At 72.7% G+C, this 56,065-nt stretch carries 52 protein-coding genes and 1 riboswitch (2 of these 53 cut by a window edge); of the genes, 27 read left to right on the top strand and 25 right to left on the bottom strand.

Annotation, left to right across the window (positions count from 1 at the left end):
• The 5 genes from cobN to ACFYTE_RS31135 form a co-directional block, all read right to left on the bottom strand.
• Positions 1–2,444, bottom strand: partial view of a cobaltochelatase subunit CobN gene (gene cobN / locus ACFYTE_RS31115; RefSeq protein ID WP_388717660.1) — the 5' portion only. The gene continues 1,207 nt to the left of window position 1, outside the view; only the first 2,444 of its 3,651 coding nucleotides appear in the window; the start codon lies at positions 2,442–2,444; its stop codon lies beyond the left edge, outside the window.
• The gene (locus ACFYTE_RS31120; protein WP_388717663.1) at positions 2,441–3,952 is read right to left on the bottom strand and encodes a cobyric acid synthase; all 1,512 of its coding nucleotides are present in this window, start codon (positions 3,950–3,952) and stop codon (positions 2,441–2,443) included. Before ACFYTE_RS31120 ends, cobN begins: the two co-directional genes overlap by 4 nt.
• Positions 3,949–4,890, bottom strand: coding sequence for a cobalamin biosynthesis protein (locus ACFYTE_RS31125; RefSeq protein WP_388717666.1), 942 nt, complete (start codon positions 4,888–4,890; stop codon positions 3,949–3,951). Before ACFYTE_RS31125 ends, ACFYTE_RS31120 begins: the two co-directional genes overlap by 4 nt.
• A gap of 120 nt (positions 4,891–5,010) precedes the next feature.
• A riboswitch (cobalamin riboswitch) is annotated at positions 5,011–5,084 on the bottom strand.
• Between the two features lie 226 nt (positions 5,085–5,310).
• Positions 5,311–5,532: a hypothetical protein gene (locus ACFYTE_RS31130; RefSeq protein WP_388717669.1), complete on the bottom strand. Its 222-nt coding sequence runs from the start codon at positions 5,530–5,532 to the stop codon at positions 5,311–5,313.
• Between the two features lie 49 nt (positions 5,533–5,581).
• A complete protein-coding gene (locus ACFYTE_RS31135) occupies positions 5,582–6,838 on the bottom strand; it encodes an anion permease (RefSeq protein WP_388717672.1) in 1,257 nt (418 codons plus the stop codon).
• 184 nt (positions 6,839–7,022) lie between these two features.
• On the opposite strand from ACFYTE_RS31135, the gene ACFYTE_RS31140 reads away from it, so the two are divergent.
• The 3 genes from ACFYTE_RS31140 (at position 7,023) to ACFYTE_RS31150 (ending at position 10,770) form a co-directional block, all read left to right on the top strand.
• On the top strand, positions 7,023–7,691 hold the full coding sequence (locus tag ACFYTE_RS31140) for a class II aldolase/adducin family protein (RefSeq protein WP_388717839.1): 669 nt from the start codon (positions 7,023–7,025) through the stop codon (positions 7,689–7,691).
• A 374-nt stretch (positions 7,692–8,065) separates the two neighbouring features.
• On the top strand, positions 8,066–9,193 hold the full coding sequence (locus tag ACFYTE_RS31145; RefSeq protein WP_388717674.1) for an alpha/beta hydrolase: 1,128 nt from the start codon (positions 8,066–8,068) through the stop codon (positions 9,191–9,193).
• A 137-nt stretch (positions 9,194–9,330) separates the two neighbouring features.
• A complete protein-coding gene (locus tag ACFYTE_RS31150) occupies positions 9,331–10,770 on the top strand; it encodes a hypothetical protein (protein ID WP_388717677.1) in 1,440 nt (479 codons plus the stop codon).
• 16 nt (positions 10,771–10,786) lie between these two features.
• Here the strand turns inward: ACFYTE_RS31150 and ACFYTE_RS31155 are convergent, their stop codons facing one another.
• Positions 10,787–11,200, bottom strand: coding sequence for a VOC family protein (locus tag ACFYTE_RS31155; RefSeq protein WP_388717680.1), 414 nt, complete (start codon positions 11,198–11,200; stop codon positions 10,787–10,789).
• Positions 11,201–11,990: 790 nt separating this feature from the next.
• Here ACFYTE_RS31155 and ACFYTE_RS31160 point away from each other — a divergent pair.
• From ACFYTE_RS31160 to ACFYTE_RS31175, 4 genes are all read left to right on the top strand, one after another.
• The gene (locus tag ACFYTE_RS31160; RefSeq protein WP_388717683.1) at positions 11,991–12,629 is read left to right on the top strand and encodes a hypothetical protein; all 639 of its coding nucleotides are present in this window, start codon (positions 11,991–11,993) and stop codon (positions 12,627–12,629) included.
• 94 nt (positions 12,630–12,723) lie between these two features.
• Positions 12,724–14,322, top strand: coding sequence for a ribosomal protection-like ABC-F family protein (abc-f, locus tag ACFYTE_RS31165; RefSeq protein WP_388717687.1), 1,599 nt, complete (start codon positions 12,724–12,726; stop codon positions 14,320–14,322).
• A gap of 352 nt (positions 14,323–14,674) precedes the next feature.
• Positions 14,675–14,896, top strand: a complete 222-nt coding sequence (locus ACFYTE_RS31170) for a helix-turn-helix domain-containing protein (protein WP_004002281.1) — start codon at positions 14,675–14,677, stop codon at positions 14,894–14,896.
• A gap of 163 nt (positions 14,897–15,059) precedes the next feature.
• Positions 15,060–15,863, top strand: a complete 804-nt coding sequence (locus ACFYTE_RS31175) for an enoyl-CoA hydratase/isomerase family protein (RefSeq protein WP_388717690.1) — start codon at positions 15,060–15,062, stop codon at positions 15,861–15,863.
• A gap of 28 nt (positions 15,864–15,891) precedes the next feature.
• On the opposite strand, the gene ACFYTE_RS31180 is transcribed toward ACFYTE_RS31175, so the two are convergent.
• Positions 15,892–16,728 (bottom strand): nucleopolyhedrovirus P10 family protein, encoded by an 837-nt coding sequence (locus tag ACFYTE_RS31180; RefSeq protein WP_388717692.1) that lies wholly within the window; start codon positions 16,726–16,728, stop codon positions 15,892–15,894.
• An 87-nt stretch (positions 16,729–16,815) separates the two neighbouring features.
• Here ACFYTE_RS31180 and ACFYTE_RS31185 point away from each other — a divergent pair, with 87 nt between their 5' ends.
• Genes ACFYTE_RS31185 through amaP form a run of 5 tightly spaced genes read left to right on the top strand, consistent with a single transcriptional unit; the run spans position 16,816 to position 19,234 of the window.
• Positions 16,816–17,301 (top strand): Asp23/Gls24 family envelope stress response protein, encoded by a 486-nt coding sequence (locus tag ACFYTE_RS31185; protein ID WP_388717695.1) that lies wholly within the window; start codon positions 16,816–16,818, stop codon positions 17,299–17,301.
• A 49-nt stretch (positions 17,302–17,350) separates the two neighbouring features.
• Positions 17,351–17,548, top strand: a complete 198-nt coding sequence (locus ACFYTE_RS31190) for a hypothetical protein (RefSeq protein ID WP_388717698.1) — start codon at positions 17,351–17,353, stop codon at positions 17,546–17,548.
• Between the two features lie 17 nt (positions 17,549–17,565).
• Positions 17,566–17,976: an Asp23/Gls24 family envelope stress response protein gene (locus ACFYTE_RS31195; RefSeq protein WP_388717701.1), complete on the top strand. Its 411-nt coding sequence runs from the start codon at positions 17,566–17,568 to the stop codon at positions 17,974–17,976.
• Entirely contained in the window at positions 17,973–18,650 is a 678-nt protein-coding gene (locus ACFYTE_RS31200; RefSeq protein WP_388717704.1) for a DUF6286 domain-containing protein, read from the top strand. Before ACFYTE_RS31195 ends, ACFYTE_RS31200 begins: the two co-directional genes overlap by 4 nt.
• Positions 18,647–19,234 (top strand): alkaline shock response membrane anchor protein AmaP, encoded by a 588-nt coding sequence (gene amaP / locus ACFYTE_RS31205; RefSeq protein ID WP_388717707.1) that lies wholly within the window; start codon positions 18,647–18,649, stop codon positions 19,232–19,234. Before ACFYTE_RS31200 ends, amaP begins: the two co-directional genes overlap by 4 nt.
• A 588-nt stretch (positions 19,235–19,822) precedes the next feature.
• Here the strand turns inward: amaP and ACFYTE_RS31210 are convergent.
• From ACFYTE_RS31210 to ACFYTE_RS31230, 5 genes are all read right to left on the bottom strand, one after another.
• Positions 19,823–20,578, bottom strand: a complete 756-nt coding sequence (locus tag ACFYTE_RS31210) for an SDR family oxidoreductase (protein WP_388717709.1) — start codon at positions 20,576–20,578, stop codon at positions 19,823–19,825.
• Between the two features lie 5 nt (positions 20,579–20,583).
• Positions 20,584–22,368 carry a glycoside hydrolase family 15 protein gene (locus tag ACFYTE_RS31215; protein WP_388717712.1) on the bottom strand — a complete coding sequence of 595 codons (1,785 nt, stop codon included), beginning with the start codon at positions 22,366–22,368 and terminating at the stop codon, positions 20,584–20,586.
• A 70-nt stretch (positions 22,369–22,438) separates the two neighbouring features.
• Entirely contained in the window at positions 22,439–23,230 is a 792-nt protein-coding gene (locus ACFYTE_RS31220; protein ID WP_388717715.1) for an SURF1 family protein, read from the bottom strand.
• Between the two features lie 49 nt (positions 23,231–23,279).
• Positions 23,280–23,513, bottom strand: coding sequence for a hypothetical protein (locus ACFYTE_RS31225; RefSeq protein WP_388717718.1), 234 nt, complete (start codon positions 23,511–23,513; stop codon positions 23,280–23,282).
• A 310-nt stretch (positions 23,514–23,823) separates the two neighbouring features.
• On the bottom strand, positions 23,824–24,822 hold the full coding sequence (locus tag ACFYTE_RS31230) for a DEDDh family exonuclease (protein ID WP_388717721.1): 999 nt from the start codon (positions 24,820–24,822) through the stop codon (positions 23,824–23,826).
• A gap of 253 nt (positions 24,823–25,075) precedes the next feature.
• Here ACFYTE_RS31230 and ACFYTE_RS31235 point away from each other — a divergent pair, with 253 nt between their 5' ends.
• Together ACFYTE_RS31235 and ACFYTE_RS31240 are read left to right on the top strand one after the other, a co-directional pair.
• The gene (locus ACFYTE_RS31235) at positions 25,076–25,795 is read left to right on the top strand and encodes a VIT family protein (protein WP_388717724.1); all 720 of its coding nucleotides are present in this window, start codon (positions 25,076–25,078) and stop codon (positions 25,793–25,795) included.
• A gap of 411 nt (positions 25,796–26,206) precedes the next feature.
• Complete coding sequence (locus ACFYTE_RS31240) at positions 26,207–27,250, top strand: zinc-dependent alcohol dehydrogenase family protein (protein WP_388717727.1); 1,044 nt, start codon at positions 26,207–26,209, stop codon at positions 27,248–27,250.
• A 39-nt stretch (positions 27,251–27,289) separates the two neighbouring features.
• On the opposite strand, the gene ACFYTE_RS31245 is transcribed toward ACFYTE_RS31240, so the two are convergent.
• The 3 genes from ACFYTE_RS31245 to ACFYTE_RS31255 all read right to left on the bottom strand — a co-directional run bounded on the left by ACFYTE_RS31245 (position 27,290) and on the right by ACFYTE_RS31255 (position 31,597).
• Positions 27,290–28,249: a CopD family protein gene (locus tag ACFYTE_RS31245; protein WP_388717730.1), complete on the bottom strand. Its 960-nt coding sequence runs from the start codon at positions 28,247–28,249 to the stop codon at positions 27,290–27,292.
• A 174-nt stretch (positions 28,250–28,423) separates the two neighbouring features.
• The gene (locus ACFYTE_RS31250) at positions 28,424–29,965 is read right to left on the bottom strand and encodes a S8 family serine peptidase (protein WP_388717733.1); all 1,542 of its coding nucleotides are present in this window, start codon (positions 29,963–29,965) and stop codon (positions 28,424–28,426) included.
• Between the two features lie 105 nt (positions 29,966–30,070).
• Complete coding sequence (locus tag ACFYTE_RS31255; protein ID WP_388717736.1) at positions 30,071–31,597, bottom strand: S8 family serine peptidase; 1,527 nt, start codon at positions 31,595–31,597, stop codon at positions 30,071–30,073.
• A 247-nt stretch (positions 31,598–31,844) separates the two neighbouring features.
• Here ACFYTE_RS31255 and ACFYTE_RS31260 point away from each other — a divergent pair, with 247 nt between their 5' ends.
• From ACFYTE_RS31260 to moaA, 3 genes are all read left to right on the top strand, one after another.
• On the top strand, positions 31,845–32,201 hold the full coding sequence (locus tag ACFYTE_RS31260; protein ID WP_388717738.1) for a DUF485 domain-containing protein: 357 nt from the start codon (positions 31,845–31,847) through the stop codon (positions 32,199–32,201).
• Positions 32,198–33,817 carry a cation acetate symporter gene (locus ACFYTE_RS31265; RefSeq protein WP_388717741.1) on the top strand — a complete coding sequence of 540 codons (1,620 nt, stop codon included), beginning with the start codon at positions 32,198–32,200 and terminating at the stop codon, positions 33,815–33,817. Before ACFYTE_RS31260 ends, ACFYTE_RS31265 begins: the two co-directional genes overlap by 4 nt.
• A gap of 162 nt (positions 33,818–33,979) precedes the next feature.
• Positions 33,980–34,969 (top strand): GTP 3',8-cyclase MoaA, encoded by a 990-nt coding sequence (moaA, locus tag ACFYTE_RS31270; protein ID WP_388717744.1) that lies wholly within the window; start codon positions 33,980–33,982, stop codon positions 34,967–34,969.
• Between the two features lie 79 nt (positions 34,970–35,048).
• Here moaA and ACFYTE_RS31275 read toward each other — a convergent pair whose 3' ends face one another.
• The gene (locus tag ACFYTE_RS31275; protein ID WP_351736652.1) at positions 35,049–35,252 is read right to left on the bottom strand and encodes a hypothetical protein; all 204 of its coding nucleotides are present in this window, start codon (positions 35,250–35,252) and stop codon (positions 35,049–35,051) included.
• 213 nt (positions 35,253–35,465) lie between these two features.
• A complete protein-coding gene (locus ACFYTE_RS31280) occupies positions 35,466–35,864 on the bottom strand; it encodes a DUF3099 domain-containing protein (RefSeq protein WP_388717748.1) in 399 nt (132 codons plus the stop codon).
• A 263-nt stretch (positions 35,865–36,127) separates the two neighbouring features.
• Here ACFYTE_RS31280 and ACFYTE_RS31285 point away from each other — a divergent pair, with 263 nt between their 5' ends.
• On the top strand, positions 36,128–36,412 hold the full coding sequence (locus ACFYTE_RS31285; protein WP_388717751.1) for a GlsB/YeaQ/YmgE family stress response membrane protein: 285 nt from the start codon (positions 36,128–36,130) through the stop codon (positions 36,410–36,412).
• A 70-nt stretch (positions 36,413–36,482) separates the two neighbouring features.
• Here the strand turns inward: ACFYTE_RS31285 and tyrS are convergent, their stop codons facing one another.
• The 3 genes from tyrS to ACFYTE_RS31300 all read right to left on the bottom strand — a co-directional run bounded on the left by tyrS (position 36,483) and on the right by ACFYTE_RS31300 (position 40,819).
• Positions 36,483–37,751, bottom strand: a complete 1,269-nt coding sequence (tyrS, locus tag ACFYTE_RS31290; protein WP_388717754.1) for a tyrosine--tRNA ligase — start codon at positions 37,749–37,751, stop codon at positions 36,483–36,485.
• Between the two features lie 67 nt (positions 37,752–37,818).
• Positions 37,819–39,213, bottom strand: a complete 1,395-nt coding sequence (locus ACFYTE_RS31295; RefSeq protein WP_388717757.1) for a metallopeptidase TldD-related protein — start codon at positions 39,211–39,213, stop codon at positions 37,819–37,821.
• Between the two features lie 82 nt (positions 39,214–39,295).
• The gene (locus ACFYTE_RS31300) at positions 39,296–40,819 is read right to left on the bottom strand and encodes a TldD/PmbA family protein (RefSeq protein WP_388717760.1); all 1,524 of its coding nucleotides are present in this window, start codon (positions 40,817–40,819) and stop codon (positions 39,296–39,298) included.
• A gap of 239 nt (positions 40,820–41,058) precedes the next feature.
• Here ACFYTE_RS31300 and fabG point away from each other — a divergent pair, with 239 nt between their 5' ends.
• The 3 genes from fabG to ACFYTE_RS31315 all read left to right on the top strand — a co-directional run bounded on the left by fabG (position 41,059) and on the right by ACFYTE_RS31315 (position 43,061).
• The gene (fabG, locus tag ACFYTE_RS31305) at positions 41,059–41,763 is read left to right on the top strand and encodes a 3-oxoacyl-[acyl-carrier-protein] reductase (protein ID WP_388717763.1); all 705 of its coding nucleotides are present in this window, start codon (positions 41,059–41,061) and stop codon (positions 41,761–41,763) included.
• Positions 41,764–41,768: 5 nt separating this feature from the next.
• Positions 41,769–42,536, top strand: a complete 768-nt coding sequence (gene fabI, locus ACFYTE_RS31310) for an enoyl-ACP reductase FabI (protein WP_388717766.1) — start codon at positions 41,769–41,771, stop codon at positions 42,534–42,536.
• Positions 42,537–42,710: 174 nt separating this feature from the next.
• Positions 42,711–43,061 (top strand): hypothetical protein, encoded by a 351-nt coding sequence (locus ACFYTE_RS31315; protein ID WP_388717768.1) that lies wholly within the window; start codon positions 42,711–42,713, stop codon positions 43,059–43,061.
• Here the strand turns inward: ACFYTE_RS31315 and ACFYTE_RS31320 are convergent.
• Positions 43,039–43,731: a FadR/GntR family transcriptional regulator gene (locus tag ACFYTE_RS31320; protein ID WP_388717770.1), complete on the bottom strand. Its 693-nt coding sequence runs from the start codon at positions 43,729–43,731 to the stop codon at positions 43,039–43,041. The two genes, ACFYTE_RS31315 and ACFYTE_RS31320, sit on opposite strands and share 23 nt — an antisense overlap.
• Positions 43,732–43,801: 70 nt before the next feature.
• Between ACFYTE_RS31320 and ACFYTE_RS31325 the strand changes: the two genes are divergently transcribed.
• The 4 genes from ACFYTE_RS31325 (at position 43,802) to ACFYTE_RS31340 (ending at position 46,701) form a co-directional block, all read left to right on the top strand.
• A complete protein-coding gene (locus ACFYTE_RS31325; protein ID WP_388717773.1) occupies positions 43,802–45,154 on the top strand; it encodes a CynX/NimT family MFS transporter in 1,353 nt (450 codons plus the stop codon).
• Positions 45,155–45,611: 457 nt separating this feature from the next.
• The gene (locus tag ACFYTE_RS31330) at positions 45,612–45,728 is read left to right on the top strand and encodes an SGM_5486 family transporter-associated protein (RefSeq protein ID WP_388717775.1); all 117 of its coding nucleotides are present in this window, start codon (positions 45,612–45,614) and stop codon (positions 45,726–45,728) included.
• 168 nt (positions 45,729–45,896) lie between these two features.
• Positions 45,897–46,103 carry a hypothetical protein gene (locus ACFYTE_RS31335; protein ID WP_388717777.1) on the top strand — a complete coding sequence of 69 codons (207 nt, stop codon included), beginning with the start codon at positions 45,897–45,899 and terminating at the stop codon, positions 46,101–46,103.
• 79 nt (positions 46,104–46,182) lie between these two features.
• Complete coding sequence (locus ACFYTE_RS31340) at positions 46,183–46,701, top strand: SixA phosphatase family protein (protein WP_388717779.1); 519 nt, start codon at positions 46,183–46,185, stop codon at positions 46,699–46,701.
• 117 nt (positions 46,702–46,818) lie between these two features.
• Here the strand turns inward: ACFYTE_RS31340 and serB are convergent, their stop codons facing one another.
• Positions 46,819–48,027 carry a phosphoserine phosphatase SerB gene (gene serB, locus ACFYTE_RS31345; RefSeq protein ID WP_388717782.1) on the bottom strand — a complete coding sequence of 403 codons (1,209 nt, stop codon included), beginning with the start codon at positions 48,025–48,027 and terminating at the stop codon, positions 46,819–46,821.
• 561 nt (positions 48,028–48,588) lie between these two features.
• Complete coding sequence (locus ACFYTE_RS31350; protein WP_388717785.1) at positions 48,589–50,670, bottom strand: streptophobe family protein; 2,082 nt, start codon at positions 50,668–50,670, stop codon at positions 48,589–48,591.
• Positions 50,671–50,911: 241 nt separating this feature from the next.
• Here ACFYTE_RS31350 and ACFYTE_RS31355 point away from each other — a divergent pair, with 241 nt between their 5' ends.
• Positions 50,912–53,398, top strand: coding sequence for an FHA domain-containing protein (locus tag ACFYTE_RS31355; protein ID WP_388717842.1), 2,487 nt, complete (start codon positions 50,912–50,914; stop codon positions 53,396–53,398).
• Positions 53,399–53,486: 88 nt separating this feature from the next.
• Here the strand turns inward: ACFYTE_RS31355 and ACFYTE_RS31360 are convergent, their stop codons facing one another.
• Positions 53,487–54,221 (bottom strand): transglycosylase SLT domain-containing protein, encoded by a 735-nt coding sequence (locus ACFYTE_RS31360; protein WP_388717787.1) that lies wholly within the window; start codon positions 54,219–54,221, stop codon positions 53,487–53,489.
• 462 nt (positions 54,222–54,683) lie between these two features.
• Positions 54,684–55,379, bottom strand: a complete 696-nt coding sequence (locus ACFYTE_RS31365) for an SDR family NAD(P)-dependent oxidoreductase (protein ID WP_388717790.1) — start codon at positions 55,377–55,379, stop codon at positions 54,684–54,686.
• A gap of 228 nt (positions 55,380–55,607) precedes the next feature.
• On the opposite strand from ACFYTE_RS31365, the gene ACFYTE_RS31370 reads away from it, so the two are divergent.
• Positions 55,608–56,065 carry the beginning of a GAF domain-containing protein gene (locus ACFYTE_RS31370; RefSeq protein WP_388717793.1) on the top strand. The gene runs 712 nt beyond the window's last position, so the window shows 458 of its 1,170 coding nt (coding positions 1–458); it begins with the start codon at positions 55,608–55,610; its stop codon lies beyond the right edge, outside the window.

Consider the following 56,065-nt stretch of genomic DNA (forward strand, 5'->3'; position numbering starts at 1 on the left):
CCGCGGGTCGGGGAGCCCGAAGGACCCGCCGGAACATAACCGCCGTCCAGCGCGTGGAGGATGTGCCCGATCTCGTCGCCGGTGCGGGCCAACCGCGGTACGACCTCCGTGCACGCGAACTCCAGCACGGCCACCGCCTCCGGGAGTTCGCCGCCCAGCACCTCGCGGACCAGGGGCGCGCTCTCGGCCGTCGCCCAGCCGCGGGCCTCCATGCCCTCGGCGATCCGCCGGCACAACTGCTCCAGCAGGTCGATCGCGTCGGCGGCCGTACGGGACGGGCCCTCCACCAGGTCCGTCAGCTCCACCGGCACCTTCACCGGAGCGCCGGGCTCGGCCAGCAACTCCTTCTCGACCAGCCCGAAACGGGCGGCGAGGCAAGCCCTGAGCCCCGGAAGGGCGTTTGCCTGCCCGCCCCACACCTGGGACGCCCGCAGGACGGCCAGCACCAGGTTCACGCGCGGCTCACCGACCGGGCCGCCACCCAGGACGTGCAGACCGTCCCGGATCTGCACGTCCTTGATCTCGCACAGATAGCCGTCGATGTGCATGACGAACTCGTCGAAGTCGTCGTCCCGCGGCTGCTCGTCCACATGCAGGTCGTGGTGGAGTTCCGCTGCCCGAACGAGCGTCCAGATCTGGCTGCGCACCGCCGGCGCCTTCGCCGGGTCCAGGTCGGAGACCAGCGCGTACTCGTCCAGCAGCTGCTCCAGCTTGGCCAGGTCGCCATAGGTGTCGGCGCGGGCCATCGGCGGCACGAGGTGGTCGACCACGGTGGCGTGGCCGCGCCGCTTGGCCTGGGTTCCCTCGCCGGGGTCGTTGACGATGAACGGGTAGACGAGGGGCAGGTCGCCGAGGACGGCGTCCGGGGCGCAGCCGGCGCTCAGGCCGAGGCCCTTGCCCGGCAGCCACTCCATCGTGCCGTGCTTGCCCATGTGCACGACCGCGTCGGCGCCGAAGCTGTTCTCCAGCCAGCGGTAGGCCGCCAGATAGTGGTGGGACGGCGGCATGTCGGGGTCGTGGTAGATCGCGATGGGGTTCTCGCCGAAGCCGCGCGGCGGCTGGATCATCACGACGACGTTCCCGAACCGGAGACATGCCAGCACGATGTCCTCGCCGTCGACGTACAGGCCGCCCGGCGGCTCGCCCCACGCCTCCAGCATGGCGCCCCGCAGCTCCGGGTCGAGTGTGCCGAACCACGCCCGGTAGTCGGCGAGCGGCACCCGCGCGGGCGCGGCGGCCAGCTGCTCCTCCGTCAGCCACTCGACGTCGTGCCCGCCGGCCGCGATCAGCCGGTGGATCAACTCGTCGCCCCCCGCGGGGTATTCGGTGAGCGAGTAACCGGCGTCGCGCAGCGCGTCCAGCACCCGGACCGCCGACGCGGGCGTGTCGAGGCCGACCGCGTTGCCGACCCGGGAGTGCTTGGTCGGGTACGCGGTGAACACCAGCCCGATCTTCTTCTCGGCGTTCGGCTTGTGCCGCAACCGGGCGTGCCGCACGGCGATCCCGGCGACCCGCCCGGCCCGCTCCGGGTCGGCGACGTACACGGGCACGTCGTCGGGTCCCCGCTCCTTGAACGAGAACGGCACCGTGATCAGCCGCCCGTCGAACTCCGGGATGGCGACCTGCATCGCCGCGTCCATGGGGGAGAGCGCCGCTTCCGACGCCGCCCACGCCTCCCGGGACGAGGTGAGGCACAGCCCTTGCAGCACGGGGACATCGAGGTCGGCGAGCGCCCCGACATCCCAGCTCTCCTCGTCGCCGCCGGCCGACGCCTGCGAGGCGTGGGTGCCGCCCGCGGCCAGCACGGTCGCCACCAGCGCGTCGGCCCGGCCGAGGACCCGGTACAGCCCGGCGTCCGCGCCGCGCAGCGAACCGCAGTACACGGGAAGGGCGTTGGCGCCGTGCGCCTCGATCGCGTCGCACAGGGTGTCCACGAAGGCGGTGTTGCCGCTCAGTTCGTGGGCCCGGTAGAAGAGCACACCGACGGTCGGGCGGTCCGCGACCAGGGCGCGCTCGCCGTGGACGCCGTACTCCGGCATCTTCCGCGGTTCTTCGAAGCCCTCACCGGTCAGCAGCACCGTGTCGGACAGGAACCGGGCGAGTTCGCCGAGGTTGGCGGGTCCGCCCTCCACCAGATAGCGCAGCGCCTGGGCCACGACACCCGCGGGCACGGACGACTCGGCCATCAACTCGGCGTCCGGGACGGCCTCGCCGCCGAGCAGCACGGTCGGCACGCCGGACGCCCGCACCGCGGCCAGCCCGTCCTCCCAGGCCCGCTTGCCGCCCAGGAGCCGGACGACCGCGAGGTCGGCGCGCCGCAGCAGCGCCGGAAGCTCCTCGGCGACGTCGAGCCGGGTCGGGTTGCCGATCAGATAGGACGCGTCGGCGGCACGCGCCGCCAGCAGATCGGTGTCGGCCGTCGACAACAACAACACTGTGCTCATGCGGGCGCTCCCGGTGGAATGAAGGGCAGTCCTCGTGGCGCGCCCGACTCGATGAGCCGCCACAGCGCGTCCGTGTCCGCGTGCTGTTCGATCAGATCGCCGAGCCGGTCGAGCCGCTGCTCGCGCAGCGCGGCGAAGCAGGTGTCGGCGGCCGGTACGAAGCGGCGGTCCGCGGCGGCCGCCACCTCGCGCAGGAAGGCCCGCCGGAAGCCGTCCGACTCCAGCGCGCCGTGCCAGTGCGTGCCCCAGGTCCGGCCGACCCGGCAGCCGTCCAGGAAGGGCTCGCCGCCCGTGACGTCGGCGACGCCGTGGTGGATCTCGTAGCCCTCGACGTGCTCGCCGAGGGCCGCGCCGGTGGGCCGGGCGAGGGTCTTCTCGCGGGCGAACCGCACCCGCACCGGCAGCAGGCCGAGCCCCGGCACCCGCCCGGCCCGCGACTCGACCTCATCCTCGATGTGCTCGCCGAGGATCTGGAAGCCGCCGCAGATGCCGAGGACCGGGCGGCCCTCGCCGGCCCGGCGGCGCAGCGCCCGGGCCAGGCCGCGCTCCCGCAACCACTCCAGGGCCCGGACGGTGCCCCGGGTCCCCGGGACGACGACGAGGTCGGCGTCGGCCATCTCCTCGGGACGGTCCACGAACCGCACCACCACGCCCGGTTCGGCGGCCAGCGCGTCCACGTCGGTGAAGTTGGACATGAGCGGCACGGCGCACACGGCGATCCGCAGCACGTCCGCGCCGACGGGTTCGGCGGCGGCCGACTCCCGCACCGCGCCGCGCAACGAGACCGCCAGTCCGTCCTCCTCGTCGATGCCGAGTCCGTGCCGGAACGGCAGGACGCCGTAGGCGCGCCGCCCGGTCAGGGCGTGCAGCATGTCGAGGCCCGGCGCCAACAGGCCGACGTCCCCGCGGAACTTGTTGACGAGGAACCCGGCGACCAGCTCCTGGTCCTCGCGTGACAGCAGCGCCACGGTCCCGAAGAACGACGCGAAGACGCCGCCGCGGTCGATGTCACCGACCACCAGCACGGGCAGCCGCGCGCCCCGCGCGATGCCCATGTTCACGATGTCGGTGCGCCGCAGGTTGATCTCCGCCGGGCTGCCCGCCCCCTCGCAGATCACGGCGTCGTACGTGGAGCGCAGCGTGGCCAGACAGTCGAGGACGGTGCCCAGCAGCCGCTGCTGCCGCCCGCCGTGGTAGCCGCGCGCGCTCAGTTCGCCCACGGGCCTGCCCAGCAGCACGACCTGACTGCTCTGTTCCCCGCCGGGCTTGAGCAGCACCGGGTTCATCAGCGCGGTCGGCTCGATCCGGCAGGCCTGGGCCTGCATGGCCTGGGCCCGCCCGATCTCGGCGCCCTCCCGGGTGACGAACGAGTTCAGCGACATGTTCTGCGCCTTGAACGGCGCGACCTTGACCCCCTGCCGCACCAGCCACCGGCAGATCCCCGCGGTGATGACGCTCTTGCCGGCGTCGGAGGTGGTGCCGGCGACGAGGAGACCCCCACCGGTCATGACCCGTGTCCCTTCGCGGTGAGGCGCGCGGCGGCCACGACGCCGAGCGCGAGCAGGCCGACCCGGCGGGAGAGCCGTACGGCACGTTCGATGTCCGGGGCGGCGACGGCACGGCCGCCGCCGTTGAGCACGGGCCGGTGCTCGACGCGCCCCCCGTAGGAGAGGGTCCCGCCCAGCCGCACGCCCAGCGCCCCCGCGAAAGCCGCCTCCACGGGACCGGCGTTGGGGCTCGGATGCCGGCGGGCGTCGGCCCGCCATGCCCGTACGGCGCCCCGCGCATCGGGCCCGCAGACGGCGGCGAGCACGGCGGTGAGCCGGGCCCCCGGCCAGCCTGCGACGTCGTCGAGCCGCGCCGCGGCCCAGCCGAACCGGCGGTGGCGCGGCGAGCGGTGCCCCACCATCGCGTCGAGGGTGTTCACGGCCCGGAACCCGACGAGTCCGGGCACCCCGGCCAACGCCCCCCACACCAGGGCCCCGACGACCGCGTCCGAGGTGTTCTCGGCCACGGACTCCACGACCGCACGGGCGATCCCGTCGGCGTCCAGGGCCTGCGGGTCCCGCCCGCACAGATGCGGCAGCCGTGCCCGGGCCGCCGCGACGTCCCCCGTGTCCAGGGCCCGCCCGATCGTCCGGGCCTCCCGGGCGAGCGAAGTGGCGCCCACCACCGCCCAGGTGGCGGCCCCGGTGAGCGCAACGGAGGCGGCGGGGGAGGGGCGTACGGCCCGCTGGGCCACGGCCGCGAGGGCCGCGGCGCCGCCGACGCACAGGGCGGTGTGCAGGGCTCCCCATCCGCGGTGGTCCCGCCACAGCGCACGCTCCGCCGCGCCGGCCGCACGCCCGAACACGGCGACCGGATGTCCGCGGCGCGGATCGCCGACGAGCAGGTCACCGAGGAGGCCGAGGGCGGCGCCGTACGCGAAGACGCGTTCGGCACGCACCGGCTCAGCCGGCCGTGGGGTCGGGAAGCGACCTGGTGCTGTACCTCAATCCGCAGCCGAGCATGGCGATATGTCCTCACTCAGGGTGTCCACGCCCTGGTTCGACGAGACCGGCGGTGAGAGTTCCTGGCTCCCGGGGAGTTCTTCCCCGGTGACAGTGGCGGGACCGCGCCGGATTCGCACCGGCTTCCTCTCGTGCCGCCGTACATGGCTCCGGCAGTCCACCACGGCCCCGGAAGGGCCGTCAACTTGCCGTTGACCTGCGAGGGGAGAGTGTGCCGAGGCTCATATCGGCACCGCGCCCATTTCGGTGGGCGCCGACCCGGGGCAGCGCCCCGAAGGGGCGCGGGGAACTGCGCGACCAGCCACGACGGAGCCGCAGATGACCGACGGCACAGCACGGCCCGTCCAGCGGAGCGCTCACGCCGTGATCAGGTGGATCCCGTAGGCCACCGCGGCGGCGCACGCCGCGAAGCACGTGTACGCGGCGGTCAGCGCGAGGCCGGCGGATCCGCCCCGGGCGGCGGCCCGTTCGCGGCGCGACAGTCCGGCCACGCCGAGGGTGAAGAGGGCCACCAGCGCCACGGTGACCGCGAGGCTGACGCCGAAGACGGAGCCGAGGGCCGCCCAGTCGATCTTCATGGTGATGCTTCCTTGGGTACCGGGGGAGAGAGGGGAGGGGGGCGGACGGTCAGACGGCGGCGGCCGGCGGTGCGGCCTGGTCGGCGGCGGCCGGGGCCGCGGACACCGGCGGGGACGGGATCGTGGCCGTCAGGTCGTCGGCCGGGGTGCCCGCCGCCGGAGGCGTCACGGCGGCGATCGCGGCGGTCACCACACCGGCCGGCTCGCCGGTGTCGTTGACGTTGCTGTGGTCGACGACCTCGCGCCGGGAGATCTTCCAGATCGCGGCGGCGGAGGCGACCAGGAAGACGGCCACGCACCCGGTGCCCCAGTCGCCGAGGTCCGTGACCGTCTCCGCGAGCGCGCCGACCAGCGCGGCGGCCGGCAGCGTCAGCGCCCAGGCGACGACCATCCGGGTCGCCGTGGACCAGCGGACCACGCCGCCCTTGCGGCCCAGACCCGCGCCCATCACGGAACCGGAGACGACATGCGTGGTGGAGAGGGAGAAGCCGAGGTGCGAGGAGGCCAGGATGGCGGTCGCCGCGCTGGTCTGGGCGGCGAAGCCCTGCTGCGGCTGGAGGTCGGTCAGGCCCTTGCCCATCGTGCGGATGATGCGCCAGCCGCCGAGGTAGGTGCCGAGGGCGATGGCGAGGCCGGCGCAGAGTATGACCCAGGTGGGAGGGTTGGAGCCGGGGGCGAGGGCGCCGCCGGCGATCAGCGCCAGGGTGATGATGCCCATGGTCTTCTGGGCGTCGTTCGTGCCGTGGGCCAGGGAGACCAGGCCGGCGGAGGCGATCTGGCCGGCCCGGTAGCCCTTCTCGGCGGCCCTGCCGTCCGCCTTCGCGCCGAGCCGGTACGACAGGCGGGTGGCGAGCAGTGCCGCCACGCCCGCGACGACCGGCGCGGCGAGCGCCGGGATGAGCACCTTGGTGACGAGCGCGTCGCCGTGTACGGCGCCCGCGCCGGCGGAGGCGACGGTGGCGCCGATCAGGCCGCCCATCAGGGCGTGCGAGGAACTGGAGGGCAGACCCACCAGCCACGTCAGCAGGTTCCAGAGGATCGCGCCCACCAGCGCGGCGAAGATGACCTCGGGACGGATGCCGGTCTCGTCGACGAGACCCTTGGAGATCGTGTTGGCGACCTCCACGGAGAGGAAAGCGCCCACCAGGTTGAGTGCGGCGGACATGGCCACCGCGACCTTGGGCTTGAGCGCACCGGTCGAGATGGTCGTGGCCATCGCGTTGGCGGTGTCGTGGAAACCGTTCGTGAAATCGAACGCGAGTGCGGTGATCACCACAATCGCGAGGATCAGCGAGAAGCCTTCCATTTACCCAGGCAATCGTTCGAAGTCATTGGCCGGTTGAACGTAGGCAATCTTGATGAACGGAAGGTGAACTGGGGAGGGATTCACGGTGTCGCGGGCGGCGCGCCCACGGTGGCCACCACGACCCGTTGAGCAGATCCGGGTCACCCGCCAGGATCAGGACATGGACCAGGACATCGATCAGGGCATGGATCAGGGCACCGCTCAGGGCATGACGGCACAGGTGGCACACGCCTGGGAGGCACTGGTCGGCGCGGCCCGCCGCACCGTGTCCGACGGGCTGGTAGTCGGCACCTCGGGGAACGTCTCGGTGCGCGTCGGCGACACCGTGCTGGTCACGCCCTCGGGCGTGCCGTACGACCGGCTCACACCGGACGACGTGACCGGCGTGGACCTCGACGGCCGGCAGGTGCTCGGCACGCTGGTGCCCACCAGCGAACTGCCCATGCACCTCGCCGTCTACCGCGCCACGGACGCGCGGGCCGTCGTCCACACCCACGCCGTGCACGCCACGGCCGTCTCGACGCTGGTCCTGGAACTGCCCGCGATCCACTACATGACGGCGGCGCTCGGCGGCCCCGTCCGCGTCGCACCGTATGCCACGTACGGCACCGAGGAACTGGCCCGGAACATGCTCCGCGCCCTCGCCGGCCGCTCCGGCTGCCTGCTGCGCAACCACGGCACCCTCACCTACGGCACCACCCTCGACCAGGCCTACGACCGCACCGCCCAACTGGAGTGGATGTGCCGCCTGTGGCTGACCGCATCCTCAGTACCGGGCCACACCCCCACCCTCCTGACCCCCACCCAACTAACAGAAGCAGCAACCCACCTCCACACCTACGGCCAACCCTAGGGACAGGGGCGCGGGGAACTGCGCAACAAGCCACCCACGACCCGCACTCACCGACAACGGCATGCACCCCCTCCCCTGGGGGTGCGGGGAACTGCGCAACAAACCACCCACACCCCGCACCGACAACACAACCCGCACCCCCTCCCCTGGGGGCGCGGGGAACTGCGCAACAAACCACCCACGACCCGCACTCACCGACAACGGCATGCACCCCCTCCCCTGGGGGCGCGGGGAACTGCGCAACAAACCACCCACAACCCCCACCGACAACACAACCCGCACCCCCACCCCAGGGGCGCGGGGAACTGCGCAACCCGGCCAAAGACCCCCCGCTTCCACTGGCCCCCCACCCCCTCCCCCAGCACACTGGTTCCGTGCGCACTGTCACGGCGACGGCCGCCGCCCTCACCGCGGCCCTGGCAGCCGGCGCGGCCGGCGTAGCCGCCGGGCGGCTGGCGAGCGACGCCGCGCTCAAGGCGCCCGCCGGCGGGCCCCTGCCCACCGAACCCCGGCTCACCGTGCACGGCACGGCCGCGGGACAGATCACCCTCACCCGCGATCTGGCCTCCCTGCGCCCCGGCACCTACGGCCTCGCGGGCGACGGCTCGCACGCCGTCGTCGGCCCCGTCCTGGAGTCCGTCCGGAGCACCGCCGACACCGTCGTACGCCGCCTGGAAGGCGTCACCCACGGCACCCTCGGGGTCGGCGACAAGGTCTGGCTGACCCCGAACGTGCACGTCGGCAACCCGGCATCCGCCCTCGACCTCGACCACGCCGACATCGACATACCCGGCGAACTCGGCCCGCTGCCCGCGTGGTTCGTGCCCGGCCACCGGGACATCTGGGTGATCGCCGTGCACGGCCTGGGCACCACCCGTGAACAGGCCCTGAACGTCATGGGGTTCCTGCACCACAGGCGCCTGCCGGTGCTCGCCCTCGCCTACCGCGGTGACCTCGGCGCACCCCGCAGGCCCGACGGCCTGAACCACTTCGGCGCGACCGAGTGGCGCGACCTGGACGCCGCGATCCGCTACGCCGTCCGGCACGGCGCAGGCCGCGTGATCCTGCTCGGCTGGTCCACCGGCGCCACCATGGCCCTGCACGCCGCCGCCCGCTCACCCGAGCGGGACCGCATCGCCGGCCTCGTCCTGGACTCGCCGGTGCTGGACTGGCCGGCCACGCTGCGCGCCCTGGCCTCGGCCCGCCACACGCCGGACGCCGTGCTGCCGCTCGCCGTGCGCGCCGCGCAGGGGCGCACCGGTCTGCACCCCGACGGCCTCGCCGACGCCGCCGACCCCGCCCGGCTCGACGTGCCCACCCTGATCATCCACGGCCCGGGCGACACCGTGGCCCCCTGGGTGTACTCCCGGCGCCTCGCCGACCGCCGCCCGGACCGCGTCGCCCTGCACACCGTCGCCGACGCCCCGCACGCGGCCATGTGGAACGCCGACCCCGAGGGGTACGAGGAACAGCTGCGCCGGTTCCTGACTCCGCTCATGTAATCCATTCCGTTTAACTCCGTACCGGTGGCCTGATCCTGGCCCGTCCGCCCCAGCCGGGCACCGCGCGTTGGCCACCCTCGTCGCCCGCCGTGACATTCCGTTTGGGTTTTCGGACCGTCAACCGGAAGACTGCCCCCGTGACGTCCCGTATCCCGCGCGACTCCAGGCTTCGACTCGTCCGACCGCGACCCCTGGCCGCCGCCCCCAGAGCTGTGAACCAGCGGCGCCCACGCCGCCCCGCACCCCGGCCACCGGAAGGCACGCCCGCCCCCGCGGAGCTGGCCAGAATGGCGCGCTCCGGCCTGGCGGGCGCGGCCCGCGTCGCCCACTGGGCCGACGCCGCCCTCGGCCCCGGCCGCGCCGGGGCCACCGAGGACGGCAAGGCCACCCTCTCCGACGCGGCCGCCGAACGCGCGGCCGGCGATCTGCATCTGACCGTGGCCCAGGTCCGGACCGACTGGGACACCGCCCGCCTCGCCGGCCTGGTCGAGGTGCACGGCGACAGCGCCCGCCCCGGCTGGCGGCTGCGCGCCTGGGACCGGGACGACAGTGCCGTACTGCGCGGCTGGGTCGCTCTCTTCGACGCCTGGTCGCTGGCCCATCCGGAGCCCGCCGAGCAGGAGCACGCGGTCGTCGCGGACGTGGTCTCGGCCATGCCACAGGTGCTCTCCTTCCTCCAGTTGTCCGCCGGTCCGGTCCCGGTCGAGCAGCTCCTCGACCTGCTCCGGCAGCGGGTGACCGAACTGCGCACCGAGCGCTGCGAAGTCCCCTACGAGCCCGGTCCGGACGATGCCCCGGGTGCCGCGCTCCCGACGGCCGGCGCGCCCGCCGCCCCGCCGCCCGCGCCCGCCGAGGACGCTCTCCTCGCCCCGATCCTCGACTGGGCCCTGCACGCCCTCGCCTCCGTCGGCGCCCTCACCTACGGCGACGGCCAGGCCACCCTCACCTCGCTCGGCAGCTGGGCGGTGTGGGTCAAACTGGAGCAGATCTGTGTGGCCGCGCAGAGCCCGGCCGGGAACATCGAACAGTCCGCCGAGGACATGCTCCGCGGCTGCGCCCAGCTCCGCCCCAACGCCGCCCGCGCCGAGTACCGCGCCTGGCTCGCCGCCCGCCCCGTCGGCAGCGCCGTCACGGAACTGATCGGGGCCGCCCGCGGCGACGACGCGCTGCTGCGCGGCCTCGCCTTCGAGGCGCTGCGGGTCGTCGGCGCCCCCGCCGAGCCCGACGTGCGCGGCGTCGTCGACGAGCCCACGCTGCGGCCCTACGCCCTGCTGTGGCTGGCCGAGCACGACGGGGCCGACCCGGAGGACGCCCACGAGGTTCTCACCCGCGAAGAGGCCACCTGGCTGTGGGTCGACACCGCCGCCGCCGTCGCCGACCACGGCGAGGCGCCGATGCTCGTGCGTCATCTGGAGTCCGCGGTACAGCCCACTGTCCCGCGGCTGCTCGACGAGGTGCGCGCGGTGGGGCATCCGCGCACCGTGCAGGTCCTGGTCGCGCTCGCCGCCGCGCACCCCGACCCGGCCCTGGCCAAGGCGGTGCGCCGGGCCGCCTTCCAGGTGCACACCGGCGGATAGTGCGCGCCGGAGCGGGTCAGATCCCTATTTCGGGGGCGTACGTCCCGAAGCTCCAGATGTTGCCCTCGGCGTCCCGGGCCGTGTAGTCCCGCGAGCCGTAGTCCTGGTCCGTCGGGGGCATCACGATCTCCGCGCCGTGGTCCACGGCGCGCTGGTGGTGCGCGTCGACGTCGTCCACCACGATGTACACCCCCGCCGGGCCCGCGTCCCTCATCAGCGTGTCGAAGACACCGCCGCGGCCCTTGGAGCCCAGCATCACCGCGCCGTTGCCCTGCACCAGCTCGGCGTGCAGCACCGAGCCGTCCTCTCCCTCGTACACCGAAAGCTCGGTGAATCCGAAGGCCTCCGTGAGCTGCTTGATCGCCGCCTTCGCGTCCGCGTACAGCAGCGTCGGATAGATGCTCGGACGCCCTCCGCCCGTGCCTGCCATGCCGATCACTCCCCTGTGAACATGCCTCACCTATGTCTGCCGACGGGCCCTTCGGTTCCCGTGGATCCGATCTGCCGCCCAGTCTTGCACCCGGCACTGACAACGCCCGGCGGCAACCGACCCCGGCTTCACCGGAACGTGTCGCACCGGCCCATGCCCCCGATCCGACAGCCGTGCGGCTGAACGGGGGACGGCCCGCCGCCCGCTTGCGTGTCGCCCCTGCGCGCCCGGCCGCCCCGCCCCCGCCTGGCTACGCTCTCCGCCTGCCCCGACCGGCCCGGAAGGACTGGACGGACCGTGCGGACTTGGCGGCTAGGCGGCCGGCATGACCCCGAGGGAGCGGGGGGAGTGGGTGGACTGGGGCCAGAGGCCCTGGCCGGACCCGAACGACCTAGTGGCATGGAAGGACGGCGGACCAGAGGCACCGGGCGGACCGGCCGGCCTGGAGGAACCAGGGGCCGACCCCGGGCGGACCGGCAAAACCGGGCGGACCGGCAAAACCGGGCGGACCGGAAGGACAGGAGGGCCATTGGGGCGTGGCGGACCAAAGGGACCAGAGGGGCCAGAGGGGCCGATTAGCCAAGAGGGACTGGATGGACTGATCGCCCCGGAGGGACTGGGCGAACCCGAGGGCCCGAAAGGGCACGGTGTGCCGGAGGGTGTCGAAGGAGTCGAGGGGGCGGTGTGGGTGCCGGGTGGCGGGGAGGGGCGAGGAGGCGTGGGGCGGGGTCGGCCGGGGCGGGCGTGTGGCGCCGTTCGGGGGCTCGCTCTCGCCGGCGCCCTCGTGGGCGTGCTTCTCGCCGCCGCCCACCAGTTGCGCCCCGCCGCCCCCTACGGGGACCGGCTCACCGCCCACGGCCCCGAGGGGCAGCCCGCGACAGCGGTCCGCACCCGCGGTGCGGCCGTGGAGGCGTACGACCCGGCCGACGGCGAGCGGCGCTGGCGCTACGCGCGCGAGGGCCGCCGCCCGCTCGGCGTGCTCCCCGCGCGCGGGCATGCGATCGCCCTCTGGGACGACGGACTCGTCACCGCCACCGACGGCCGCTCCGTGCGCTGGCACCGCGCCCTGCCCGCGGCATCCGGCTGGCTCGCCGCGCACGGCGCCACGGGCGTCCTGCGCCCGCTGCCCCGGGGCATGCTCGCCGTGGTCACCCCGCGCCGCATCACCGCGTACCGCACCGCCGACGGCGACCTGCGCTGGGTGCTGCCCGCGCGCGAGCGCTGCGCGTTCCGCCCCGACCGCGCCGTGCGGCACGGCCCGAACCTGCTCGTCGCCCAGCCCTGCGCGCGGGGCGCCTGGACCGATCAGCTCGTCGCCGTGGACGACCTCGGGCCCGTCGCACCGCACCGCGCGCCCCTCGGCAACGGGATGCCGGGCCGCGGAACGGGACACCCGGACCCGGGAAAACCGCTTGCGCCGCCCCGTTAGACTGACCCTCATGGCCATTCTCCTCGCGCATTAGACGGCGGGAACGTCCTCAGCCGCCCATCCCGCCAACGACTTCCCGCCCTGGAGTCTGTCCGTGATCTCCGCCTCCGGTATCGAGCTGCGCGCCGGTGCCCGCATCCTCATCGAGAACGCCACGTTCCGCGTCGCCAAGGGCGACCGCATCGGTCTCGTCGGCCGCAACGGCGCCGGCAAGACCACCCTCACCAAGGTCCTGGCCGGCGATGGCATCCCCGCCGCCGGCACCGTCACCCGCTCCGGCGAGGTCGGCTATCTGCCGCAGGACCCGCGCACCGGCGACCTGGACGTCCTCGCCCGCGACCGCGTCCTGTCGGCGCGCGGCCTCGACGTGCTGATCCGCAAGATGCGCGAGAACGAGCAGCGCATCGCCACCGGTCAGGGCGCCACCCGGGAGAAGGCGCTGAAGCAGTACGAGCGCCAGGAGACCGAGTTCCTCACCAAGGGCGGGTACGCCGCCGAGGCCGAGGCCGCCACCATCGCCGCCGCGCTCAACCTGCCCGACCGGGTGCTCGGCCAGCCGCTGCACACGCTCTCCGGCGGTCAGCGCCGCCGTATCGAACTGGCCCGGATCCTGTTCTCGGACGCGGACACGCTGCTGCTCGACGAGCCCACGAACCACCTCGACGCCGACTCGATCGCCTGGCTGCGCGACTACCTGAAGACGTACCGCGGCGGCTTCATCGTCATCTCGCACGACGTCGACCTGGTCGAGACGGTAGTGAACAAGGTGTTCTACCTGGACGCCAACCGTTCGATGATCGACGTCTACAACATGGGCTGGAAGCTCTACCAGCAGCAGCGCGAGGCCGACGAGAAGCGCCGCAGGCGCGAGCGGCAGAACGCCGAGAAGAAGGCCGCCGCGCTCAACGCCCAGGCCGACAAGATGCGGGCCAAGGCCACCAAGACCGTCGCCGCGCAGAACATGGCACGCCGCGCCGAGAAGCTGCTGTCCGGCCTCGAAGCGGTCCGCCAGTCCGACAAGGTCGCCAAGCTCCGCTTCCCGGAGCCCGCGCCCTGCGGCAAGACCCCGCTGATGGCCGAGGGCCTGTCGAAGTCGTACGGCTCGCTGGAGATCTTCACCGACGTCGACCTGGCCATCGACAAGGGGTCGCGGGTCGTCATCCTGGGCCTCAACGGCGCGGGCAAGACCACCCTGCTGCGGCTGCTCGCGGGCGTCGAACAGCCGGACACGGGCATGGTCGTCCCCGGCCACGGCCTCAAGCTCGGCTACTACGCGCAGGAGCACGAGACCCTGGACGCCGACCGCACGGTCCTGGAGAACATGCGCTCGGCCGCTCCCGACATGGATCTGGTCGAGGTCCGCAAGGTCCTGGGCTCGTTCCTGTTCTCCGGTGACGACGTCGACAAGCCCGCCGGCGTCCTGTCCGGCGGCGAGAAGACCCGCCTCGCGCTCGCCACGCTCGTCGTCTCGTCGGCGAACGTGCTGCTCCTGGACGAGCCGACCAACAACCTCGACCCGGCCAGCCGGGAGGAGATCCTCGGCGCGCTGCGCACCTACGCCGGCGCGGTCGTCCTGGTCACCCACGACGAGGGCGCGGTGGAGGCGCTTCAGCCGGAGCGGATCATCCTGCTGCCGGACGGCGTGGAGGACCTGTGGGGCGCCGACTACGCGGACCTCGTCACCCTGGCTTGATCGTCGCCCTGGCTTGATCGAAAGAATGATCCACGGGCTATGGATCATTCGGCCCATCGGTGATCCATCATCTGTGTGAGATCTCCTGGTATCCGGGTGTGTCCTACACCCATGTCGCGGCCGATCCCTCCGTCGGTGAGGGGTCGGCCGTCGTGCGTCTCTGACCTGGCACTTCACGAATGAACCCGTTCGGCGGTACGGACGGCACGCATCGGAACCACTGATTCCGCTTGTGGGGATGTGCTCCTGTCGTCAAAACCGTGTCTTACGGACCTTGCCGAATGGGTGGCCATCGAGCCCAGGAGGGGTGATCATGAGGAGACCAGAGCGCACTTCCCATGAGGAGGCACGGGTGGCCGAGACTCTGAAGAAGGGCAGCCGGGTGACCGGCGCCGCGCGCGACAAGCTCGCGGCAGACCTGAAGAAGAAGTACGACTCCGGTGCGAGCATCCGGGCGCTGGCCGAGGAGACCGGCCGCTCGTATGGCTTCGTACACCGGATGCTCAGCGAGTCGGGCGTCACGCTGCGTGGGCGTGGCGGAGCGACCCGGGGCAAGAAGGCCGCATCGTCCTGACCCCCGGGCGGCCATCGGCTTCGATGGTGGCCACCCGGCCGGTCCTCCCGCAGCGCCCTTGAGGGGGCCTGGGGGCACCTCAGATCGGCCGGGTGGTTACTGTGCAGTCACTTAGCATGCCGTCACGGCACGGCGTGTCGACCGCACTCATCGGAGGCGCCCCATGGCTTCGCCCGACCAGGACCTTGCTCCCGCACTCGACAAGGACGGCGTACGGCTCACCGTCGACGACGCGCTCGCCACGGTGACCCTGACCAACCCGGCCAAGCGCAACGCCCAGGGCCCCGCACTGTGGCGGGCGTTGGCCGAGGCCGGGCGGTCGCTGCCGGGTACCGTGCGAGTCGTCGTGCTGCGCGGCGAGGGCAAGTCCTTCTCCGCCGGGCTTGACCGGCGGATGTTCGCCCCGGACGGCATGCCGGACGAGCCGACGCTCACCGATCTCGCACGCCGCGACGATGCCGAACTGGACGCGACCATCGCCGCCTTCCAGGAGGCATTCACATGGTGGCGGCGGAACGACCTCGTCTCCGTCGCCGCCGTCCAGGGGCATGCCATCGGTGCCGGCTTCCAACTCGCCCTCGCCTGTGATCTGCGCGTCGTCGCCGACGACGTGCAGTTCGCGATGCGCGAGACCAGCCTCGGAATCGTGCCCGATCTGACCGGCACGCACCCGCTGGTCGGCCTGGTCGGATACGCCCGCGCGCTGGAGATCTGCGTGACCGGGCGGTTCGTCGGCGCCGAGGAGGCGGTGAGCTGTGGGCTCGCCAACCTCGCGGTGCCCGTCGGTGAACTCGACGCCGCCGTAGGCGACCTGACCGGGGCGATCCTGGCAGCGCCACGCGACGCCGTGGTGGAGACCAAGGCCCTGCTGCGCGAGGCGGGCGGACGCACATACGAGGAGCAGTGCGCCGCCGAACGGGCCGCTCAGGCGCGGCGGCTGCGGGATCTGGCCGGCGTCGGCGACTGAGCCGCGCACGGGCCGGGCGGCACGGCGCTCAGCCCGCCGCCGTGACCAGCACTGCCACCGTCGTACGCCCCTCCAGTGCCGCCGCCACCGCGGTACGCACGTGACGGACCACGTCCCGCGGCCGGTGCCCCGCCGCCACCGCCAGCTCCACCCGGACATGGCGGTGCGGCGACGCGCCCGGCCCGTGCCGCCGTTCCTCGCAGTGCACGCCCCGGCCAAGACCGCCCAGGCTGCCGGTCAGCCGGACCACGCCCGGCACGGACAGGGCCGCCGTCGCCGCGCGGATCTCGTCGGGGCCCGTGCCCTCCCGGGCCGGGGCCGGCTCCGGCACCCGCGCCTTCGGGTGGTCCGCAGGCTTGTCCAGCAGTTCGGTGATCCGCAGATCCACCTCCGTGACCGTCAGCCCGAGCCGCCGGTCCGCTGCCGTGGCCAGGGCCAGCCGGAGCCGGGACGCGGTCTCCGGCAGCGGCGCGGCGGCCGTGGCCGCGAAGTCCGCCACCACCCGCAGCGGTCCCGGGGACAGCGCGCTCGGCGGCGCCGGCACGGCGGCATCTTCAGCCTCCTCGGGCCCCTCAGCCCCCTCAGCCCCACCAGCCCCCTCTGGCCTACGGGCCGCTGCCTCGCCCGCCTCGCCAGCCTCGTCGGTCCCGACCATCCGGCCCATCTCGTCCATCTCGTCCGGCTCGGCGCGTGTGATCCGCAGCCGGCCCAGGTACACCCCCGGCACTTCCGCGGCGGCGCGCCGCAGCACCGCCTCGGCCGCCGCCTCCGTGATCCACCCGCCGTCCTGCGCACCGCCGAGCGGCAGCAGCCTGCCGAGCCCCACCTGCTGCCGCACCACTCGGGTCCATGGATCCGCCGTCATTCCTCCAGCCTGCCCTATTCCTGGCGCGCAATCCCGTCACCGCACATACCGTGGTCGCAGGAGGACGATTGGAAGGGACGCACGGCGATGACCGACATGACGGAGCAGAACCGGACGACGGGCCCCGAGGCCGAGGGCGAGACCCCGGTGCAGACCCGCAAAGCCACCAAACGCGGCGGTGGGGACCCGGCGAGCCGCGGCCGGACCACCATCGCCGACGGGGTCGTGGAGAAGATCGCCGGGCTCGCCGCGCGTGACGTGGTGGGCGTGCATGCGATGGGCAGCGGGCTGAGCCGGACCTTCGGCGCCGTGCGCGACCGGGTGCCAGGCGGTTCGAAGTCGGTGACCCGCGGGGTGAAGGCCGAGGTCGGCGAGGTACAGACCGCGCTCGACCTGGAGATCGTCGTGGACTACGGGGTGTCCATCGGCGACGTGGCCCGCGATGTCCGGGAGAACGTGATCGCTGCAGTGGAGCGGATGACCGGCCTTGAAGTCGTGGAGGTCAATATCGCGGTGAGTGATGTCAAGCTCCCCGAGGAAGAAGAAGAGGAGCTGGAGCCGCGGATCCAGTGATGCCCTGGCGGCGACCGGACCACGCGGCTGAGGAGCGGAGGAGGACAGCATGAACATGGCCGTGATCGGCATGATCGCTGGAATGGCGCTGGGCTTCGCCGGGTACTTCGGCGGGTTCGGCGCGTTCCTGCTGGTGGCGGCCCTGGGCGCGATCGGATTCGTCGTCGGCCGGTTCCTGGAGGGGGACCTGGAACTGGGTGACTTCTTCCGTACCCGCGACCACAAGCGCGACCGGCACCCCCGATGACAACCGCCGATGAGTCCATGAGCGACGGGCCGGTCGCGGCCCGCGGGGCCGCGACCGCCGTCGCGCCGGGCGCGCGCGGCGCCACCCGGATCGCCGACCGGGTCGTCGCGAAGATCGCCGCGCAGGCCGCGCGGGAGGCCGTCGGCCCGCTCCCGAAGGACGCCGTGCCCCCGCACGCGACCGTCGTCGTGCGCCCCCCGGCCGCCGAATCCGCCCGGACCCGGGGCACCGCCACCGCCTCGGCCCGGGTCAGCGTCCAGCTCGAACTCGACTACCCGACCGACATCGGCGCCCGCTGTGCGGCCGTGCGTCGTCATGTGACCGAGCGGGTAGGCGCGTTGGTGGACATGGAGGTGCCGGAGGTCGCCGTGGAGGTCGAGCGGCTGCATCTGGCACCGGGGCACGGCGCGGACGGGAGGACGCGATGAGCGAGCCCCAGGGCACTGAGGCCGGTACCCGGCCCCTGCCGGTCGTGGAGAAACCGGCCGGCCCCGCACTCGACGGGTCCGCCTCGGCTGCGGACCACGATCCGCCGACCGCCGCCGAGGGCCCGGACGGCCGGGAGGGCCGCTTCTGGTCCGTGCGCCGGGTCCCCGCCGGCATCGTCGCACTGCTCCTCCTGCTCGGCGCGGGCGTCTTCCTGTACGACACCGTCGCCGTACGGGCCCACCGGCCCGCCATGCACTGGCGCCGCGCACTTGCCCATCAGCTCGCGCACCGGCCCCTCGACGACATCTGGGTGCTGATCGGCGCCGGCGTCGCCACGGTCCTCGGCCTGTGGCTGATCGCGCTCGCCGTCACCCCCGGCCTGCGGAGCCTGCTGCCGATGCGGCGCAGCCACCCCGACATCCGGGCCGGACTCCAGCGCGCGGCCGCCGCGCAGGTGCTGCGCGACCGGGCCATGGAGGTCTCGGGCGTGCGGTCGGTACGGGTGCGGATGCGGCGACGGAAGGCCGACGTCCGCGCGGTCTCGCACTTCCGTGAACTCGACGAGGTGCGCGCCGACCTTGACCTCACGCTCGCCGAGGGGGTCCGGGGACTGGGCCTGTCCCGGCCGCCCACCCTGTCGGTGCGTGTGGCCCGGCCCGGACGGAAGGGGTGACGGCGGTGCTCCGGATCGTCAACCGGGTGCTGATCGGGATCATCGGTCTGCTGCTGGTCGCCGTCGGCGGCCCGGTGCTGGCCGTGGGCCTGGGCACGCGGCCGCCGTCCTGGTGGATCCACGGCGGGCCGCACGACGTGCTGCTCAGCGACGCCCAGCGGAGCCGGTGGCGGGACGCCGGCTGGTGGTGGCCCGCGGTCATCGCCGCGCTCGCCGTCCTCGTCCTGCTCGGGCTGTGGTGGCTGACCGCGGTGCTGCGCCGCCGCCGGCTGGCCGAGGTGGTCGTCGACACGGGCGACGGCGCGGGCGCGCTGCTGCGCGGCCGGGCCCTGGAGACCGTGCTCGTCGGGGACGCGGCCCGTCTTGACGGAGTGGCCCACGCACAGGCGACGCTGATCGGCCGCCGCACCGCACCGCAGGCCCGGGTCTGGCTCCAGCTGGAACCGGACGTGGACCCCGGCATGGCCCTGCACCACCTCGCCACCGAATCCCTGGCCTGCGCCCGCGACTCCGCGCGGCTGCCGGCACTGCCGGCGGAGGTGTTCCTACGAGCCGTCAAGCACCGCGCGGAACGGGTGACATGACGAAACCGACCGCCCCACCGGTTGCGACCGCACCCCGGCCGAGCTGATGCGCGTGGGCGGCTTCGGCCCCGACGGCCCGGGCCGCGCCGGGCCGTCATCGGGAACGCCGCGGTGCGCTGCGCGGCGCTAGCGGGCGGTCGCGATGAGCCGTGCGGTGGTGTCCGGGTCGGCGTTGTCCACGGCGACCCAGATCGCGCCGGGGCCAGTTCGGCCGCCGCGTCGGCGGCCCGCTGGTCGTCCCGCCGCGAGAGCACAGCGGTGCGCCGCGCGGCGTCGTCGGGGTGGCCGTACCAGTCCCGGCCGGTGGCCGTCGGCCCTCTGCTCGCCCTGGTCTTCGGCACCGCGCGGGGCCCCGCGGAACCAGCCGGGCACCGGCCGCGGTCGGCGGGCAGCTCCCGGAGCCGGTGCCGTGTGCGCCGCGACACCGGCCAAGGCACGGGGGAGTCCAGCCGCTGGGTCCCGGGCCGTTGCCGGGCGGCGTCGCACTTTTGGGGGAGCCGGTGCCTGACGGAGCGGGATGGGACGGCCGACGAGACACGCGTGTCCGTCGGCCGTCCCGTTCCGTCCTGTGCGAGCCGGGTGCCGGGTTCAGAAGCCGTGGCGCATTCCGCCGTCGACCGGGATCATGATGCCCGTCAGATAGGAGGCGGCCGGGGACAGCACGAACGCGGCCACCCGGCCGAACTCCTCCGGTGTGCCGTACCGGCGCAGCGGGATGCGTGCCTCGTTCGCGGCCCGGGTGACCGCCGGGTCCGCGGACAGCGCGTCCAGCTCGCGCACGCGGTCCGTGTCGATGCGCGCCGGCAGCAGCCCCACGACCCGGATCCCGCGCGGCCCCAACTCGTCCGCGATCGACTTGGCCAAGCCGGCCAGTCCGGGCCGCAGCCCGTTGGAGATCGTCAGCCCGGGGATCGGTTCGTGCACCGACCCGGACAGCACGAACCCGATGACACCGCCCTGCGCCAGCTCCGCCGCCGCCGCGCGAGCGACCCGCACCGCGCCCAGGAACACCGACTCGAAGCCCGCCCGCCACTGCTCGTCCGTGTTGTCGGCGACGAACCCCGGCGGCGGCCCGCCGACGCTGATGAGCACGCCGTCGAAGCGGCCGAACCGCTCGCGGGCGGTCGCGATGAGCTGTGCGGGGGCGTCCGGGTCGGCGTTGTCCACGGCGACCCCGACCGCGCCGGGGCCCAGTTCGGCCGCCGCGTCGGCGACCCGCTCCCCGTCCCGCCCCGTGATGACCACCTTCGCCCCGTCGGCGACCAGTTCGCGCGCGGCGGCGTTGCCCAGCCCGCGCGTGGCCCCCGTGACGACGTACACCCGGTCCTTCAGTCCAAGATCCATGGCCCCTATCCTGCCCCGTCGCCCCCGAACAGCACGAGGGCGGTGTTCACCAGCGCGATATGACTGAACGCCTGCGGGAAGTTGCCCAGCTGACGCCCGGCCACCGGGTCGTACTCCTCGGACAGCAGCCCCACGTCGTTGGCGAGCCCCACCAGCCGCTCGAACAGCCGCCGCGCCTGCGCCGTACGGCCCGTCAGGTGCAGCGCGTCCGCGAGCCAGAACGAGCAGGCCAGGAAGACGCCCTCGCGTCCCGGCAGTCCGTCGATGCCGTCGTCGGTGCCGGCGTAGCGTTGTACGAAGCCGTCGCGCCCCAGTTCCGCGCGGACCGCGTCCACGGTGCCGATCACCCGCGGGTCGTCCGGTGGCAGAAACCCGGCGCGGGGGATGAGCAGCAGGGCGGCGTCCAGCTCCCGCGAGCCGTAGTACTGGGTGAAGGTGTTCCGGTCCGGGTCGTAGCCCTTCTCGCACACCTCGCGGTGCACCTCGTCCCGCAGCGCCCGCCAGCCCGCCTTGTCCCCGGGGAGTTCGGGGTACTCCTCCAGGGTGCGCACCGCCCGGTCGGCGGCCACCCAGACCATGACCTTCGAGTGCACGAAGTGCCGGCGTCCGCCGCGCACCTCCCACAGTCCCTCGTCCGGCTGCTGCCAGTGGGCGCGCAGCCACTCCAGCAGGATGTTCTGCATCGACCACATGTGCGGCTTGGGTGAAAGACCGGAACGCCGGGCCAGCCACAGCGAGTCCATGACCTCGCCGTACACGTCGAGCTGCAACTGGTTGACGGCGCCGTTGCCGATCCGTACCGGCGCCGACCCGGCGAACCCGGACAGCCACGGCACCTCGAACTCGGGCAGCCGCCGCTCACCGGCCACGCCGTACATGATCTGCAGGTCCGCCGGGTCGCCCGCGACCGCGCGCAGCAGCCAGTCGCGCCAGGCCCCGGCCTCCTTGTGGTATCCCGCGGACAGCAGGGCGCCGAGGGTGAGGGTGGAGTCGCGCAGCCAGCAGTAGCGGTAGTCCCAGTTGCGTACGCCGCCCAGTTCCTCGGGCAGCGACGTGGTGGCTGCGGCGACGATGCCGCCGGTCGGACGGTATGTGAGGGCCTTGAGGGTGATCAGGGAGCGTACGACGGCGTCCCGGTGCGGGCCGTCGTAGCGGCAGCGGGCCGCCCAGCGCCGCCAGTCCCGCACGCTGGAGCTGAGCGCTTCGTAGGGATCGACCAGGCCGGGCCGCGGCTCGTGCGAGGGGTGCCAGGTGAGGACGAAGGCGATCTTCTCGCCCTCCGCGACGGAGAACTCGGAGTGCGTGCCGAAGTCCTTGCCCCATGTCCGCACCTCGGGCTCGCTGCGCAGCCACACCGAGTCCGGTCCGGCCACGGCGACCCGGTGGCCGCCGGAGCGGCGCATCCACGGGATGATCGAGCCGTAGTCGAAGCGGAGGCGGAGCGTGCTGTGCACGGTGACGCGCCCGCTGACGCCCTCCACGATCCGGATCAGCTCGGGGGCGCGCTCGCGCTGCGGCATCAGGTCGGTGACCCGGACCGTCCCCTGCGGGGTGTCCCACTCGGTGTCGAGGACCAGCGTGTCGGGACGGTAGCCGCGCCGGGTGCATCGGTCCGCGTCCACCGGCGCGATCCTCCAGTGCCCGTTCTCCTCGTCGCCCAGGAGCCTCGCGAAGCAGGCGCCGGAGTCGAAGCGGGGCAGACACAGCCAGTCGATGGAGCCGTCCGTGCCGACCAGGCCGGCGGTCTGCTCATCGCTGATGAGGGCGTAGTCCTCGATGCGGGGGTGCACGCAGATGCGGGTTCCCGGTGTACCGACGGGGCAATCCGGGGCGCGGCCGGGCGGGTGACGCGCCCGGCGGTCACACGGCGGCCGGCTCCGCCTGCGGCGTCGTCTCGCCGTCCGTGGCGCGGGTCCGCTCGCGTGCCTCCCGGCGTGCCAGGACGGCCCAGCCGACCGGGACCGCGGCGGCGAACAGCCACCACTGGATCATGTACGCGTAGTTCAGCGGGGCGTCTTCCTTGCCCGGGTCGGAGATCTGCTGCGGGGTGTCGCCCTTCGGCTCGGGGGCCGTCTGCTCGATGTAGCCGCCGAGCACCTCGGCGCCGAGCCGCCGCGCCTCCTGCTCGCTGTTGATCAGCATGATCTGGCGGTCCGGCAGTCCCTCGACGTTCTTGATGCCGCTCGCCGCGGTCGTCTCGTCCGCCTTCAGCCGCCCCGTGACGGTGGTGCGGCCCGCGGGCGGCGCGGGGATCTTCGGGAAGGCGGTCTGGGAGCCGGCCGCCGGGATCCAGCCGCGGTTGACCAGCAGCACCTTGCCGTCGGTCAGCACGAACGGGGTCAGGACGTGGAAGCCGACCTCGTCGCCGGAGTTGACGCGGCGGCGCACCACGACCTCATGGCCGGTGTCGAAGGTGCCCGTCGCGGTGACGCTGCGGTACCGCTCGGTGCGGGTCACCGCGTGTCCGGGCGAGGTCAGCTGCTCCACCGGTACGGGCTTGGCGGACAGCGCGTCGGTGACCAACTGGTTCCGGGCGCTGCGCTCTTCGTACCGGTGCTTCTGCCAGAAGCCCAGCTCGATCATCACGGGGATCAGGAGCAGGGCGATCAGGGTGAGGATCACCCACTGCCGGGTCAACAGGAAGCGGTACACCCGTCGACCGTACAACTTGGACGTCGGGTGCATTCAGTCGGGTACCGGTTCACACCCGGTCCACGATCCCCGTCTTGCCCGCGGCCCGGGCACAGTGGGCACCGCAGAACCACTGCCCCTCGGCCTCCACGCCCTGGCCGATGATCGAGACCCGGCAGTGCTCGCACACCGGGGCCATGCGGTGGATCGCGCAGGAGAAGCAGTCGAAGACATGGACCGCGCCCTGGGCGTGCACTTCGAACGTCATTCCGTATTCATTACCGCAAACTTCGCATTTCGCCATGGGCTCAGGGTGAGCGGTCCCCGTCCCCCGGTCGAGCGATCACCGGGCGAGTCGCCCCCCAATCACCCGACCGCCCCGCGGCGCAGGACCGCCTTGCCCAAGCCCTCGCGTACCGCCACCCCTCACACATGCCACAACGGGAAATCCCGCCGCAGCGGCGAACAATCACCACGGCGCATCCCGGCGGTGCCGACCGCAGTCGCCCACCGCCCACCCGGCGCCACCAGCCCACCGCACGCCCCGCCCACGCCCGGCACAACCTGGCGCCATCAGCCCACCCGCGCATACCGCACGGCCGCCCGCGCCGCGGTCAGTGGCGGGGGGTCGCCGGTTCCACGTCTCTCAGTAGCTGGCCGAACGCCGCCTCGTCGAGCACGGGCGTGCCGTACTGCCGCGCCTTGACCGCCTTCGAGGTGCCCGAGTCCGGGTCGTTCGTGACCAGCAGACTGGTCAGCCGGGACAGGCTCGTCGACACATGCAGCCCCGCCTCGGTGGCCCGGTCCTCCAGCAGCTCGCGGTCGACCGACGTGTCCCCGGAGAACGCGACCCGCATGCCCTGCTTGAGCCGTTTGCCCTCCTCCCAGCGCCCCGGGTTGGGGTAGGGGCACGCGGGGCGCCTGCGGGCGGGACGCCAACCGGACGGCCGGTAGCCGCCCCAGCCGCCGCCCGCCTGCCGGCCGATCAGCGGCGCGGGCGTGTCGTTCCACTCGGTCAGCGGCCGGCACTCCAGCAGCGGCAGCCGGACATCCTCCCGCGCCGCGGCCCGCAGGCTGGGCCGGAAGGCCTCCGCGAGCACGCGCGCGTCGTCCAGCGCGTGGTGCGCCTGCCGCTGTACGACGCCGAAGTGCGCCGCCAGCGACTCCAGCTTGTGGTTGGGCAGCGGCAGGCCCAGTTCCTTGGACAGCGCGATGGTGCACAGCCGCTGACGCACCGGCGCCTCCCGTTTCGCGCGCGCGTACTCGCGTGCGATCATCTGCCAGTCGAAGACGGCGTTGTGCGCGACGAGCACCCGGTCCGCCAGCCGGGCGGCGAACTCCTCGGCGATGTCCGCGAAGAGCGGCGCCCCCGCCAGCACCTCGCTCGTCAGACCGTGGATCCACACCGGGCCCGGATCGCGCTCCGGGTTGACCAGCGTGTACCAGTGGTCCTCGACCTCGCCGCGCGCGTCCAGCCGGTAGACGGCCGCGGAGATGATCCGGTCGTCCCGGGCCAGCCCGGTGGTCTCCACGTCAACGACCGCGTATCCCTTCGGATACGCGGCCGGCCACCGGGTGGGGGAGGACGCTGCGGTCGTACGGTCTTCGAGCATGGTCACTGAGGATACGGGCCGGGACCGACAGCCCTGCCCCCAGGCCGCCGGTGCCCCTCCTCGTGTCCGAGCCGGCGTCAATTCCCCCGCCGTCGGCCCGCGTTTCGCGACCGGCCACGCCGTCCGCCCGGCAAGACGCCCTCGCACCACGGCCGTTGCGTGTTCCGGCCGATGCGCGTCCCGCTCGGTGCGCGTCCGGCACCCGGGAGCGTCGCTGTGGGCGCTGCGGAGGGCGAGCTGCGATCCTCCGTCTGTGATGGAACCGACGCACTCCCCACACCACGAGCCGCACGGCGGCGGGCTCGGCTCCCGGCTGAACTGGTTGCGGGCGGCGGTCCTCGGGGCGAACGACGGCATCGTGTCCACGGCCGGTCTCGTCGTCGGCGTGGCCGGGGCGACGAGCGACCGTGCCGCCCTGCTCACCGCCGGACTCGCCGGGCTGCTCGCCGGTTCGATGTCGATGGCCGCGGGCGAGTACGTGTCCGTGTCGACCCAGCGTGACTCGGAGATGGCCGCCCTGGCCGTGGAGAAGCGGGAGTTGACGGAGCAGCCGCAGGCCGAACTGGAGGAGCTGGCCGGCCTCCTGGAGGAGCGCGGGCTGTCCCGGGAGGTGGCGCGGGAGGCGGCGGAGCAGTACACCGCGCGGGACGCGCTGCGGGCCCACGCGCGCGTGGAACTGGGGATCGACCCGGACGAGCTGACCAACCCCTGGCACGCGGCGTGGGCGAGCTTTCTGGCCTTCACGGTCGGCGCGCTGCTGCCGCTGCTCGCCATCGTGCTGCCGCCCGCGGACCGGCGGCTCCCGGTCACCGTGGTGTCCGTGCTGGCCTCGCTGGTACTGACCGGCTGGAGCAGCGCCCGGCTGGGCGCGGCGGCCCCCGGCCGGGCGGTGCTGCGGAACGTGGCAGGCGGAGCCCTCGCCATGGGGGTCACCTACGGGGTCGGCACCCTGCTGGGCGCGGTCGGGATCTGACCGGTCCGCGGTCCGACGCGCGGGTCCGTCCGACGGCGGTCGGGCGCGCGGACGACGTACCGTGAAGTGGGCTCGATCACCCCGGGCGCACCGCACGCTCCGCGCAGCACACGCACCACCGTGCGACCACGCCCCCCACCGTGCGACCACGCCTTCACCACCACGCGCACGCCGCACGAACACCGCACAAGGCACCACCACGCGCACGCCGCACCAACACCGCACAAGGCACCACCACGCGCACGCCGCACCAACGACGCACGAGGCACCACCACGCGCACGCCGCACCAACGACGCACGAGGCACCACCACGCGCACGCCGCACGAACACCGCGCGAACACCGCACGAGGCACCGCCGCACGAACACCGCACGGATACCGCACAGACAACGCACGAGAAAGACCCCCGCCATGCGCGCCACCACCATCCACGCCCCGTACGACATCCGCGTGGAGACCGTGCCCGACCCGGTCGTGCGGCTGCCCACCGACGCGGTGGTGCGGGTCCTGCGCGCCTGCATCTGCGGCAGCGACCTGTGGGCGTACCGCGGCGCGGCGCCCCGGCAGCCGGGGCAGCGGATCGGACACGAGTTCCTGGGCGTCGTCGAGGAGACCGGCTCCGAGGTGGACGGCGTGCGCCGCGGCGACCTCGTCGTGGCGCCCTTCAAATGGTCCGACGGCGTCTGCGACTACTGCCGCGAGGGCCTGACCACCTCCTGCGAACACGGCGGCTTCTGGGGCTCCGTCGGCTACGACGGCGGCCAGGGCGAGGCCGTGCGCGTGCCGTTCGCCGACGGCACCCTCGTGGTGCTGCCCAAGGAGGCGGCCGGCGACGACCGTCTGCTCTCCGCCCTGCTGACCCTCTCGGACGTCCTCGGCACCGGCCACCACGCCGCCCTCGGCGCCGGTGTCCGACCCGGTGCCGACGTCGCCGTCATCGGGGACGGCGCCGTCGGCCTGTGCGCCGTCCTGGCGGCCCGGCGGTTGGGCGCAGAGCGGATCATCGCGCTGGGCCGGCACCGGGTCCGCACGGACCTCGCGCGCCGCTTCGGCGCCACCGACGTCGTCGCCGAACGCGGGGAGGCGGCCGTGGCGGCGGTCCGCGGGCTCACCCGGGGCCAGGGCGCGCACGCCGTCGTCGAGGCGGTCGGCACCGAGCAGTCGATGACCACGGCCGTGCGCATCGCCCGGGACGGCGGGGCCATCGGCTACGTCGGTGTGCCGCACGGCAGCGGCACCGGCCTCGACCTGGGCGTCATGTTCGACCGGAACATCGCGCTGCGCGGCGGGGTCGCGCCGGTCCGCGGGTACATCCCGGAGCTGCTGCCGGACGTCCTCGACGGCACCGTCGACCCCTCGCCCGTCTTCGACCTGACGGTCGGCCTGGAGGGCGTACCGGACGGTTACAAGGCGATGGACGAGCGCTCCGCCCTGAAGGTGCTCGTCACCATCTGAGCCGGCGCCGTGGGAGTCCCGGGTCTCCTTCGGATCAGGTCACCAGCGGATCGGCAGGGGCAGCGCGGTCAGCAGCCCCGACACCGCGACCACCACCCCGAGGACGATCACCTCGCCCCGCGCGGGTACGGACGCGGTCAGCGGGTCGGGCGCACGGCGCAGCCGGATCCGCGCCCACAGGGCGAGCAGGGCGACGGCGGCCACCAGGATCACCTTGGCCAGCAGGGTGCGCCCGTAGGCCGTGTCCGTCAGCTGGTGCAGCACCGTGTCCGCGGGCATCCGGCGCAGGGTGCTGCACAGGCCCGTGGCGGTGATCACCGCGAGGAGCACGGCGGCCACGCGCGCGTAGAGCCCCAGCAGTCCGGCGCCCGCCGGGCCGGCGCCGGCCCGGCGCCACAGCCGCACCGTCCGCAGCGCGTGCAGCAGGCCGCCGGTCCACAGCGCCGCGCACGTCAGGTGCACGAGGGTCAGTCCCGTACCGATCAGCGGGCTGTGCTCGGTCGTGGGGTGGGCGCGCAGCGCCTCCGCGCAGACGACCGCGGCCGCCGGCCAGAGCTGGAGGCCGGGCCTGCGGCCGAGCGCGCACAGTCCGGCCAGGATGAACGCGTTGACCTCCAGGAGGGCGAGCGCCCCGTCACGGGTGCCGTAGAGGCCGCCGATGTCGATCTGGGAGGGGTCGTGGGGCACCAGGTTGCCGGTCGCCACGACCGAGGCGAGGCCCAGCGCGGCGAGGAAACCGGCGCCGGCCGCGTACGGCGCCCAACTGCGGGGCGTGCCGGACGGCGCGCCGGGCAGCCCACGGGCCAGCCGGTTCACGAACAGCTCGCCCAGCGGTACGCACGGCGCCGCGAACAGCACCGTGCGCAGCAGGGCTATGCCGCCGACGCCCGGGGCGGCGGCCTCCCCGGTGCCGTGCAGGGCGGCGGACGGCCCGAGCAGGGGTATCAGAGCGGCCAGCGCCACCAGGGCCAGCACGGCGGTCGGTCGTATCAAGGTCACCCCCGGATCTTCGCCAGCCGCCACGAACGGCAGCAAGCCGAGGAAGGCAACCACACGTCCACCGCCGACCGTTCGGCGCGCCCGGCCCGCCCGCGGCCCCCCGACGGGACTGGGCAGGGGAACAGGCGGGCGGCCCGGACGGGTGTCCTGGTCGCCGCCCGCCCGTGTCCGGTGTTACCTGGTCACGGCCGCCAGGGCGTTCGCCGTGCCCCAGCCGTAGAAGCCGTTGTGGTTCTTCGAGCCCTCGCACACCGCGTCGATCTTGCCATCGCCGTCGATGTCGTACGGGTCGGTGCACGGCGTGGCCGTGGCGCCCGCGTACAGCAGTGCCTTGACGAGGGCCGGCGAGGCGTGCGGGTGGGTGGACTTGATCAATGCGGCGACGCCGGCGACGTGCGGGCTGGCCATCGAGGTGCCGGCCATGTAGCCCCACTTGCCGCCGGGCAGCGGGCCGAGGATCAGACCGCTGGTCGCCGGTGGCTGCGGCGTCTGGTAGGCGGTCGAGTCGCCGCCGGGCGCGGCGATGTCGATGACGCCGAGGCCGTGGTTGGAGAAGGACGACTTGATGCCCTTCGCGCCGGTGGCCGCGACGGTCACCACACCCGGCAACTGGGTCGGTATGTCGTAGCACTTCGACGGGTCGATCACCCGGTCGGACGGGGTGCCGTCGTTGGGCGAGACCGGGTCGGTGATCGAGTCGGCCGCGAGGTCGTAGTTCTCGTTGCCCGCCGCGGCGACGTTGACCGCGCCCTTCTTCTCGGCGTACCGGGAGGCCCGGGTGACGGCCTCGACCAGCGCCTTCTGGTCGGGGTCGTTCTTGCAGTTGAAGTACCACGGGTCGGTGTAATAGCTGTTGTTGGTCACGTCGACGCCGTGCTCGGCCGCCCACACGAAGCCGCAGACCACGGCCTCCGTGTAGAAGAAGCCGTCCGGGTTGGAGACCTTGATGCCGGCCACCTTGACACCCGGCGCCACGCCCGTCATGCCCACGCCGTTCTTGGCGCCCGCGATCTCGCCGGCCACGTGCGTGCCGTGCGGGCTCTCGGACGCGGCGGGCCGCCAGGCGCCGTCGGCCGTGTCCGGCTTGCCCGTCACACAGTTGACGGAGGCCTTCCGGTCGAAGTTGGGCGCGATGTCGGGGTGGGTGTCGTCCACGCCGGTGTCGATGACGGCGACGGTCACCTTCGGGCTGCCGAGGGTCTTCTCGTGCGCCTTGTCCGCCTTGATGGCGGGCAGGTCCCACTGCAGGGGTTCCAACGGGTCCTGTCCGTCCGCCGCCTGCGCCGCGGCGACCTGCTCGGCGCTGAGCGCCTTCGGGGTGCCGACGTCCGTGGTCGACTGCGCGGGCAGCGGCGCGTTGCGGGTGGCACCGGCCGACTCGACGCCGCGCACCGTGCGGACGGTCTTGGCGAAGTCCGGGTTCGACGAGTGGACGACGATCACGCCGATCCGGTCGTACGAGGTCACGACCGTGCCGCCGGCCCGGCCGATGGCCTTCTGCACCTGCTTCGAAGTGCCGTGACCGGGGCGGACGTTGACGACGTAGCTGAGCGAGGTCGCGTCCCCGGAGGCGGGTGCCGTGGCGGTGGTCGCGGCGGTGGTGGTGGCGTCCGCGGCGGACGCGGTGACGTTCGGCAGGAACGCGAGGGCCGTGGCCATGGCCATCCCGACCGGGATCGACAGGGCGCGGAGGTGGCGCGGCTGAGACGCGGTCATGTGTCTGTGTCTCCAGTTCGTTCGCTGTAAGAGCATGCCGTGCATGCCGTGCGGGATTCCTGGCGTGGGGGGAGACTGCGACGTGGGGCGCAGAGAGAGCGGGCGTCAGCGCACCGCGCGGAGCGCGTTGACGATGCCGGACCCGTAGAAGCCGTTGACGCGCTTGCCGCCGACGCAGGTCGCGTCCACGACGCCGTCGCCGTCCCCGTCGTACGGGTCCGTCGGGCACCCGGGGTTGTCCGCCTGGGCCTTGAGCAGCGTCTGAAGCCGGGCCGGGGTCGCGCGCGGGTGCGTGGACTTCAGCAGCGCCGCCACCGCGGCCACGTGCGGGGAGGCCATCGAGGTGCCCTGGAGGAAGCCGTACTGTCCGTTCGGCAGCGTGGAGAGGATGCGGCCGTTCTGCGACGGCGTGTCCGGGATCTGGTACCGGTCGCCGCCCGGGCCGGCCACGTCGACGACGCCCTTGCCGTAGCTGGAGTAGTACGACTTGGCGCCCTTGACGCCGGTCGCGCTGACGGTGACCACGCCCGGCAGCTGGGTCGGCACGTCGAAGCACTTGTGCGGGTCGACGGTGCGGGTCACCGGGGTCGAGTCGTCGGGGCTTGACTCGTCGACGAGGGCGCGCACGTCCAGGTCGTCGTTGGAGTTGCCGGCCGAGGCGACGTTGAGCGTCCCCTTGCGCTGTGCATACAGCTGGGCCCTGTTGACCGCGTCGACGATGGCACGTTGATCGGGGTCGTCCATGCAGTTGTACAGCCACGGATCAACGTAGTAGCTGTTGTTGGTGATCTCCACGCCGTGGTCGGCGGCGAAGACGAAGGCGCAGACGACGCTCTCCGGGTAGAACAACTGCGTCGAGTCGGGCTGCGCGACGGTGATGCTCGCGACCTTCACGCCGGGCGCGACGCCCGCGACGCCCGTTCCGTTGCGGGCCGCGGCTATCTCGCCCGCCACGTGCGTGCCGTGGTAGTGGTCCGCGTCCACCGGCCGCCAGGCGCCGTACGTCGTGTCCGCCTTGCCGCTCACGCAGTTCGCGGACTGGGCGGCCGAGAAGTTGGGGGCGATGTCCGGGTGCGTGTCGTCGACGCCCGTGTCGATGACGCCCACGGTCACCGACCTGCTGCCCGGGTTGATCCGCGCGGCCTTGTCGGCGCCGATCGCCCGCAGGTCCCACTGGTCGGCCTCCAGGGGCTCCTGGCCCGAGGCCGAACGCTGCGCGAGCTTCGCTGCCTGCGCCTTCGACAGGACCTGCACCGCGCCCTCGTCCGTGGTGCCCGCGGCGCCGAGCGGCGCGGTGCGGGTGGCGCCCGCCGACTGCACCCCGCGCACGGCGCGCATCTTCCGGCCGAAGTCGGGGTTCGACGAGTGGACGACGAGCACGCCGATCCTGTCGTACGTCGCGACGATGCTGCCGCCGTTCGCGGTCACCGCCTTCCGCACCGACGCGACGGTGCGATGGCCGGTCGCGGTGTTGACGACGTAGGCCAGCGAAGGACCGTCCGCCGCTGGGGCCGTCGACGCCGCCGCGGGAGCCGCCGACGCCGCCGACGGCAGGAAGCCCAGCGAGGCGGTTAACGACAGCACGACCGGCACGGCGAGGCCGAGCCGGCGTCTGGAACGCAGATGAAACATGGGGTCTCCACATCATCCGAAAACGAAACCGCCCGAGACACAGGTGCTGCTCGGGCAGGTACATGACGGGTGGTGCACGGCGAAACTATCTCCCTGCCTCGCTGGCCAGCAATGACTTGGGGGGACGACTTCGGAAAGAACTCATAGGACTTGAACCTGCCCTCGCGTGGCGCCGTGGACCTTCGACAGGGAGCACGAGCACGATCGAGCCCCCGTCCGCGATCCACCCGCAACCCGAGGAGACTCCGTGGCTACCGAGACACCGCCCCACTCTGAACCCCATCACCGACTCCCCTCCACCGAGGAGTTCGTCGCGGTGCAGGAGAGCGCGGAGTTCGGTGAACTGCGCCGCTCCTACCGCTCCTTCGCGTTTCCGCTGACCGTCGCGTTCATCGCCTGGTACCTGCTGTACGTGCTGCTGTCCAACTACGCGGGCGGCTTCATGGGCACCCAAGTGTTCGGCAACATCAACGTGGCCCTCGTCCTCGGCCTCGCCCAGTTCCTCACCACGTTCCTCATCGCCTGGTGGTACGCGCGGCACGCCGCCGCGAAGCTGGACCCCAAGGCCGAGGCGATCAAGTCCCGGACGGAGGGCGGCGCATGAGCCCCGCGATCACCCTGGCCGCAGGCGAGGCCAGCGAGCACCGGACGCTGATCATCACCCTGTTCGCGGTGTTCGTCGCCGCGACCCTCGTCATCACCGTCTGGGCGGGCCGGCAGACCAAGGACGCCAGCGACTTCTACGCGGGCGGACGGCAGTTCACCGGCTTCCAGAACGGCCTCGCCGTCTCCGGCGACTACATGTCCGCGGCGTCCTTCCTCGGCATCGCGGGCGCCATCGCCCTGTTCGGCTACGACGGCTTCCTGTACTCCATCGGCTTCCTGGTCGCCTGGCTCGTCGCGCTGCTCCTGGTCGCCGAGCCGCTGCGCAACTCCGGCCGCTACACCATGGGCGACGTGCTCGCCTACCGGATGCGCCAGCGCCCCGTCCGCACCGCGGCAGGCACCTCCACGATCGTCGTGTCGATCTTCTACCTGCTGGCCCAGATGGCCGGCGCGGGTGTCCTCGTCTCCCTGCTGCTCGGCATCACCAGCGACGGCGGCAAGATCGGCATCGTCGCCCTGGTCGGCGTCCTGATGATCGTCTACGTCACGATCGGCGGCATGAAGGGCACCACCTGGGTGCAGATGGTCAAGGCCGTGCTGCTCATCCTGGGCGCCCTGCTGCTGACCTTCCTCGTCCTGCTGAAGTTCGACTTCAACATCTCCGACCTGCTGGGCTCGGCCGCCGACAACAGCGCCAAGGGCAGCGCCTTCCTGGAACCCGGCCTCAAGTACGGCGCGACGGGCACCACCAAGCTGGACTTCATCTCGCTCGGCATCGCCCTGGTCCTGGGCACCGCCGGCCTGCCGCACATCCTGATCCGCTTCTACACGGTGCCCACCGCCAAGGCCGCCCGTAAATCGGTGATCTGGGCGATCGGCCTGATCGGAGCCTTCTACCTGATGACCCTCGCCCTCGGCTTCGGCGCCGCCGCGCTGATCAAACCGGACGAGATCATCGCCTCCAACAAGGCGGGCAACACGGCCGCGCCCCTGCTCGCCCTGCACCTCGGCGGAGTGGACTCCAACTGGGGCGCCATCCTGCTCGCCACCATCTCCGCGGTCGCCTTCGCCACGATCCTCGCGGTGGTCGCCGGACTGACACTGGCCTCGTCCTCCTCCTTCGCCCACGACATCTACGCCAACGTCATCAAGAAGGGCCAGGCCACCGAGAAGCAGGAACTGCGCGCGGCGCGCTGGGCCACGGTCGGCATCGGCGCCGTCTCCATCGTGCTGGGCGCCCTCGCCCGCGACCTGAACGTCGCCGGTCTGGTGGCCCTCGCCTTCGCGGTCGCCGCCTCCGCGAACCTGCCGACGATCCTCTACAGCCTGTTCTGGAAGCGGTTCACCACCAGCGGCGCGCTGTGGTCGATCTACGGCGGCCTGATCACCGCGGTCGGCCTGGTGCTGTTCTCACCGGTGGTCTCCGGCAAGGAGACGTCGATGTTCCCCGACGTCGACTTCCACTGGTTCCCGCTGGAGAACCCGGGCATCATCTCCATCCCGGTCGGCTTCCTGCTGGGCGTCGTCGGCACGCTCCTGTCGAAGGAGACACCGGACGCCGGCAAGTACGCGGAACTGGAGGTACGGTCCCTGACCGGCACCGGAGCCCACTGAACGACCGGCACGGACGGCCGCGGCGCAGCGATCTGCGCCGCGGCCGTCCGCGCGGTCCGGCGGGACCGGCCTTCGGCCGATGTCGGCGCCGTCACGTAGGCTCGCAGGTGACGGAAGACAACCGAGGAAAAAAGCGTCTCAGGGACGAGGGAGGGGGCCCACGTGCTCATCGACACCTACGGCCGGGTGGCCACCGACCTGAGGGTCTCGCTGACCGACCGGTGCAATCTGCGGTGCACCTACTGCATGCCCGAGGAGGGCCTGCAGTGGCTGGGCAAGCCCGACCTGCTCACCGACGACGAGATCGTCCGTCTGATCGATGTCGCGGTCACCTCACTCGGCATCCGCGAGGTCCGCTTCACCGGCGGTGAGCCCCTGCTGCGCCCCGGCCTGGTCGGCATCGTGGAGCGGGCCGCGGCCCTGCACCCGCGCCCCCGGCTGTCCCTCACCACCAACGGCATCGGCCTGAAGCGCACCGCCGCGGCCCTCAAGGCGGCCGGCCTCGACCGGGTCAATGTCTCCCTCGACACGCTCCGCCCGGACGTCTTCAAGGCCCTCACCCGTCGCAACCGCCATCAGGACGTCCTGGACGGCCTCGACGCCGCCCGGGCCGCGGACCTCACCCCGGTCAAGGTCAACACCGTCCTGATGCCGGGACTGAACGAGGACGAGGCCCCGGACCTCCTCGCCTGGGCGCTGGAGCACGACTACGAACTGCGCTTCATCGAGCAGATGCCCCTGGACGCCCAGCACGGCTGGAAGCGCGAGGGCATGGTCACGGCCGGCGACATCCTGGCCGCCCTGCGCACCCGCTTCGAGCTGGCCCCGGAGGCCGCAGGGGAGCGCGGCTCGGCCCCGGCCGAACGCTGGCTGGTGAACGGCGGCCCGCAGCGCGTCGGCGTCATCGCCTCCGTCACCCGCCCGTTCTGCGCGGCCTGCGACCGCACCCGGCTGACCGCGGACGGCCAGATACGCACCTGCCTGTTCGCCCGGGAGGAGACCGACCTGCGCGGTGCGCTCCGCTCCGGTGCGCCCGACGAGGAGATCGCCCGTATCTGGCGGCTCGCGATGTGGGGCAAGAAGGCCGGTTCCGGTCTGGACGACCCGTCGTTCCTCCAGCCGGAGCGGCCCATGTCGGCGATCGGCGGCTGAGGCGTCCGCCCGGGGCGCGACCGGCCACGACGCCGCCGCGGACGAGCGGCGGCCCGTCACGGCTCTCCCGGTGGAGCGCTCAGCGCTCCTCCCACTCCCGCAGCGGCACGACGTCCTTCAGGAACCCCCGCACCCCGAGGAACTGCGACAGATGCTCCCGGTGCTCCTCGCAGGCCACCCATGTCTTGCGCCGCTCGGGCGTATGGATCTTCGGGTTGTTCCAGGCCAGCACCCATGCGGCGGCCGCCCGGCACCCCTTGGCTGAACAGATAGCGTCACTCACCGGTTCGTCCCACAAAGGCCCCGCACACAAGGCGACGCCGAGCAGCCACGGGGGGAGCTGCCCGGCGTCGGTCCGTCGCTCCGACGGGGGATGCGGAGCGCGTAGGAAGTATGTCACGGGTGACCGTGCGCCCGGCACCGGAACAACATGATTGATCTGAGCATTTCTGCGTCGGCCGTGCGCCGGACGCACGCTTCCCGCCATCCGCGGAGGTCATGCCGGGTCGGTCCGCTCACCGCCCACCCCCGTCGGCGGATCGGCCCGCGTGCGCTCCGGATCGGGTTCCGTCCGGTCGTCCGGCGAGCGCGACGGCGTGATCATCGGCCGCATCGGCTTGGTCACGAAGGTCGACGGCAGCGACGGCGGCCGCTCCCGGCCCGCGTTGGCGATCACCACCGCGACATAGGGCAGAGCCGCCCCGAGCACCAACGCCACGATGGCGACGGGCCGTTCGACGTTCCACAGCGAGACCGCGAGGATCACCGAGACGGTACGGATGGACATCGAGATGACATACCGGCGCTGCCGCCCGCGCACATCTTCGGCCAGGCCCGTCCGGGCCCCGGTGATCCGGAACACCTGGACGTTGCCGCCACCGTGCTGCTTCCGCATCACAATCCACCATCCGCCCGCTTCGGGACTCTCCCCGGCCCGTACCCGGCCCCGCACCCGGTGCGGGGCACCGGACCAGGACAGCATCCACGTTACGCCGTCCCTGCGCCGCCTTCGAGACCGGGTCGCCTCCCGCCCGGGCGAACGATGTGCGCCGTATCGCGTAGCGCGCGTACCCCACACGGCCGTACCCGACGTGCGCCGTTCGGCGGTCCGTCCGAGACTGGGCGTAATGCTCACGTCGAGCCGACGAGGAGGCAGCCATGGGCTGGTTGTGGGCGATCATCGTGGGGTTCGTGCTGGGTGTGATCGCCAAGGCGGTCATCCCGGGCAAGCAGCACAGCCCGCTCTGGCTGACCACCATCTTCGGCATGCTCGGCGCCATCGTGGGCAACGCGGTCGCCCGCGCCGCCGGCGTCGCCTCGACCCCGGGCGTCGACTGGACCCGGCACCTCTTCCAGCTGATCGCCGCGATCATCATCGTCCTTCTCGGGGACATGGCGTACATGGCGGTGCGGGGCAGGAGGAAGCAGGAGCGGCGGGTCTGAGACCGACGGCGGACACGACGAGGGGCGGCCCCTGGCGCGGGGCCGCCCCTCGTCGCTGTGCGGTCTCGGCTCAGCCGGCCGTCACCTCCACCGCCGCCAGGTTCTTCTTGCCCCGGCGCAGCACCAGCCAGCGGCCGTGCAGCAGGTCCTCCGTGGCGGGGACCGCGTCCTCGGCGGTGACCTTCACGTTGTTCACGTAGGCGCCGCCCTCCTTGACCGTCCGCCGCGCGGCCGACTTGCTGGGCACCAGGCCGACCTCGGCGAACAGGTCGGTCACCTGTCCCAGCTCGGCGACCCGGACGTGCGGCACCTCCGACAGGGCAGCCGTCAGCGTCCGCTCGTCGAGCCGGTCCAGCTCGCCCTGGCCGAACAGCGCCCTGGACGCGGCGATCACCGCCTCCGTCTGGTCGGCGCCGTGCACCAGCGTCGTCAGTTCCTCGGCCAGCGCGCGCTGCGCCGCCCTGGCCTGCGGACGCTCCTCGGTCTGCCGCTCCAACTCCTCAAGCTCCGCACGGGACTTGAAGGACAGGATCCGCAGGTACGGGGAGATGTCCCGGTCGTCCACGTTCAGCCAGAACTGGTAGAACGCGTACGGTGACGTCATCTCCGGGTCGAGCCAGACCGCGCCGCCCTCGGTCTTGCCGAACTTGGTGCCGTCCGCCTTCGTCATCAGCGGCGTCGCCAGCGCGTGCACGCTCGCGTGCGGCTCCAGCCGGTGGATCAGGTCGAGACCGGCCGTGAGGTTGCCCCACTGGTCGCTGCCGCCCTGCTGGAGCGTGCAGCCGTACCTCCGGTAGAGCTGCAGGAAGTCCATGCCCTGCAGGATCTGGTAGCTGAACTCCGTGTAGCTGATGCCCTGGTCGGACTCCAGGCGGCGGGCCACGGAGTCCTTCGTGAGCATCTTGTTGACCCGGAAGTGCTTGCCGATGTCCCGCAGGAACTCGATCGCGGACAGCCCCTCGGTCCAGTCCAGGTTGTTGACCATGACCGCCGCGTTCTGCCCCTCGAAGGACAGGAACGGCTCGATCTGGCCGCGCAGCCGGTGCACCCAGCCGGCCACCGTCTCCGGGTCGTTCAGCGTGCGCTCCGCGGTCGGGCGCGGGTCACCGATCAGCCCCGTCGCGCCGCCCACCAGCGCCAGCGGCCGGTGCCCGGCCTGCTGGAGCCGGCGCACGGTCAGCACCTGCACCAGATGCCCCACGTGCAGCGACGGCGCGGTCGGGTCGAAACCGCAATAGAACGTGACGGGACCGTCCGCGAGCGCCTTGCGCAAAGCGTCCTCGTCGGTGGACAGGGCGAACAGCCCGCGCCACTTCAGCTCGTCGACGATGTCCGTCACGGTTCTCGTGTCTCCTCGGATGATCTTCGGCCGGCCGGCTGACGGCCGACCGGGAACGCCTACGAGGTTATACGCCCTGGCTGACCGAACTCATATTGAAATCGGGGACGCGTAGCGCCGGCATCGCGGCCCGGGTGAACCAGTCGCTCCACTCGCGCGGCAGCGTCTTCTCGGTCCGCCCGGCCTCGGTGGCACGCCCCAGCAGATCCACCGGCGACTCGTTGAACCGGAAGTTGTTGACCTGCCCGGTCACCTCCCCGTTCTCCACGAGGTACACGCCGTCCCGGGTCAGCCCCGTCAGCAGCAGCGTCGCCGGGTCGACCTCGCGGATGTACCAGAGGCAGGTCAGCAGCAGCCCGCGTTCGGTGTCCGCGACCATCTCGTCCAGCGAGCGGTCCTCGCCCCCGTCCAGGATCAGGTTCCCGATCGCCGGGGCCACCGGGAGCCCGGTCAGGGCCGCGCTGTGCCGGGTGGTCGTCAGGTGCTTCAGCTCACCGTCGCCGATCCAGTCCGTGCCGCGCACCGGCAGCCCGTTGTCGAACACCGACTGATCGCCCCCGGAGGAGTGCGCGACCACGAACGGGGCGCTCTCCAGACCCGGCTCGTCCGGGTCGCTGCGCAGGGTCAGCGGCAGCTCGGTGAGCTTTTCGCCGAGGCGGGTGCCGCCGCCCGGCCTGGAGAACACCGTCCGGCCCTCGGCCGCGTCCCGGCCCGACCCCGACCACAGCTGGTAGATGAGCAGGTCCGCCACCGCGGTCGGCGGCAGCAGCGTCTCGTAGCGGCCCGCGGGCAGCTCCACCCGTCGCTCGGCCCAGCCGAGGCGGACGGCCAGCTCGGCGTCGAGCGCGCCCGGGTCGACGTCCTTGAAGTCCCGTGTCGAGCGCCCCGCCCACGCCGAGCGGGTACGGTCCGGGGACTTCGCGTTCAGCTCCAGCGTGCCGGTGGGCTGGTCGTGCCGCAGCCGCAGCCCGGTGGACGTGCCCAGATACGTGGAGACCAGCTCGTGGTTGGCGAAGCCGTACAGTTCCCGGCCGCCCGCACGCGCGCGTGCGAACGCCTCGCCGAGCGCCGGGGCGAAGTCCGCGAACACCGCCGACGAGGTCTCGGCGGGCGCGTCCGTGAAGTCCGGCGCCTGAGGCACCCCCGTGACCAGCGGCTGGGCGTCCTCGGCGGGGCCGGCGCCGCGCGCGGCGGCCTCGGCGGCCCGCACCAGGGGCTCCAGCTCCTCGGCGGTCACGGCCGCGCGGGAGACCACCCCGGAGGCCGTGCCCTCCTTGCCGTCGACGGTGGCGACCACGGTCAGCGTCCGCCCGCGGGTCACACCGTTGGTGGTCAGCGCGTTGCCCGCCCAGCGCAGATTGGCGGTCGAGTGCTCGTCGGCGATCACCACACAGCCGTCGGCCCGGGACAGCGCGAGCGCCTGCTCGACGACCTCGTGCGGCTTGTTGCTACGGGCACTCATCGACCGGCCTCCTGCGTCGTGTTGAGACTGTGCTTTCCCGGGGGGCGACCCCCGGACCCCCGGCCGGTTCCGAATCCGCCGTTCATCGACCGGCCTCCTGCGTCGTGTTGAGGATGCTGACGCCCTTGAAGAGGGCGGAGGGGCAGCCGTGGGACACCGCGGCCACCTGACCCGGCTGGGCCTTGCCACAGTTGAAGGCGCCACCCAGCACATACGTCTGCGGGCCGCCGACGGCCGCCATGGAACCCCAGAAGTCGGTGGTCGTGGCCTGGTAGGCGACGTCCCGCAACTGGCCGGCGATCCGTCCGTTCTCGATCCGGAAGAAGCGCTGCCCGGTGAACTGGAAGTTGTAGCGCTGCATGTCGATCGACCAGGACCGGTCGCCGACGACATAGATCCCGCGGTCGACGCTGCCGATCAGATCCTCCGTGGACAGCCCCGCCGGGTCCGGCCGGAGCGACACGTTGGCCATGCGCTGCACGGGCACATGTCCGGGCGAGTCGGCGAACGCGCACCCGTTGGACCGGTCGAAGCCGGTCAGCCTCGCGATCCGCCGGTCCAGCTGGTAGCCGACCAGGGTGCCGTCCTTCACCAGGTCCCAGGACTGGGCCGCGACGCCCTCGTCGTCGTACCCGACGGTGGCCAGGCCGTGCTCGGCGGTCCGGTCACCGGTGACGTTCATCAGCTCGGAGCCGTACTTGAGCTTGCCCAGCTGGTCGAAGGTGGCGAAGGAGGTGCCCGCGTAGGCGGCCTCGTAGCCGAGGGCACGGTCCAGCTCGGTGGCGTGGCCGATGGACTCGTGGATGGTCAGCCACAGGTTGGACGGGTCGACGACCAGGTCGTACGGGCCCGGCTCCACGCTCGGCGCGCGCATCTTCTCGGCGAGCAGCTCGGGCATCCGGGCCAGCTCGCCGTCCCAGTCCCAGCCGGTGCCGGTCAGATACTCCCAGCCGCGGCCCACCGGCGGGGCGAGGGTGCGCATCGAGTCGAACTCGCCGCTGGACTCGTCGACCGACACCGCGGTCAGCTGCGGATGTAGCCGCACCCGCTGCTGTGTGGTCACCGTCCCCGCGGTGTCGGCGTAGAACTTGTTCTCGTGCACGGTGAGCAGCGAGGCGTCCACGTGGTTGACGCCGTCCGCCGCGAGCAGCCGGGCGCTCCAGTCGGCCAGCAGCGCCGACTTCTCCTCGTCGGGCACCGAGAACGGATCGATCTCGTACGACGAGATCCATGTCCGGTCGGCGTGCACCGGCTCGTCGGCCAGCTCCACCACTTCCTCCGACCCGGCGGCCCTGATCACCTCGGCGGACAGCTTCGCCATCGCCACGGCCTGCGCGGCGACCTTGGCGGCGGCGTCGAGGGTCAGGTCGACCCCCGACGCGAAGCCCCACGTGCCGCCGTGCACGACCCGCACCGCGTATCCGAGGTCGGTGGTGTCGGACGACCCGGCCGGCTTGGCGTCCCGCAGCCGCCAGGACGCGCTGCGCACCCGCTCGAACCGGAAGTCCGCGTGCTCGGCCCCCAGCGCACGCGCGCGCGCCAGCGCGGCGTCGGCGAGGGCCCGTAGCGGAAGCGCCGTGAAGGCTTCGTCGATGGAATGAGGCACCGAGGTCTCCCTGCTGTCGTGGCCTGTCGGCTCCGATGATGTCGCGCTACCGGGCCCGCGGACCACACGTTTCTGCGTGACGTCCGCCGTTTCTGTAGGGATCCGACAGTGACCCGCGCGCGCCACTGTCGGTGCCCGAATGCCCGCAGGCGGTCCGCTACCGATAGATTTTCGACGAAGCCGCCTGTCATCCAGGTGTTCGGGCGGATGTGTCAGACCGCTATCGAAAGGGTGATCCGTTGAGCCGCTCGGTTCTCGTCACCGGAGGCAACCGGGGCATCGGCCTCGCCATCGCCCGCGCTTTCGCCGACGCCGGCGACAAGGTCGCGATCACGTACCGCTCGGGCGAGCCGCCGTCCGGCTTCCTGGCCGTCAAGTGTGACATCACCGACCCCGAACAGGTGGAGCAGGCCTACAAGGAGATCGAGGCCGAGCACGGCCCGGTCGAGGTGCTGATCGCCAACGCCGGCGTCACCCGGGACCAGCTCCTGATGCGCATGTCCGAGGAGGACTTCACCTCCGTACTCGACACCAACCTGACCGGTACCTTCCGGGTGGTCAAGCGCGCCAACCGGGGCATGCTGCGCGCCCGCAAGGGCCGTGTCGTCCTCATCTCGTCGGTCGTCGGGCTGCTGGGCTCGGCGGGGCAGGCGAACTACGCCGCCTCCAAGGCCGGGCTCGTCGGCTTCGCGCGCTCCCTCGCCCGCGAGCTGGGCTCGCGCAACATCACCTTCAACGTCGTCGCACCCGGCTTCGTGGACACCGACATGACGCGGGTGCTCACCGACGAGCAGCGCGCGGACATCGTCGCGCAGGTCCCGCTCGGGCGTTACGCGCAGGTGGAGGAGATCGCCGCGACGGTGCGGTTCCTCGCCTCGGACGACGCCTCGTACATCACTGGAGCCGTCATTCCCGTTGACGGCGGACTGGGAATGGGTCACTGATCACCATGAGCGGAATTCTCGACGGCAAGCGCATCCTGATCACCGGTGTGCTGACGGAGTCCTCCATCGCCTTCCACGCGGCCAAGCTGGCCCAGGAGCAGGGCGCCGAGATCATCCTGACCGCGTTCCCGCGGCCCACTCTGACCGAGCGCGTCGCCAAGAAGCTGCCGAAGCCCACCAAGGTCATCGAGCTGGACGTCACCAACGACGAGCACCTGGGCCGGCTGGCCGACGTCGTCGGCGAGGAGCTGGGCGGCCTCGACGGCGTCGTGCACTCCATCGGCTTCGCGCCGCAGGACGCGCTCGGCGGCAACTTCCTCAACACGCCGTTCGAGTCCGTGGCCACCGCCATGCACGTCTCGGCGTACTCGCTGAAGTCGCTGACCGTGGCCTGCCTGCCGCTGATGCAGAACGGCGGCTCGGTCGTCGGCCTCACCTTCGACGCCCAGTACGCCTGGCCGCAGTACGACTGGATGGGCCCGGCCAAGGCCGCCCTGGAGGCGACCAGCCGGTACATGGCGCGCGACCTGGGCAAGCAGAACATCCGCTGCAACCTCATCTCCGCGGGCCCGCTCGGCTCCATGGCCGCCAAGTCCATCCCGGGCTTCAGCGACCTGGCGTCCGTCTGGGACAGCCGCTCCCCGCTGGAGTGGGACCTGAAGGACCCTGAGCCGGCCGGCCGCGGCATCGTCGCCCTGCTGAGCGACTGGTTCCCGAAGACCACCGGCGAGATCATCCACGTGGACGGCGGTCTGCACGCCATCGGCGCCTGATCACCGCGCATCCGCCCGACGACCGAGGCCCCCACCCCGCGGTGGGGGCCTCGGCCCGTGCCGGACTCACCCGTTCGGCCCACCGGCCGGGCAGGGACCGGCCGCGACCGCGCACTCTGGAGTACGCGTTCCCCTCGCGCATCCGCTCCCCAGCCCGGCCGAGGAGGTCCCCTTGTGCGCCTGCCCCGCAGCCTGGCCTCGGCGACCACGGCCCTCGCCCTCGCCCTGTCCCTGCCGTACGAGGCGATGCCCCACGCGCGTGTGCGCGACGACGGGAAGGTGGCTGTGCCACCGTTCGGGGCGGAGTGCCGCACCTCCGTCCGCGGGTCCCATGTGGTGGCCTACTGCCACAACCCGTACGTCGGCACCGACCGCGTGCGTCTGCACATCGAGTGCGCCCGCTGGTGGGACCTGGACACCGACGGCGAACCGGTCGACGACGGTCCCGCGACGACCGTACGGCTGACGGGTCGCTGCTGGAAGGAGGTCGGCTCGGTGTGGATCAGCCACCAGAAGGCGGACTGAGCCGGCCCGGGCGGCACAGGAACGGATAACTCGCCGCCTCCCGCCCGGCCGCCTCCGCGTCGCCCGCGCGGATCGCGTCGACCAGCCGGGAGTGGTCCATGTGCGTCTCGGGCGACAGATCGGCGCCCACGTCGGCGCGCAGCCAGTCCCGCAGCACCTCGCCCAGGTCGGCGGACATGGCGGTCATGACGTCGTTGTGGGAGGCGGCCACCACCGCCAGATGGAAGGTGGCGTCCGCCGTCACGAAGGCCTCCGCGTCGCCCGACTCCCAGGCCTCCTCGCGCCGCACGAGCAGCGCGTCCAGCTGCTTGAGGTCCTTCTCGGTGCGCCGCCGCGCCGCCAGCGTCGCCGCGGCCGACTCCAGTGTGGAGCGCAGCTCGGCGATGTGCCGCGGGTCGGCGTCGGCGAAGCGCCGCTGCATCACGCCCGCCAGCTCGCTGGTCGCCACGACATAGGTCCCGGAGCCCTGGCGGATGTCCAGCAGGCCGTTGTGGGCGAGCGCGCGGACGGCCTCGCGGACCGTGTTGCGGGCGACACCGAGCTGCTCGACCAGCTCCGGCTCGGTCGGGATACGGGAGCCGACCGGCCACTCGCCGGTGGCGATCTGGTTCCGCAGCTCTGCGATGACCTGCTCGGACAGCGCCGAGCGGCGGGGGTGGCTCAGTGGCATGGCACACCTTCGCACGGGAGGGCCGGGTGGTGGCGACCCGGGAATGGACAACCAATCATCCCATGATTCTATGATGTCTCTCATGGCACGTGAGGAAACCCGCATGACAGACACGGCGACGCGGTCCACGGACCCGTCGCCCACCACCGCCACCACCGAAGCCGAGCACGACGCGTCCGGCGGGACGCACGGCACCCCGACCGCCGAGGCCGGCCCCACGCGCGCGTGGGCGACGCGTCTGGTCATCGTCGGCATCGTGCTCGCCGCGCTGAACCTCCGCCCCGCCATCACCAGCCTCGGCGCCCTCCTGGAGGAGGTCCGCGACGGCCTCGGCATGAGCGGCAGCGTGGCCGGGCTGCTCACCTCCGTACCCCCGCTCTGCTTCGCCGTCTTCGGCGTCATGGCGCCGCGGCTCGCCCGCCGCTTCGGGCCCGGCGCGGTGGTGTGCGCCGGCATGGCCGCGATCACCGCGGGCCTGGTCATCCGCCCGTACGTCGGGGGCACCGCCGGATTCCTGGCCGCCAGCGCCCTCGCGCTCATGGGCATCGCGGTCAGCAACGTCCTCATGCCGGTCATCGTCAAGCGCTGGTTCCCGGACCGGGTGGGCTCCATGACCGGCCTGTACTCGATGGCCCTCGCCCTCGGCACCTCGCTGGCCGCCGCGATCACCGTGCCCATGACCGATGCGCTCGGCGGCAGTTGGCGCGTCGGCCTCGGCGTGTGGGCCGCGCTCGCCGCGGCGGCGGTCCTGCCGTGGCTGCCACTGGTCCGGGACCCGCGGGGCGCCCCCGCGCCGGCGGCCGCGCCCGCTGCGGGCCGGCAGCCCGCCGCGGCTCCGCTGCGGATCACCCGCAGCCGTACGGCCTGGGCACTCGCCGTCTTCTTCGGGCTCCAGGCCACCGCCGCCTACATCACCATGGGCTGGATGGCGCAGATCTTCCGCGACGCGGGCGTCTCCGCGGGCACGGCGGGACTGCTGCTCGCCGTCACCATGGTCATGGGCGTACCGCTGGCCTTCGTGATCCCGCGCCTGGCCACCCGGCTGCCCCACCAGGGGCCGATCGTGGTGGCGCTCGGCATCTGCGGCCTGGCCGGCTACGCGGGCCTTTATCTGGCCCCGGCCGGCGGTGCCTGGGCGTGGGCGCTGCTGATCGGCATCGCCAACTGCGCCTTCCCGCTGGCGCTCACCATGGTCGGCATGCGGGCCAGGACCGGCGCGGGTGTCGCCCAGCTCTCCGCGTTCGCGCAGAGCACCGGCTATCTGATCTCCATCCCCGGGCCGCTGCTGGTCGGGGTGCTCTACCAGCACAGCGGCGGCTGGGGCCTGCCCATCGCCCTCATGGCCGGCCTCATGGTCCCGCAGATAGCGGTGGGCATACTGGCGGGCCGCGACCGGACAATCGAAGACGAAGCCCTCCGCTGACACCCCGGCCGACCGAAACGGCTGGTGTCCCATCCGGCCTGCCGAGACGGCTGGGGTCCCACCCGGCCGGCCGACGGCTGGTGTCCCACCCGGCCGACTGACGGCTGGTGTCCCACCCGGCCTGTCGGGACGGCTGGGGTCCCCGGCCCGCCGAAACGGACAGGGTCCCACCGGGCCCGGCGCCGGACCTCGGAACCCGCCCGCCGGCCGACTGACCGACGGCCGCGAGCCACCCCACCGCGGCCCCCGGCCCGACTCGAACCCGGGAGGGCCCCGGACCGGGCCGTCGCCCGTCCGGCCCTGGGCCCCGCCTTCCTGCCCGCCCGCCTCACCGACGGTCAGGGCCCGCCCGTGTCGCTGTCGGCCCCTGGTCCGGGGTGTCGGGGTGCGAGCCGGCGGGGTGGTTTCTCCGGCCCCGGCGGGTTGGGCGTGGGTGCGGGGTGCGAGACTGGGGCGCATGCCCGTGCTCGATCCGAACCCCCAGAACGGCCAGAAGAAGATGCTGATCGTCTTCGGCTCGTTCTTCGCCATCTTCGTACTCATCGCCATCATCGCGACCCTCGCGTCCCCCTGACCCCACCACCGCAGCCGATGGTGGGGCCAGCCCCACCATCCCCTAGGGGGTGAGTGTCAGGGTGAACTGGGTGGATCACCGGATGGGCCGGCGCCCGCGGATTCCCTACCTTCGAGAGGTGACCGCGACAGGCGGTCACCGACCACTCGGAGACCAGCGGAGGCGATCATGTCGGCCCGTACGCACACCCGGCCCCACCCGGCGACCACGGGTGGCGTCGACATTCGGCTGCCCTGGTGGGCGCTGGCCCTGCCCGTGCTCGCCTTCGTCTCCCTGCTGGTGCTGCTCCTCAACCCCTCGGACGCCCAGGCGGCCACGGACCAGCCGGCCATCGCCCAGTTCCTCGAACGCGTACAGCAGCTGCTGACCCGATGACCCCGGGGTCGGCCGGTCCGGTCCGGTCGGGTGTCAACTCCCTGCGCCCCATGGCCTGTTTCATGCGAAGCTGGATCTCATGAGCGTCGCAGAACCCCGCAGGATCGTCCTCTTCCGGCATGCGAAAGCCGACTGGCCACAGGTGACCGACCATGAGCGGCCGCTCGCCGAGCGGGGCCGCATGGACGCGGCAGTGGCCGGCCGCAGACTGGCCGACAGCGGCATCTCCTTCGACCTGGCCCTGTGCTCCACCGCGGTGCGGACCCGCGAGACCTGGAAGCTCGCCGTGCAGGAGCTGCCGCACCGGCCGAAGACCGTCTACGAGGAGCGGCTCTACGAGGCCTCGCCCGGCGAGATCATCGCCGTGCTCAACGAGGTGCCCGACGACGCCCGGAACCTGGTCCTGGTCGGCCACAACCCGGGCGTGCACGGCCTGGCCGAGATCCTTTCCGGTTCCGCCGACGGCGACGCGGGCGAGCGGATGAAACACCGTGGCTTCCCCGCCGCGGCCTTCGCCATGCTGACCTTCGACGGCTCGTGGAAGGGCCTGGAGCCGGGCACCGCGGCGCTCGCGGACTACTGGGCGCCGTCCGACTGACCCCCGTACGACCCTTACGAGACGCGCAGGACCGTACGACCCGTACGGCCGCTACGACCCCGACGGGGCCCGGTGCCGCGGCGGTGCCGGGCCCCGGGGCAGGGGCGTCCCGGCCGCTCAGTCCTCGTCGTGGGCGTCCGCCGCCTCGACCTCTTCGCGGGTGATGCCCAGCAGGTACAGCACCGTGTCCAGGAAGGGCACGTTCACCGCGGTGTGCGCGGCCTCGCGGACCACCGGCTTGGCGTTGAAGGCGACGCCCAGACCGGCCGCGTTCAGCATGTCCAGGTCGTTGGCGCCGTCGCCGATCGCCACCGTCTGGGCGAGCGGGACGCCGGCCTCGGCGGCGAACCGGCGCAGCAGCCGTGCCTTGCCCGCGCGGTCGACGACGTCCCCTATGACCCGGCCCGTCAGCTTCCCGTCGACGATCTCCAGGGTGTTGGCGTGGGCGAAGTCCAGTCCCAGCCGCTCCTTGAGATCGTCGGTGACCTGGGTGAACCCGCCGGAGACCACGCCGACTTGGTAGCCGAGTCGTTTCAGCGTGCGGATCAACGTGCGCGCGCCCGGCGTCAGCCGCACCTCACCGCGCACCTTGTGCACGACCGAGGCGTCCAGCCCCGCGAGCAGCGCCACGCGCGCGTGCAGCGACTGCTCGAAGTCCAGTTCCCCGCGCATGGCGGCGGCGGTCACCTCGGCGACCTGCTCCTCGCAGCCGGCGTGCGCGGCGAAGAGTTCGATCACCTCGTCCTGGATGAGGGTCGAGTCGACGTCCATGACGACCAGCCGCTGCGCCCGCCGGTGCAGGCCCGCGGCGACGACCGCTATGTCGACGCCGAGTGCCGCTGCGTCGGCCACCAGGGAGGTGCGCAGCGGCTCGGTCTCCACGCCGGACACCGCGAACTCGACTGCGGTCACCGGGTACTTGGCGAGGCGGAAGATCCGGTCGATGTTGCCGCCGACCTTCGCGATCCGGGCGGCGACGGCGGCCGTCGACTCGGCGGTGAGCGGATGGCCGAGGACGGTGACCAGGGAGCGGCCGAGTCCGCGCGGACGGTTGTCGCCGTGTCCGGAGATGATCTCCGCCTGCATCTTCATCGCGTCGGCCCAGCTGTGCACCGTGGCCCGCAGATCACCCTCAAGACCGGCGGTCGGCTGGGTCACGAGCGCGCAGAGCACCAGTCGGCCGCGGGTGACGACCTGTTCGATGTCGACCACGTCGACGGAGAAGGCGGCAAGGGTGTCGAAGAGGCCGGCCGTGATGCCCGGCCTGTCCTTGCCGAAGATCTTGACGAGGAGGGTGGGGACCTCGGAAGTCTGCGAAGCGCTCATGGTGCATCCACCGTATCCGGCACCCAGTGCCCTACGCCCCCGAGGTCCGCCTGGCGGACACGGAACAATAGGTGTCGGGTCGGTGTCCGACGCCTTGCGGCAGAGCCACGACCGTGGCGCCGACGGCCGGGCCCGGGCGACTGACCAGCGCCGTCGTACGGTCCGTCCGCGCCGCCGCACGGCCCGCCGCACGCCCATGCCCTCGCGCCCGCGCCGCATGCCACCCCGGCCCCTACGGCGCCCTCGCCCGACAGCACCGCCGCGGTCACCGCGTGCCGCCACGAGCCCCCTGCCGGCGACCGTCTGTCGCCCGGTGCGGCACGGCCCAGTGCCTTGCGTCTGGCCGCCCCCGGTGGCGCTGCGGGTGGGGGTGATGGCGGGGTCGCCGGGTGCCGCCACGAGCCCTCTGTCGGCGACCGTCCGTCGTCCGGTGCGGCATGGCTCAGTGCCCTGCGTCCGGCCGTCCTGGTGGCGCCGCGGGTGGGGGTGTGGTGGGGGCGATATCGGGTGCCGCCGCGAGACCTCTCCCCGTGAACCGGCCGTCGGCCCGTGTGGCATGGCTCAGTGTCTTCCGTCTGGTCGCCCCGGTGGCGCCGCAGGCGGTGGTGGGGGGCCGTCGTCGGGGTGGTCGGGGGGTCGGTCCCCGGTGCGCGGTTCGGGGCGGTGCCGGGGTCGCGGCGGCGGGGCCAGTGGCCGGGCCAGGGTGGTGGCGTCGTACACATCGCCGGGCGGCGGCGGGCCGGCGGGTGGCCGCGGCTGCTCGGCCTCGCGCGGCCCGGAGCCCCCGGCGCCCCGCAGCTCGTCCGGCAGCCGGAGATAGGGGTTCGTCCCGGGGTTGGGCGGTCGGTACGGCACCCGAGGCGTGTACGGTCCGCTGCCCCCGACGTCGCCGAGATGCCCGTACGTCGTCGGCCGGCCGGTACCGCCCGCCGGGTCGCCCAGGGCCAACGGTGCCGCCTGCCGGCCCGCGGCCCCGGACACCCAGGCGAGCACCGCGCCCGCGGCTCCCGCCCCGGCACCCCAGGCGGCCCCGAGGAGCAGCGCCGCAGCAAGATGCCCGTGCAGTTCGACCCCGGCGCCCAGCGCGTCGAGGCCCAGCACGGACAGCGAGGCGTCCACGGAGACGTCGGCCAGCCAGGCGAGCAGGGGCAGCGCCAGCGCGGTCACGGCCCCCAGCCGCAGCGCACAGCGCCCCGCGAACCCGAGGACCCCAGAACCGCGCGGACCCACACCGCCCGCGCCCGACAACCCCACTCCACCCGCCGCCCCGGAGTCTGCTGTCCCGGAGCCAGCCGCCAGGGAGCCCCCCGTCCCGGAGCCCGCCCCCGTCCTGGATCCGGCCGTCCCGGAGCCAGCCGCCCTGGAGCCCCCCGTCCCGGAGCCCGTCGCCCTGGAGCCCGCCGCCCCGGAGCCCCCCGTCCCGGAGCCCGCCGCCCCGGAGCCCGTCGCCCTGGAGCCCGCCGCCCCGGAGCCCCCCGTCCCGGAGCCCGCCGCCCCGGAGCCCCCCGTTTCCCGGTCGTCGCTCGTCCCCACCGGAGTCCGTACCGCGGTCAGTACTCCCGCCGACAGCATCATGAGGGCCGCCGCCGCCCCGAGCAGCCACACCCTGCCGTCCAGCTCGGCCAGCCGCGCCAGCGTCACGGGCCGGTCGGGCCTCCCGGCGAGGAGCCGGTCCAGCGGGTCGGGCAGCAGGGCGGTCAGGGCGCCGGTGGCCCTGCCGTCGAAGGGCACGAGCAGACCGAGGGGGACGCCCAGCCACACCCCGTTGGGCGCGCCGAGCAGGGCCGCGCCCGCGATGCGCCGGGGGTGCTCGTCGCCGATCGCCGCGTACGCCGCCGCCGCGAGCCCCGCCACGACGGCCACGACCAGCACGCCGACGAGGGCCGAGACCGCCGGCCGGACCACCCGGCGCACGGCGTCGAAGCCGCGCGGCAGGGGAGTGCGGCGCGAGGCGAGCAGCGCGATCAGCAGCACACCCGCTGACCAGCCCAGCCCGCCGAGCAGGGTGGGCGCGGTGTCCACGGTGAAGCCGACCGCCGCCTTCGCGTCGATGAGGTCGCCGAGCCGGTCGGGCAGCAGCCCGCCGATGTCTCCGAGGTCACCGAGCCCGGGGACGCCGGGACCGCCGCCGACGCCCCCGCCCGTGCCGGGCAGCCGGTCGAGCCCGAGCGCACCGCCGTCGATCGTGACGACGTCGTGCCCGGCCCAGGCGAGCCCGCCCAGCATCGCCACGAACAGCGCGACCACCGCCCCCGCGCGCGCGAGGAGTTCCGACGGGGCGATCACAACGCCGGCCGCGCGCAGGGACCGTAGGAAGAACCACGACAACAGCAGGGCGCCCACGAGACTCACGCCGAGTGGCGTGATCTCGACGGCCGTATGCGTCTGAGCGCCTTTCAGTCCGAAAGCGGACAGATCTCCGGACGGCGAGAGGGAACCACCCGCCCCGAGCGCCACAACCGCCGCCGTCATCGGCCCCAGTGAGCCGGCCGAGTCGGCTCGCAGCAGATGCAGACCGAGCGCGGCCGTTCCCGCCATCCCGATCAACGCCCAGCTCACGGCGGTGATCGCGGACAGCAGGACATCTCCCCACGGCAGCCGCCCGCCGTGCCGCTCGGTCCTGACGTGCGTGGCAGCGCTCATGGCAGACCCCCCGATCCGCGGCGCGGCCGTCGGCCGCGCATGCCCCCCTCGCGGGGGATTACCACTTTCCGCGCCGGTTTCAACCCCGTCAACGGAAAGACGTCGCAGCGCTGGTACGCGCTCGTGACAAGGCCCGACTTTCGGTCACAGGGGCGGGCCTGGAATAGTTCCCCACGATGTTCGACATCCCTAGACTCCCTGCGACGGGGGAAATTCGGGGGACAACTCAGTGGGGCATGGAGTGCCGGAACTCGTACTGGAATCAAACGGAAGAACCTGGACGCTCGACCCGTCCAGGCACTACACCCTCGGACGCGATCCGCAGGGAGACATCGTGTTCGACGACGCCAGGGTCTCCTGGCGGCACGCCACGGTCAGCTTCAACGGCCGCAGTTGGGTCATGGAGGACCACGGCAGCACCAACGGCACCTTTGTGCAGGGCCAGCGGATCCACCAGGTGGAGATCGGCCCCGGCTCGGCCGTGCACCTGGGCAACGCCACGGACGGGCCGCTGGTGAACCTGTCCGGTGCCGCGGCCGTGGCCGCGCAGCCGCAGCAACAGCCGTACGCGGCCCAGGGCGCGGCGGCCGGCTGGGCCCAGCAGCCGCCGCAGCAGGACTGGCAGCAGCCGCAGCAGGCGGCCCAGCAGCCGTCGATCCCGCAGCAGCAGCGACCCGGTGGTGGCGCGGGGGCGCCGCCGGTCTACGGCGACCGCAGCCCCACCACGTTCCACCAGTTCGCGCTCGGCCGCGTGATGCGCATCGGCCGTGCCCTGGAGAACGACCTGGTCGTCTCCGACCTCCAGGTCTCCCGCAACCACGCCGAGTTCCACGCGACGCCCGACGGCCGCATGGAGATCCGCGACCTCGGCTCGCACAACGGCACGTACGTCAACGGCCAGCCGATCGCCAAGGGCGGCTCGGCACTGCTCGGCCCGAACGACATCGTCGGTGTCGGCCACTCCACCTTCCGTATCGTCGGCGACCGCCTGGAAGAGTTCGTCGACACCGGTGAGGTCTCCTTCTCGGCCCGCCATCTGACGGTCACGGTCGACGGGGGCAAGCAGATCCTCAAGGACGTCTCCTTCGGCGTCCCGGAGAAGTCCCTGATCGCGGTCATCGGCCCGTCCGGCTCGGGCAAGTCGACCCTGCTCAAGGCGCTCACCGGCTACCGGCCCGCCAACCAGGGCGAGGTCCTGTACGACAACCGCAACCTGTACAAGCAGTTCGCCGAGTTGCGCCAGCGCATCGGACTGGTCCCGCAGGACGACATCCTGCACAAGGAACTGACCGTCAAGAAGGCCCTCAAGTACGCGGCCAAGCTGCGCTTCCCGGCCGACACCACGGCCGCCGAGCGCGAGGCCCGCATCGACGAGGTGCTACGCGAGCTGAAGCTGGACATCCACAAGGAGAAGAAGGTCACCTCCCTCTCCGGCGGCCAGCGCAAGCGCGTCTCGGTGGCCCTCGAACTGCTCACCAAGCCCTCGCTGATCTTCCTCGACGAGCCGACCTCCGGCCTCGACCCGGGCATGGACCGCGATGTGATGCAGTTGCTGCGCGGCCTCGCCGACGACGGCCGCACGGTCCTCGTCGTCACCCACTCCGTCGCCGAACTGGCCCTGTGCGACAAGCTCCTGGTGATGGCCCCGGGCGGCGCGGTCGCCTACTTCGGTCCGCCCGAGGAGGCGCTGAACTTCTTCGGCTACGACACCTGGGCCGATGTCTTCTCCGCCTTCGAGAACTACCGCGACTACGACTGGTCCGGCCGCTGGAAGGGCTCGCAGCACTACCAGATGTACGCCGCGGACATCGACGCGGTCGCGCCGCAGTCCGTACAGGTGCCGCCGATGCAGGCGATGAAGCCGCCGAAGCCGCAGGGCTGGATGTCGCAGTTCGGCACGCTGGTGCGCCGCTACATCTCGGTGATCGCCTCCGACCGGGGCTTCCTCGCCCTGATGGTGATCCTGCCGGCCGTGCTCGGCGCGGTGAGCCTGCTCATCGACGCGGACAAGGGCCTGCTGCCCAACCCGCCGCGCGCCAACGGCCAGATCGTCCCCAACGGCACCGCGACCACCGTCCTGCTGATCCTCGCGGTCGGCGCCTGCTTCGCGGGCGCCGCGAACTCCGTCCGCGAGCTGATCAAGGAACGGGTCATCTACGAGCGGGAGCGCGCCACCGGCCTGTCGCGCTCGGCGTATCTGATGTCCAAGGTGTTCGTGCTGGGCATGATCACCGTGCTGCAGGGCCTGCTGGTCGGCGTGATCGGCTTCGCGAGCCGGGAGATCCCCGAGGAGGGCCTGGTCCTCGGCGGTGCCGCGCTGGTCGAACTGTCGCTGCCGATCATGGCGCTCGGCTTCACCTCGATGATGTTCGGCCTGATCATCTCCTCGCTGGTGAAGACGGCCGAGAAGACCATGCCGCTGCTGGTGATGTTCGCGATCATCCAGGTGGTGTTCACGGGCTGTCTGTTCACCCTGCACGGCTCGATCGGCGTCAACGAGTTCTCGTATCTGATGCCGTCGCGCTGGGCCGTCGCCGCCGCCGGCGCCACGCTGGACTTCAACAAGATCAGCCCTCCGGAGTCGGCCGGGGACACCGACCCGCTGTGGGACCACACCGTCGGCGCCTGGGGCATGGACATGGCCGCGCTGATCGCCCTCGGCGTGGTCTGCGGGTTCTTCGTGGCCCGCTTCCTGCGCCGCCACGAGCCGGAGGTCATGCGCAAGTAGGCGCGTTCGGCCGCCGAGACGGGCCAAGGGCGGCACCCGGTCACCGGGTGCCGCCCTTCGGCGTTCACGACTGAGGCCCGCGCCTACCTCAGTACGCGCTGTTGACGTTGTCGATCGAGCCGTACCGGTGGGCCGCGTAGTTGGCGGCCGCGGTGATGTTGGCGACCGGGTCGTAGATGTTCCAGGACGTGCCCGCGACGTGGTACGCCTTGAACGTCGGCGGGATGACCTGGAGCAGCCCCTTGGACGGGATGCCGTTGACGGCGTTGATGTCCCAGTTGTTGATGGCGTTCGGGTTGCCGGAGGACTCCCGCATGATGTTGCGGTGCAGTCCGTAGTAGCTGCCCGGGATGCCCTTCGCCTTCATGATGTCGAGGGACTCCCGGATCCAGCCGTCCAGGTTGTTGCTGTAGGTCTTCGCGGCGACCGGTTGGACCTCGGGGCGCTGCGCGGACCGGCTCGCGGTCTCCTGCGCGGCGCGCTCCTGGGCGGCCTTCTTGACGGCCGCGTTCCTCGCCGCGGTCTCGGCCTGCTTCCTCGCGGTCTCGGCCGCGGCCTTCTTCTGCGCCGCGATGGTCTCCAGCTTGACGTTCTGGGCGGCGAGCTGGTCGGTGACGGTGCCCTTGACGTCCTGGATCGGGTCGTTGCTGTAGGCCACCTGGGCGGCGGGTACGGAGGTTGCGGAGGTGACCGTCTCCGCGCTGCTGGGGACTGCGGAGAAGGCGACCGCGGCGGCACCGAGGGCACCGACACCGGTGATCGCGATCTTGTGCTGCTTGGTCAGCGTCCGACCGAGATCTCGGATGTTGATGTTCTTGGGCATGGCAGATGGACCTCTTCGAATAGCGCGGAGGTCGCGTCCGTTCTGCGGGGGGATCGGTTCCTCTCCGCACGGACGCCGCGGACGGAAACCCGCGGCGTTGAGCGACGGCAGCCATTCTTAGCGGTCGCAAAAACCCATGGCAAAGATGTGACGTACGATTTGTGATAGTGGATCGGCGAGGGGCAAATCGGGACAGACTGGAACGTCTTTCCCGCTAGTGGCGGTCCTATTTATCTCCTATATGTCTTCGTACGTGAGCTGCGCCCTATGTGCGGGGTCACATGTACCCGGTGCTACTCTCACCCAGAGTTGCTGTAGCAATGCTCTGTGTAAGGGCTCTCCTCCGGGAGGATGAGATGCGCAACGCCGAACTCGCACCCAGACAGCCCCCACCCAGCCCCACCAGCCCCACATTGCGGCCGAGCCCCGGAGCGTGCTGTTCGGGGGGCACCCGCGGCGATCTCATCGTCCCTCCAGCAGTGACGGCGCGTCGTACCGGCCGCTGGCCGGACGCTTCTCCAGCAGCCACAGGAAGGCCGGCACCACCCTGGCCGGCGCGGGCCGCGGGCCGTCGTCGTCCGGTACGGCCGCCGCGTACAGGTCCGTCGCCATGTCCCCGGGGTCCACCGCCCACACCCGCAGCTCCGGCTCCTCCTCGCCCAGCACCGCCGCGAGCTGGTCCAGGGCGGCCTTCGAAGCCCCGTAGCCACCCCATGTCCCGTACGGCTCGGCCGCCGCGTCCGAACTGACCGCGATCACCGTGCCCGCCCCCGACGCGCGCAGCAGCGGCAGCGCCTCCTGGACCAGACCCAGCGCCGCGACCGCGTTCACCTCCAGCGCCCTGCGCAGCCCGTCAAGGGGCAGCTCGGCCAGCCGCACCAGCGGCTCAGCGCCCAGCGCGCTCGCATTGCTCACCAGCAGGTCGACGCCGCCGAGCGCACGCGCGGCGGCCACAAGGTCGGCCCGGTGCCCGGCGTCGGTGACATCCCCGGTCCGGGCCTCCACGCGCGTGCCGTGCACGGCGATCGCTCCCGCCGCCCGCGCCAGGGCCGCACCGCCCCGCGCGTCGAGCACCAGGTCCCAGCCGCGCCCGGCCAGCGCCTCGGCAAGGGCCCGCCCCAGCCCCTTCGACGCACCCGTGATGATCGCTACCGGCATGACAACCGTCCCCTCGGTCCCATCCGCCTCGGCTCGGCGGTGGCCCCAACGTAGGAACGCAACCCACCCGGCCGCCTCGGACGCGGGCCGCACAACGGCGGGGTCCTTCGGCCTACGCCGCCGGTACGGGGCCCGCGACCTACGGCGGTGGCCCTAGGCCCACCGGCCCACCCTCCGGCGGTCACCGGCCCGATCCACGCTGTCGCACCCCGCCGGTACCGTGAGGACATGAGTCACGGCCCCCGGTCCGGCCTCGCCGCGGTCAGCTCCGCGCTGCTGGCCATGAGCAGGCACCTGGAGGTGCGCGACGTCCTCAAGACGATCGTCGCCTCCGCCCGCGAACTGCTCGACGCCGAGTACGCCGCCCTCGGCGTCCCGGACGACCACGGCGGATTCGCCCAGTTCGTGGTCGCCGGCATCAGCGACGCCCAGTGGAAGGCCATCGGCCCGCTCCCGCGCCAGCACGGCATCCTGGCCGCGATGCTGCACGAGGCCGCCCCCGTACGCCTCGCCGACGTCCGCAAGGACCCGCGCTTCGAGGGCTGGCCCACCGCCCACCCCGAGCTGTCCGACTTCCTCGGCCTGCCGATCCGCGACGGCGACGAGGTCATCGGCGCGCTGTTCCTCGCCAACAAGCGCCGCCACCCGAAGGGGCACCGCCCGGCCCCCGGGCGGACCGGCGGCTG

The organism is Streptomyces sp. NPDC004629 (assembly GCF_042873595.1).
Taxonomy (GTDB): Bacteria; Actinomycetota; Actinomycetes; order Streptomycetales; family Streptomycetaceae; genus Streptomyces.

What these genes read in the sequence shown, in the direction of transcription:
- ACFYTE_RS31185 (WP_388717695.1), top strand. Translation starts at nt 16,816, where the DNA reads ATGACCGACATGACGGAGCAGAACCGGACGACGGGCCCCGAGGCCGAG.
- ACFYTE_RS31200 (WP_388717704.1), top strand. Translation starts at nt 17,973, where the DNA reads ATGAGCGAGCCCCAGGGCACTGAGGCCGGTACCCGGCCCCTGCCGGTC.
- ACFYTE_RS31330 (WP_388717775.1), top strand. Translation starts at nt 45,612, where the DNA reads ATGCCCGTGCTCGATCCGAACCCCCAGAACGGCCAGAAGAAGATGCTG.
- ACFYTE_RS31130 (WP_388717669.1), bottom strand. Translation starts at nt 5,532, where the DNA reads ATGAAGATCGACTGGGCGGCCCTCGGCTCCGTCTTCGGCGTCAGCCTC.
- ACFYTE_RS31295 (WP_388717757.1), bottom strand. Translation starts at nt 39,213, where the DNA reads ATGAGTGCCCGTAGCAACAAGCCGCACGAGGTCGTCGAGCAGGCGCTC.
- ACFYTE_RS31255 (WP_388717736.1), bottom strand. Translation starts at nt 31,597, where the DNA reads ATGTTTCATCTGCGTTCCAGACGCCGGCTCGGCCTCGCCGTGCCGGTC.
- ACFYTE_RS31140 (WP_388717839.1), top strand. Translation starts at nt 7,023, where the DNA reads ATGGATCAGGGCACCGCTCAGGGCATGACGGCACAGGTGGCACACGCC.
- ACFYTE_RS31335 (WP_388717777.1), top strand. Translation starts at nt 45,897, where the DNA reads ATGTCGGCCCGTACGCACACCCGGCCCCACCCGGCGACCACGGGTGGC.
- ACFYTE_RS31155 (WP_388717680.1), bottom strand. Translation starts at nt 11,200, where the DNA reads ATGGCAGGCACGGGCGGAGGGCGTCCGAGCATCTATCCGACGCTGCTG.
- fabI (WP_388717766.1), top strand. Translation starts at nt 41,769, where the DNA reads ATGAGCGGAATTCTCGACGGCAAGCGCATCCTGATCACCGGTGTGCTG.
- ACFYTE_RS31285 (WP_388717751.1), top strand. Translation starts at nt 36,128, where the DNA reads ATGGGCTGGTTGTGGGCGATCATCGTGGGGTTCGTGCTGGGTGTGATC.
- ACFYTE_RS31280 (WP_388717748.1), bottom strand. Translation starts at nt 35,864, where the DNA reads ATGCGGAAGCAGCACGGTGGCGGCAACGTCCAGGTGTTCCGGATCACC.
- ACFYTE_RS31340 (WP_388717779.1), top strand. Translation starts at nt 46,183, where the DNA reads ATGAGCGTCGCAGAACCCCGCAGGATCGTCCTCTTCCGGCATGCGAAA.
- ACFYTE_RS31135 (WP_388717672.1), bottom strand. Translation starts at nt 6,838, where the DNA reads ATGGAAGGCTTCTCGCTGATCCTCGCGATTGTGGTGATCACCGCACTC.
- ACFYTE_RS31250 (WP_388717733.1), bottom strand. Translation starts at nt 29,965, where the DNA reads ATGACCGCGTCTCAGCCGCGCCACCTCCGCGCCCTGTCGATCCCGGTC.
- serB (WP_388717782.1), bottom strand. Translation starts at nt 48,027, where the DNA reads ATGAGCGCTTCGCAGACTTCCGAGGTCCCCACCCTCCTCGTCAAGATC.
- ACFYTE_RS31190 (WP_388717698.1), top strand. Translation starts at nt 17,351, where the DNA reads ATGAACATGGCCGTGATCGGCATGATCGCTGGAATGGCGCTGGGCTTC.
- ACFYTE_RS31120 (WP_388717663.1), bottom strand. Translation starts at nt 3,952, where the DNA reads ATGACCGGTGGGGGTCTCCTCGTCGCCGGCACCACCTCCGACGCCGGC.
- ACFYTE_RS31230 (WP_388717721.1), bottom strand. Translation starts at nt 24,822, where the DNA reads ATGCTCGAAGACCGTACGACCGCAGCGTCCTCCCCCACCCGGTGGCCG.
- ACFYTE_RS31240 (WP_388717727.1), top strand. Translation starts at nt 26,207, where the DNA reads ATGCGCGCCACCACCATCCACGCCCCGTACGACATCCGCGTGGAGACC.
- ACFYTE_RS31320 (WP_388717770.1), bottom strand. Translation starts at nt 43,731, where the DNA reads ATGCCACTGAGCCACCCCCGCCGCTCGGCGCTGTCCGAGCAGGTCATC.
- ACFYTE_RS31360 (WP_388717787.1), bottom strand. Translation starts at nt 54,221, where the DNA reads ATGCCCAAGAACATCAACATCCGAGATCTCGGTCGGACGCTGACCAAG.
- ACFYTE_RS31325 (WP_388717773.1), top strand. Translation starts at nt 43,802, where the DNA reads ATGATGTCTCTCATGGCACGTGAGGAAACCCGCATGACAGACACGGCG.
- ACFYTE_RS31225 (WP_388717718.1), bottom strand. Translation starts at nt 23,513, where the DNA reads ATGGCGAAATGCGAAGTTTGCGGTAATGAATACGGAATGACGTTCGAA.
- ACFYTE_RS31175 (WP_388717690.1), top strand. Translation starts at nt 15,060, where the DNA reads ATGGCTTCGCCCGACCAGGACCTTGCTCCCGCACTCGACAAGGACGGC.
- ACFYTE_RS31195 (WP_388717701.1), top strand. Translation starts at nt 17,566, where the DNA reads ATGAGCGACGGGCCGGTCGCGGCCCGCGGGGCCGCGACCGCCGTCGCG.
- ACFYTE_RS31365 (WP_388717790.1), bottom strand. Translation starts at nt 55,379, where the DNA reads ATGCCGGTAGCGATCATCACGGGTGCGTCGAAGGGGCTGGGGCGGGCC.
- ACFYTE_RS31265 (WP_388717741.1), top strand. Translation starts at nt 32,198, where the DNA reads ATGAGCCCCGCGATCACCCTGGCCGCAGGCGAGGCCAGCGAGCACCGG.
- ACFYTE_RS31350 (WP_388717785.1), bottom strand. Translation starts at nt 50,670, where the DNA reads ATGAGCGCTGCCACGCACGTCAGGACCGAGCGGCACGGCGGGCGGCTG.
- ACFYTE_RS31210 (WP_388717709.1), bottom strand. Translation starts at nt 20,578, where the DNA reads ATGGATCTTGGACTGAAGGACCGGGTGTACGTCGTCACGGGGGCCACG.
- ACFYTE_RS31180 (WP_388717692.1), bottom strand. Translation starts at nt 16,728, where the DNA reads ATGACGGCGGATCCATGGACCCGAGTGGTGCGGCAGCAGGTGGGGCTC.